The organism is Methylophaga sp., from assembly GCF_965655755.1.
In the GTDB taxonomy this organism is placed as follows: Bacteria; Pseudomonadota; Gammaproteobacteria; order Nitrosococcales; family Methylophagaceae; genus Methylophaga.
On record NZ_CBFHHW010000003.1, the window covers coordinates 75,341 to 115,965 of the forward strand.

Here is a 40,625-nt window from a genome sequence, read left to right on the forward strand (position 1 = left end):
TACCAAATCCGGGTCATCCTGCAGTTTCGTCTGCAAACCCTGCCAATCTCGTAATGTGCCATCCTGCCCTGTAATGAAGGCATGTGAGGTCATACCGAGAATACGCTCCTTCAGTTCTTTCTCGAAGCCATTCATCACCGATAAGACAGTGATCAACGCCGCAACACCAAGTGCCACGCCCAGCATGGAGGTCAGAGAAATAAAGGATATGAAGTGATTTCGGCGTTTAGCTCGGGTGTATCGTGTGCCGATATAAAGACTGAGCGGTCTGAACATAGTAGCGCCAATCAAAAAGAGTAAGAAAACTGACCCTGCGAGGCAGGGTCAGCAGTGGGTTTATTTACGACTTGGCGTAGACGGTTTCGGTTCCGTTTTCCGAGCCTACCAGCAATACATCGGCAGGACGCATTGCAAACAGACCATTTGTCACCACACCCACGATATCGTTCAATGTTTTTTCCATCTTGATGGGTTCCATGATGTCCATATTGTGAACATCCAGGATAACGTTGCCATTATCGGTAACCACGCCATCACGGTATACGGGTTGACCACCTAGCTTGACGATTTCACGAGCGACGTAACTGCGCGCCATCGGAATGACTTCAACAGGTAAGGGGAATTTACCCAGAATATCGACCTGTTTGGTTGAATCAACAATGCAAACAAATTGTTGACTGGCAGCAGCAATAATTTTCTCACGTGTTAATGCGCCGCCGCCACCTTTGACTAGCTCCAGAAATGGATTCGCTTCATCCGCACCATCCACATACACTTCAATCTCATTGCATTCGTTCAAATCAAATACTTGAATGCCCAGATCCTGCATTTTTTTAGTTGAAGCCTCTGAGCTCGATACAGCACCTTCAATTCGCCCTTTAATGGTTGCCAGGGCATCGATAAAGTGATTGACCGTTGAGCCGGTCCCAACTCCGACAATGCCGTCACCTTTGATGTACTCAAGCGCAGCCCATGCAGCTTGTTTTTTCATTTCATCAGCATTCATTTGCAGCTTCCTTTGTTCGCAATAGCGTAAAAAATAATCCTAGCAATTATAGAGATAAATGGCCGTCAATGGTAACGTAAGCGCTTTGATAAATATAACTAACTGATTTGGGCGGCAATGCTAACTGGATACGTAGAAAAAATTCTCAAGGCGCGAGTTTATGATGTAGCCAATGAAACGCCGTTGGACGTTATGCCTCGCCTGAGCAAACGGTTACACAACACTATTCTTATCAAGCGAGAAGATCTACAGCCGGTTTTTTCATTTAAATTACGCGGTGCCTATAATCGCATGAGTCAGCTCAGCGAGGCTGAACGTAAACGGGGTGTGGTCTGCGCATCGGCTGGTAATCATGCGCAAGGGGTGGCGCTATCCGCTCAAAAAATGGGTATCTCGGCGCTTATCGTAATGCCCAAGACAACGCCACCGATCAAGGTGGAAGCAGTCCGAGCTTACGGTGCTGAAATCAAGCTGCACGGTAATAGCTACGATGATGCTGGGGCCTATGCAAGTGAAATCGCTAACAAAGATGGCCGCACCTACATTCACCCCTACGATGACCCTGAGGTTATTGCCGGGCAGGGCACCATTGCGATGGAAATTATCCGTCAACATCCCGATACACTTCACGCGATTTTTGTTCCAGTCGGTGGTGGTGGGCTTATCGCGGGGGTAGCCGCTTATATCAAAGCCTTCTGGCCAGAAATTAAAATCATTGCTGTTGAACCCAGTGATGCGGCCAGCCTCAAAGCCGCCTTGGATGCGGATGAAAGGGTCAAACTGGATCAGGTTGGCTTGTTTGCTGACGGTACATCGGTCAGACAAGTGGGTGAAGAACCGTTCAGAATTTGTCGTGAAACAGTGGATGAAGTCATCACCGTTGACAGCGATGCCTTGTGTGCCGCGATCATGGATATTTTTGAAGATACTCGCTCCATTGCTGAACCATCCGGTGCGTTAGCCGTCGCAGGAGTGAAAAAGTATCTGGCTAATAACCCGATGCAGGATCAGCATATGGTTGTTATTGATAGTGGCGCCAACATCAATTTTGATCGGCTGCGCCATGTTGCTGAGCGCGCTGAAATTGGTGAGCGTCGCGAAATCTTGTTTGCCACCAAAATTGACGAAGAACCGGGAAGTTTCCAGAAGTTCTGTAAAACGCTGGGTGATCGGGGCATCACCGAGTTTAATTATCGTTATGCCGATGATCAGCAGGCTCAGGTATTTGTCGGCGTCAGAAGTAACGGTAAAGATGAAGAGTGCCAAGCACTGATTGATCTGCTCGATAAAGCCGGATATGACTGGGTAGATTTTACTGACAATGAAATGGCAAAACTGCATGTGCGTTACATGGTCGGTGGCCATGCACCGCAAGTCACTAATGAGCGGTTGATTCGTTTTGAATTTCCCGAGCGGCCTGGTGCATTGTTACGTTTTTTAACCCGCATCGGTAAGCGCTGGAATATCAGCTTATTCCATTACCGTAACCATGGCGCAGCTTACGGTCGTGTTTTGGTAGGCATACAAGTCGCCGAGGAATATCAACAGGACTTCCAGACATTCCTTGATACCTTGGGCTACACCTATTGGGAAGAAACCGATAATCCGGCCTACAATTTATTCCTGAAATAATCTCATTTCCCACAGCAGCCTGTTTAACAAGGGTGGTGTGGGCTGCTGATTCTCATTGTTTCTTTTCAATCGATGGCATCTGGCGTTGTGTTGTTCATTTTCATTCTGCAGGCGCCTTTGATGGCCTATCTGCTGAGAAAGGTAGGGCAGAACAGAGTTCACTGTGGATTGAGCTGAATCGTACCCCGAACCTGAACCGATACTTCATTGCTGCCACCTGACAACGCTGCCGGTGTCCCTTTACGCATTGAGTCAGAAGACATCATCGCTGAGCGCTCCATTACCGGCATGGGTGTGAAGTTATTGCCGTCGATAGAGAGTGAGACCAATTCATAATCACTTCGATTGAATTCGGTAGTAATCAACGTCGCTTTTTGTTTGAAATTAGCAATAGCTTGTTTGAGTAAGTCTTGTTTGACTGTTTCTGCTTTGGCAGCCGAGACCTGAAATTGCATAGTCTGAATATTGGCAAGCGAACTGATATCGGCAATGAATTTGCTCATTTGTTCAAAGTTACTGGTTTCAAGCGTCAACTGCTGTGTCACTTTCCAGGAGCTGATTTCGCCATCATCATAAAGAGGTCGTGTGTTGTAGCTGGAGGTTTCGGCTTTGATGTCTTTGAAGTTTTTAACCGCATCCAGAACTAAGGCTGTTTTTTTATTAACCAGATTCGTGAGTTTGGCTGGATCATGTCCGTCTTCAATGACCTGAAGGCGCGTAATCAATTCATCGTTGACCACATCAGCTGTGGCACTGGCATCAAGATTGATCATGCCATATTGCGAGGCATGGTCATCTGCATGAGAGCTTATGGTTACACATAGCAGGGCTAGAAATATCAGCGCGTTTTTCATTGGTCTTTCCTTGTCTAATGGCGGTTTTGCTTTTAAGACTATCTCAATTGAGGTAAGTTTTCATATATCATGCACACATCTGAATATCAGATAAAAAATATACGTATTTGACACCAAACAGTCATTTTTATCGCTGATATAAAACAAAATTTGTTTATTACGATTGAGGAATTTCATGAAAGCAGAACAAAAAATCCTGCCTGATTCAGCCAGTTTGATTACCGCCGCTGCCGAACATTTTGTTGTTACAGCGCGTGCTGCGATTGCTAAGAGAGGCGTTTTTTATGTGGCATTGGCTGGTGGTTCAACGCCTAAGGGGTTGTATCAGAAACTGACAACCTCTCCTTACCTTGAACAAATTGACTGGGCACGTGTTCACCTGTTTTTTGGTGATGAGCGCTGTGTACCTCCTACGCATGATGACAGTAACTTCAAAATGGCTCGTCAGGCGATGATCGATTTAGTACCGATACCGGCTGAAAATGTACATCGTATGCCAACCGAGAATAATGAACCTGCAGATGTTGCCTCACGTTATGCCGATACGATGAAGCAGGTTATGTCTGACGCACCGTTTGACTTGTTGTTATTGGGGTTGGGTCCGGATGGTCATATTGCCTCATTATTTCCTGAGACTCCGGCGCTCGATGTGACGGATACCCTCACTACTCATCTTTACGTAGAGAAATTCGATTCATGGCGTGTGACGATGACCTATCCAGTTATTAATGCGGCAAGACAGGTCATCGTGTTTATTTCAGGTGAGGCTAAAGCGGCTATCGTTGAGGATATCAGCACTGAAGCGGTTACCGGGTTGCCTGTTCAGCGGCTTGCGCCGGAAAACGATTATTACTGGTTCATGGATCAAGCTGCTGCAGGACAGTAATTATGCCAATTATGCTGGCGGTCGATATCGGTGGTACCAAAACACTGTTCCAATTGTTTAACGAGCAGGGTGATACGTTGTTGCAACTGCGATTGGACAGTCAGCGATTTGATAGTTTTGATGATTGCCTGAAACAGTTTTTGCACGAAACAGCGGCACATCATCACGCTATAAGCTCTGCCTGCATTGCAGTTGCAGGACCGGTCAATGGTGACACTGGCCGGGTGACGAAGTTGCCATGGCGTTTGGATGCTAGTGAACTGCAGGAAAAGTTTCAGATTGCTAACGTTCGTTTGTGTAATGACTTTGAAGCAGTGGGCTATGGTATCAGTTGTCTGTCAGATAACGATCTTATTACCCTTCAGACGGGTAACAACAGGGCGGATGCACCTCGTGCAGTAATAGGTTCAGGGACTGGCTTGGGGCAGGCAATATTGGTACCTATCGCTGATGAGTGGCGTGTTTTACCGACAGAAGGTGGTCATGTTGATTTTGCCCCACTGGATCGCAAGCAACAGCTATTGCTAGAACATATGAAACAACGACACCAACATGTTTCCTATGATCGCCTGGTTTGTGGTAGTGGTCTGGTCAATATCTACAACTTTCTACGTGACTATCAGCAATTACCAGAAAATGCAGATTTGCGTGTTGCGATGGTTCAGGGAGATGCCGCAGCCGCGATCAGTGAATATGCTGCTAGCCACCATGATCCACTGGCAAATAAGGCACTGGATATGTTTGTCCGTATCTATGGTGCACAAGCTGGCAATCTCGCACTTGCTTGCTTGCCATATGCTGGTATTTATCTGGCGGGTGGAATTGTAACTAAAAATCTTGCGAAGTTTGGTGATGGAAAATTTCTGAAAACGTTTAAAGATAAGGGGCGTATGCAGGATCTGATGGCCAATATCCCTGTATATATTATTCTGGATGAACAGGTGGGACTAAAAGGTGCTCGCTTATTGGCAACTAAAGCCATGTATAATTAAGCTATGACAGAAATTAATAACAATATCTCGGTTGATGTAGAAACGGCTTATTTGGATCAGGAGTCTGATCCCGAAAAAGCCCGTTATCTTTTTGCCTACACGATTACGATAAAAAATCAGAGTCAGGAATCGGCTCGCTTGCTATCACGCTACTGGAAAATCACAGGTGGTGATGGCCATGAGCAGGAAGTTGAGGGTGATGGTGTCGTTGGTCTGCACCCCTATCTTGCGCCTGAGCAGGAATTCACCTACACCAGTGCTGCCATGCTGGATACACCTGTTGGAATGATGCAGGGTCATTACATCATGGTGGGTGACAGTGGTAATAAGTTTGATGTAGCCATTCCAGCATTTACGCTGGCTGCGCCGAGAACCTTACACTGAACTAGCCTCAACGGTAAGTCACCACTGCAGAGGCAGGGAGCCGGTAGCATATGACGCAAACTCAGGAAAAATTGATCTGGCTGCTGGTCGTGCTGGGCAGCCTGATTTACTCATCGCTTGACCCGGTTGCTGATCGGCTTACCTGGTTCATGGAAACGGTGCCCGTGATGGTAGCCATTCCTCTTTTACTTTTTACCCATAAAAATTTTCCGCTTACGTTAGTCACCATAAGGATGATCGTTATTTTCGCGATTATTCTGATTGTAGGCGGACATTACACTTATGCGGAAAACCCATTGTTTAACTGGATTCAGGACAGCCTCGATCTGGCCCGTAATCATTATGATCGGATGGGGCATTTTGTACAGGGTATTGTTCCGGCCCTGATAGCACGCGAATTGTTGCTTCGCACCACGCTTTTACAGCGTGGTAAATGGCTGTTTTTTCTGGTCTGTTCAGTCAGTCTGGCAATCAGCGCCTGCTATGAATTCATTGAGTGGTGGGCTGCACTGATTAACGCCCAGGCTGCCGAAGCTTTTCTGGGCACGCAAGGTGATGACTGGGACAGTCAGTGGGATATGTTTCTGGCATTAATGGGCAGTATTGTCGCGCAACTGACTTTATCCACAACACAAGACAAACAAATGAGTGACTTACTCAGCTAAAGGCCGGCATTCGCCAATGGAGTCGGGCGCGCAGATTTGCCCATTGATCCATATCGCATGATCAAAACGCACACCCTCCAATTTGGCGTTAGCCAGATTGGCATTGCTCAAGTCAGCATAGGACAAATCTGCCTGGCTTAAATCAGCATTACTGAAATCGGTTTGTGTCAGATTGGCTCCTAGCAAAATAGCTTTTTGCAGATCGCTGTAACTCAAATTGGCAAAGCGTAAATCGGTATAGGCAATATCAGCTCCAGTGAGTGTGGCATTCATCAACTGGACCCCGGTCAGATCGCTGTTACGTAGTTGAGCGGAGGTCAGATCAACGCCATTGAGTTGGCTGTTTGGTTTAAGGCAATTGTTCCAATTCACTTCTGGTGCCGCTGGCGCTGCACAATTCGGTAAAGGCACAGGGATAGCAGTTGGGTAGAACACAGCCAGTAATGTCATACCCATCAATATAGAAAAGGTGAGCAACAATGGCCAGAACATGTGTTCATGCCGTTCACTGTATTTCTGCATCAGTGTTCTTCGTAGTTCGCGCCGCTCAAGTTCAATATCGGGTTCATCTTCACGACGTTCCCCTCGACGCTGTTTCGCTTCAGGTGGCGGTTTAGTTTGCTGCTGACGACGATCCAAGCCCGTGCGTTCATCCATATGACGCTTAGCCTTTTCCTCATCGGAGAGAAACGGATGCAGTTCAGTTTGCTCTTCTAAAGGTACCCAGTGTTGTTTATCCGCGGACACTTCATCCTGCATAGAGAGACGACCAACGATGAGATGATTCGTTATGACGGAACCATTAAAAGGGCCCGAAACGTCTCCATCCTCTCTGATATACCATTGTCCGTGTTTTGGTTTCATTCCCATTGCTCTGAGCCATCATCTCATTGCTATACTAGCACCATGTTGCGATTATTGGTGTCTCCATGCAGATAAATTCCTCACAGCAGAACTCTGCCGAGGTTGTCCGTGATGTGCCTGCGCGATTGCTCGCCAGTCTGGCAGAGGGTGAACGTGTACAGGCAACCGTAGTAGCCAGGCTCACTGCCAATGCTGTGAAACTGCAGGTGGCTGATACCACAATTCAGGTAACAACCCAGCAGCCCTTGGTTCCGGGGCAAAAGATAGAGTTGCAACGAAGCATTGAAGCTGGTCGAGCAGTTTTAAAAATTGTGCCGGCTGAAACGTTGACCAACCCATCGAGACCTGATGCAGCACAGGTGAGTTTGAAAGCGGGGCAGCAGGTGGCCATTGAAGTCATTAAACTGCTGGCACAGAATCGGTTATTGGTAACACCGAGTTTGCTGAATGCCAGCAATCCTGCCCGCAACATCAATGCTAATACTGCACAAGTGCTCTCACAGGCTTTACCAAGGCAGATTGAAGTGGATGTCAGTGCACTCAAACAAACTTTCAAAATCGGGGATAAACTGGCATTGGAAGTGTTGCAGACGCAGCCATTGGCAATAAAACTAAGCACGAACAGCCCCACCAGAGCAGAAACGATTCAAAACTATCAACGTATTTTACTGCCGCAGATTGAACGACAGGCTGGAACCTTACCCACATTGAATCAATCCGTGACTGATTTAACCCTACCGGCGCCGGTCAGGCAGGAAATTAACCGTTTATTCCAAGGGCTGACAGAAAAAAATGCATTACAACAACCGGAAGCACTGAAACAAACCATCAATAAAAGCGGTGTATTTCTGGAAAGTTTTCTCAAAACCAATCAAGGTGCAACACAATTCGGTCAGGATTTTAAAGCGAATCTACTGCAACTGGCTCAGGTGTTAAAACAGCAAGTCCAGCAACCTTTTCTTAATCGTGTGGTGGATAATCCCGGATTGATGAAACAACTACCGAATGAAGTGCAAACGGCGCTCCGACAGTTGGTTACGACACCACAGGACTTAAGGCCGCTTCCCGCTCAGGTGCCGCCCGCGCTTGCCAGCAAAGGGCAGACGCCTATGCAGTTATTGTTAGGTCTGTTATCCGGTTTGCGTGGCGCTGTCGTTAATGGTGAAAATCCCTTATTACCGTCTTCTTTGACATCAACGCATCAAGGCCAGAATCTGAGTGGTGTTCAGGCATTTATTAATGCCCGGGACAGTCAGGCAGCACAGGCACATAATGCCGTACGTTCGGTTGAGTGGCAGATGCTCCGTGATTTATTGCGAGAGGTCGAGTCAGCGAGTGCCCGTATTCAATTTAATCAGCTATCAATGGTCAGAGATGCTGATTTACCCAATAATGTGAATGTCTGGTTATTTGATCTTCCGGTTAAAGACAAACAGCAACTGGAAATGCTGCAACTCAGACTCGAACAACATTCGCCAGATTTAAGTCGCGGCGAAGATGCTATCTGGCAGGTACAGCTTAATCTTGAAACCCAGAATCTTGGGCCGATGCAGGCTCGTATCAGCTTGCATAAGCAGGACGTAAAAGTAGTCATTCTGGCAGAGCGTCAGGCGAGTGTGGATGTACTGAGCCAGCATATTGATGATCTTAATACGCGTCTACAGAAGCTCGATGTTTCTATCAGTCATCTGAGTTGTCGGCAGGCTGTTATCAAACCACTGACGGCAGACATTCAGCCAAGGCAGGGTGATCGGCTACTGGATATTTCAGTATGAATGAGAAAGACGATATTTTACGGGCTATTGCGTTGCAATATGATGGTGAAAATGCACCAACCGTGACCGCTTCCGGTGAGGGGGCTATCGCTGAAGAAATACTGCGAATCGCTCATGAGCACAATATCCCTCTCAAAGAGGATGCGCTACTGGCAGAATTATTAAGTGACCTTAACCTCGGTGAAGAAATACCTCCGATGCTTTATCGGGTTATCGCGGAGGTCATTGCTTATGCCTATCTGGTTTCAGGCAAAGTGCCTGTAAAGAAAGGAGAAAATCCTGAATAAGCCTACCTACGTGTCATGTCAATTTGAATTATACAGGGCGTGGCATAATTACAACAGTTTATAAATAGCATTATAAAAATGCTATTAAGTGTTGATTTTTATATATAAAACCGATAGTGTCAGTTCATGTTTAGTTGTTTACTAACGTGAGATAGCGAATCTTATTCAGATGAGTACTGAAATCAGGGATAGTTTGGCGTATTCAACCATGCCAAACCAAACAATCAGCGACCCGGCATCTGTCGAAGCAGTCACTGATCTCCTTGACGCTAAAATTATCATCGGCGGTACCGACCCTGCCGAAACAGCCTTCACCGAAACCCTGCTTGAGGTCAGTGGCTTCCGCCACATACAAACAGCGACAAGTCTTGAGGGGGTAATGCAACTGCTACGGCAGGGCATCGCCAATGACCTCTGTGATATCGATCTGCTGATTCTGGACAAAGAATTACCTGATTTGAATTTGCAAGACTTGCGCTTGATTATGGATCAATTTGATGAATGGCGCCTGATTCCTATCATATCATTGTGTCAGGAATCTCAGTGGGATCATGCGCAGGTATTGACCGACCTGGGTCATGGCGTCACTTCTATGTTGTATCATCCGTTGACGGCGGAGTCTTTACCTCCAGCGATTATGACCGCGCTGGCTGTCAAAAAAGAACGGGACACGACACATCGTCAGCAGTTGGATTTAGAAGATGAACTCGCTAACTTGAAAGTGATGGAAGCACGGTTACAATTTTCAGTTAGTCATGATGATTTAACTGGACTGGCTAACCGTCGCCGCCTGGAACAGGCTTTGGATTTGAGTCTGACACAAGTACGCAATTTCATGAGTACGAGTGCACTTTTTTATATTGATCTCGATAGCTTCAAAGTCCTGAATGATGCTGAAGGGCATGAAGCCGGTGATAAGCTATTAGTTCAGGTGGCCAACTCGCTCAGACGTTATTTTCGGGTAAACGATACGCTAGTCAGAATTGGCTCAGATGAGTTTGCCGTTCTAGTCGACAACACTGATAAGAAAACCGCAACAGAACAGGCTGAAGGCTTACGTAATTTGTTTGATGGTTATAGCTTTGAACATCATGGACACCACTACCATCTTTCTTCCAGTATCGGCATCAAAATTATTCAGAAGCAAGATGCTACTACGGTAGGTGATGTGCTTTCACATGCCAACCAAGCGTGTTATACCGCTAAAAAACGGGGTCGTAATCGTGTGCATATCTACAGCCCGGAAGACCGGGAAATGCATACACTCAGACACAGTGTTGAGTGGGCTCCGCGAATACGGGCTGCATTGAAAGAAGAACATTTCCTGTTAGAGTTTCAACCTATTTTTGCTCTAGATACTGAGAAAATAACGCATTATGAATGTCTGATTCGAATGCGGGGTGAGGGTGGAGTGCTTTATTACCCGAAAGAATTTATCCCGGTTGCTGAAGCCATGGGATTAATTCATCAGATCGATTTCTGGGTGGTGGGGAAAGCGTTTGATCTAATCTCCAGTATGCCGAAGAGTATTTCGTTTGCAATCAATCTCTCAGGTAATGTTTTCCTCGATGAGAACTTTTACCGTTTGGTGCAGGATAAATTAAAAGAAACACAGGTTGATCCAGAACGGATCGTGTTTGAAATTACAGAGACATCGGCCATTTCCAACTTTGAACAAACTAAACGCATGGTGACAAACCTTCGCTCTCTGGGCTGTCGCTTTGCCCTCGATGACTTCGGTGCAGGCTTTAATTCCTATAGTTATTTAAAGCATTTTCCCGTCGATATCTTAAAAATCGATGGCGGCTTCATTACGAATCTGGATAATGACCCGGTAGATCAATTGTTGGTTAAATCGATGATTGATATTGCCCATAGCCTTGGTAAAAAGACTGTCGCAGAGTTTGTAGAGCGTGAGAGCACATTGGCTTTATTGCGGGACTTCGGTGTCGACTTTGTACAAGGCTTTCTGGTTGGCAAACCGCAAAACCATATTCCGAATAGCGATTAGTGTATCTCCGCCTGATTGCCGGCAGGGCCATGAAGTCGGTTAATCAAATGAGCTTCTTCATCACTTAAATTACAATTATCAATCAGCTGTTCTATTCCTGCACCCTTACGAGCAAGGCGGATAGCATGATCATATCCGGGCTGGCTATTAGCTCTAAGATCAAGGGAATGCTGATGATCACGGATTTTATTCAGTGTCTGTTCAAATTTTAATATCCGGTCGTCTGTACCTGATGCGCCCTCGCACAAGGCTGCGAGTTGATTTTGCAGCATGCGGATACGCTCACTTTGCATCTGATAAAGCTTAAGTAAACGCATTGTGGCAAGACCAATGACCAAAAATACGGCACTCATTACAGTTATCACAACATAGATTGTCATGATTCAGCTCCTTACGCGTTTTGCGCAGTTAAACATACTCATCTATTTGTCCGCCTTTGCCCTCATCTTTGGGCTTTGGCTTGTCTTTTTTATCCTCATCACGCTTATTCTGATGAGGATTTTTATTTTCTCGCCACTTGTCCTCCGGTGAGGGAGACACCAGAGGACTCGGCGAACTTGGCTGAGTGGGTTTTATTTCATCAGCCATGGGGGAACCTAAAGCTCGGCAATATCCGAAATTTCCTCATTATTCAGCAATTTGTTTACATCAACCAGAATGAGCAAATATTTTTCTCTGTTACAGACACCCTGAATGAAGCGGGAACTTTCATCGCTTATGTTCGGTGCAATATCGATCTCCGACTGACGCAGGTATACAACTTCAGCGACGCTATCTACTAGCATACCAATCACATGGCCTGAAACTTCGACAATAATAATGCGGGAACTTTCATCTGCCTCATTGCTCATTAAACCAAAGCGCGCTCGCGTATCAATGACGGTAACGACGCTACCGCGCAGATTAATAATACCCAAGACATAGGAAGGCGCTCCAGGCACAGGTGCAATTTCACTCAAGCGTAAAACTTCCTGCACCTGCATCACATTGATGCCGTAAAATTCATCTTCGAGCTGAAAGGTTACCCACTGTAAAACCGGGTCTTCAGCTTTATTCTCATCTTGGCTCATGCCGTATTACCTTTTTCAGTACTGTCATTTTTCTGACATTGGGCTATACAAATTAATGCAGACTTCATGCCACTTATCTTTGCTCAAATACAGCTAAAAGGGCATATATATCAAGAATCTGATACTTCTCATCACCGACTTCACCTATCAGCCAGGGGTGTTCAGATAGGTCATCACGCCAGCTGATAGCCTGTGATGGGTAGCTGACGACGTGTTTAATATGCTGGCAGGCGATCCCATAGCGACGATCGTCAACCAATAAAATGTAATTCGCTTCAACAGGGGCCGTGCTATTTTCAGATTGAAGCAACGATCGGATATCAAGAATTTGACTTTGATGCTGCTTCTGTTGATAGAGTCCGAGTTGCCACGCAGTCTGGCTGCTAGTTGAATCCAATCCATGCTCGGGCCAGGGAATAATATTATTAAGCATCGACACGGGTAAGGCGAAAGGCATATCGTCGATTTCACATAAGAGAACGCGAAGACTCTCAGGACGTTGAATGGCTGCTGGTCGTTCATCAACAGTTCGTTTAATGGACTCAGCTTGTTCGCTGTCAGGCAGGTCTGCTACGGATGGACCGGCTGGTGGTTCAGCTATTCGAGCTGATTTTTTTTCCGGTTTAGCGGGGGCTGTCAGCATGTCATCAAAGTACGCTGACAAAGCCTGTGACTGTTCGTGGATCTGTTTTTTAGCCATGGGAAAGTTTAGCGTTCGGCTGAATTAAATCATTAAGCAAATTTTGGTATGCCAGACTACCGACAGATTCTTTATTCATCTCCGGCAAGGGCACGCCCATCTTGCTGGCATCTCGAAACAGAGGATCAATAGGTATGAACTGATCCCAGACTTGCTGTCCGTATTGTTGATGAAGCTGCTGCAGACAATCTGTGGCTGCTTTTGCGTGATTATCATGCATGGTTGGAATAATCAGAAAAGGCAATTCATTGCGCCGTGAATGGTTGATCATTGAAACGGTGTGCAGCATGTGTTCCAGACCTTTTAATGACAGAAATTCAGTCTGAACTGGAATAAGCAATTTATCGCAAGCCGCCAGAGCATTAATCATTAGTACGCCCAACATTGGCGGGCAATCAATAATCACATGTTGGAAACGGTCTTTAAAGAAACTCAGCGTTTTGCGAATAACCAGACCTTTGCCCTGTTGCGCACCTAACTGACGGTCTAATGTGGCCATTGCGGTTGAAGCGGGCAGCAGGAATAAATTGTCATGTTTTGTTTTTTTCAAACTCTGAAATATAGCCCCTTTGGGGGTGTTATCCAGCTTTTGGAATAGGGTATAAATACTGGTTTCAATCGAATCAGGATCATAACCAAGGTAAGTTGTCAGTGAACCATGCGGATCCAAATCAAGAATAAGGGTCGATTCACCCCGTTGTGCCAATATGCTGGCTAAAGAGATTACAGTGGTGGTTTTAGCGACACCACCTTTCTGATTGCATACAGCCCACACGGTCATGGTTGCACCTCAACATCGGCTGCTGGTACAGGTAAATCAATTGTCGTTTCTGAAGCTGACTCCGGGCTATCTGACGGAATGGGATTAATTATTGTCCCAGCATCTGTGTCAAAAACATCCAGATCACGTCGGCTCTTGTCACTGCCTAGCACCACCAGTACAACACGCCGATTTTTTTGGCGACCCTCTTCGGTTGCATTGTCAGCAATAGGCTTATATTCACCATAACCTATCGCAGACATACGATTGGGTCTGATACCAAAACGATCCAGCAAGTTAACGACACTGGCCGCTCGCGCAGCTGATAATTCCCAGTTAGATGGAAATCTTCGAGTATTGATTGGGTTGTTATCAGTAAAACCTTCAACCTGAATAGGGTTGGCTGAGGTTTGTAGAATATCGGCTATCTTACCTATGACGGGAACGGCAGCGCGTTCTAATCTGGCTTCACCACTTTGGAACAACACGCGTGATTTAATTTCCAGCTCCAGCCAGTCTTCGCCCTGTTTGATGATCACATCTTCTGATTCCATCATATCGGCTAATGTACTGCTGAGCTGCTGGACTAAATCATTGATGGTCCGGATATCATCTTCTGTCGCAGGCGGTGGACGATTGGGAACCTCGGGCAATTCAATTTTGTAATCACTCAGTTCAGTAATGCCTGGTTCCGCGCTGAGTTTGCCCTCTCCACGGCTGATTGTTCCTATTTGAATAGGGTTTTTACTTCGAGCGGGATCAGTGAAGACAGCCTCAAGTGTGTCGGATAAAACCCGGTACTTGCCTTCATTAACAGATGAAATCGAGTACATCACCACAAAAAAGGCAAACAATAAGGTAATGAAGTCAGCATATGAAACCAGCCAACGCTCATGATTTTCATGTTCTTCGTGCTTTTTACGGCGTGCCATAGCTCAATCAGCCCAGGTAAGCCTGAAGACGACTTTCAATATTGCGTGGGTTATCGCCATCGGCGACACCAATCAAGCCCTCGATCATCATCATTTGTATGCGACTGCGTTGCGCCACCACTGATTTAAGTTTGTTACCAATGGGAAGAAACAACAGGTTAGCCAATGCAACACCATAAATAGTAGCGACAAAGGCAACGGCGATACCTGAACCCAGAGAAGATGGATCAGCCAGATTCCCCATTACATGAATCAAGCCCATCACCGCACCAATAATACCGATCGTGGGTGAATAGCCTCCCATGGCTTCGAATACCTTGGCGGCCTGAATATCGTCAGTTTCCTGAATATCAAGATCGTTTTCCATGACCTCACGGATAAGTTCCGGTTCGGCACCATCAGCAATAAGCTGTAAACCCTTCTGGGTGAATAAATCAGTCTCATCCATTGCGACAGATTCCAGTCGAACCAGGCCTTCGCGTCGGGCAATCTGATTCCACTCCAGTATTTTTTCCAATACCAAGCTGGCGGATTGTGTCGGAGGGGTGAAAATCCATACCGACATCCGCATCGCACGGAGGAAAGTATTCATCGGTGTTTGCAACATGACCGCACCCAGAGTACCCCCCATTACAATGAGCATCGCGACAGAGTTAAGGATGGTATCAAGGTGACCACCCTCAAGTTGTTGGCCCAGAATAATGGCACCAAAACCAACAATCAGACCGATAATGCTCAGAATATCCATGCTTAATGCAATTCCCCGAGTTGTTGGCCAATATCGGTCAGGTTAAGAATTTTATCCGTCAATCCGGCTTTAGCGACTGCCATCGGCATACCGTAAATGGTACTACTTGCCTGATCTTGAGCCCATATCATACCACCCTTGTTTTTTATGGCCTGGCAACCATTACGACCATCACTTCCCATGCCTGTCAGAATGATCGCAAGGGTTTCATCGCCACATATAGCAGCGACTGAATTGAATGTCAGATCAACACAAGGTTTATACGTCTGCTCTGTGTCACCTGCTTCGATACTAAGATACAAACGCTTTGGTCGACCTTTGAGTAGCATTTGCTGTCCACCCGGTGCCAAATAGGCTGTGCCTTTTTGTAATGATTCACCGTTTAGAGCTTGCTTCACTTGGATCTGACACTGGCTATTAAGCCTTTCAGCAAACGACGGGGTAAAGCTGGCAGGCATGTGTTGCACGAGTAAAACGGGGAAAGGAATGGATGCTGGTAACATAGTGAGCACTTTTTGCAAGGCTACTGGGCCGCCGGTTGAAGTGCCTATGACGACCAATTGAGGCGTGGTGTTCGGCGCGTTACGTTTTTGTATTGCCGCCGGTTTGCTGACTTCTTGCTGCAATGGCTTCTGTAGGCTTGCATGATAGCCACTGGCTAATTGGTAAACACGTTGACAAAGCTTTTTTTGTGCTTCATTTCTATCGCTGGAAAGGTCCTCAAACCGTTTTGGTAGAAAATCTGTTGCGCCAGCTTCTAAGGCGTCCAGCGTAGTTTTTGCTCCTTCTGTGGTCCACGTTGAGAGCATTAAAACCGGCGTCTTACGAATCGATTTAATCTTACGTACTGCAGTAATGCCATCCATGACCGGCATTTCCAGATCCATGGTGACAACATCAGGTCTGTGACTCTGAATTTTTTGCAGGGCTTCCTCGCCATTCGTTGCAGTTGCGACGACCTCTAATCGCGGATCAGCTGCAAAAATCTCAGTCAGACGTTTTCGAAAGAAGCTTGAATCATCAACTATCAGGACTTTTACCGTCACGATTTATCCTAGTAGCCACGATTTGCATAAGCTTTCATCAACTCAGGAAAGTCCAGTATCAAAGCGATACGTCCATCACCAGTGATTGTAGCGCCAGCCAGGCCTTTCGTGCCATGCAGTAAGGCACCAAGCGGTTTGATCACAACTTCTTCCTGACCCAGAAGCTGATCCACAACAAAACCTACACGTTGTGTACCGACGTTAACCACAACAACATGTTCAATTTCGGGCTTTTCAGCTTCGTTGAAATTTTTAGATAGCCACTTGCGTAAATAAAATAAAGGTAGGGCTCTGTTGCGGACCATGATGGTTTGTTGCCCATCGACGACATTAGTTTTATGCAGATCCAGATGAAATATTTCATTCACACTGACCAGAGGAAATGCGAAGATTTGGTCACCAAGCATCACCATCAAGGTAGGCATGATAGCCAGTGTCAGTGGCACCTTAATTGACAGGGTTGTGCCGACCCCGAGTTCTGACGTGATATCAATGACGCCATTGAGTTTGGATATACTGGTCTTAACCACATCCATCCCTACGCCACGACCGGAGATATCTGAAATTTCCTGCTTCATTGAAAAGCCGGGTGCGAAGATCAACGCAAAACATTCAGATTCAGTTAGTCTTGCCGCACCATCCTCATCCATCATGCCTTTTTCGACGGCTTTACGTCTCAGCACTTCAGGATTCATTCCAGCACCATCATCGGTGATCGTCAGGAGAATATGGTCTCCCTCCTGTGCGGCACCGAGAATAATATGACCTTGTCGAGGCTTACCGGCTGCCTCACGCACATCAGGCATCTCAACCCCGTGATCGACAGCATTTCTTACCAGATGCACCAACGGATCGGCCAGCGCCTCAACTAGATTTTTATCCAGATCGGTTTCTTCACCACGTAGCTCAAGGTTAATGTCTTTTTTAAGATTCCGAGCCAGATCACGAACAACGCGGGGAAATCGGCCAAAGACCTTTTTGATGGGTTGCATGCGGGTTTTCATCACCGCACTTTGTAAATCTCCCGTTACCACAGTCAGATTATTGACTGCTTTAGCCATTTCCTCATCTTCGAATGCCGTCTCTAAGGTACTGATTCGATTTCTGACTAACACCAGCTCGCCGACCATATTCATGATTTCATCGAGCCGACTGGTATCAACCCGAACGCTGGTTTCGGCAGCCTGTTTAGCTGGTGGTGCTTTGGGAGCAGCAGCTTCTGTTTTTGTTATAGCCGGTTCATCAGGTTTAGATTCGGGAGCAGGTTTTTGTTTTGGCTCATCGGCTTGTTTAGTAACAGTTTCAGAAGCCGGTTTTGTCTCAACAGGAGGAGAGGATGCTTTCTTACCCTTACCCTGCAATTCATCCAGCAAAGCCTCAAATTCTTCTTCTGTAATATCGTCACTATCAGCAGTTGATGCGCTAGCTTGTTGCGGCGGTGTTTTGTTCTCAGCCGCAGCCGCTGGTCCGCTAGGCGCGGAATTACCATGTAATTGATCCAACAACGCTTCAAACTCATCATCAGTGATTTCATCTCCATCGCCTGCGGGCGTTTCAGGTTCAGCTGATGCAACTGGTTCTGGTTCGGGCGGTGTGTAAACCACTGTACTCGTATCAAGATAAGTGGCTAATTGACTTAAAATGGCGGGATCAGCCGCAGTGGGGTATTCGCCTGATTTGAGTTCTGAAAACATGCTGTTAAGGCTATCAAGAACCTTTAAAAAGGTATCCATCATGTCTGCGTCAACGACTCTTTCACCCTGTCTGAGCAAGTTGAAAACGTCTTCGCCCTTGTGACACAAGGCCACCATAGCATCCAGACTCAAAAAGCCGGCGCCACCTTTTATGGTATGAAATCCCCGAAAGATGGAGTTTAGAAGATCAGCATCTTGTGGCTGATTTTCCAACTCGACCAACTGCTCGTTGAGACCTTCTAAAATCTCTTCCGCTTCGACCAGAAAGTCCTGCAGGATTTCGTCATCTGTATCCAGCGTCATGCATTATATCCTCAGAATCCGAGGCTAGATAACAAGTCATCCACATCATCCTGGTTATTCACCACGTTTGGATTGTCCTGTGCGTTTATCTGTGGGCCTTCGGCTTTAATAGGGTCAATTTTTTCTTGTTTTGCTTCCGGTTTCTGGTGTTTCCCAGCCACTTTGACCAGTTGTACCAGATTACTTTCCACTTCTTCTACCAAGTCGATAACCTGACGGATTACTTGTCCGGTTATGTCCTGGAATCCCTGAGCCAGCGTCATTTCCGACAGATTCATATACACTTGATCTGCATGTTGCTTGACGGTAGGAAGATAAGCTTCGATTTCTTTAACCAGAATCCGGAACTCATCAGCCGACATTTCTTTGTTACGGAAACGTTGCCAACTCTCATCTATCTTTTCGGCAGTTTCCCGGAGTTCTTGAGCTAAAGGTAAGGTATTATCGATATAACCCAGTGTTTTATGTGCAGCGTCTTCTGTTGTGGTGATGACATAGTTAAGACGGTCACGCGTGTTTGGCATATCGTTTTGCGCCATATCGACCAGCCGTGAATCGATATTGAAATTATTCAGTGCTTCATGCAGTTCACGGGTAAGCTTGCCAACTTCCTGAAATAATTCGTTTTCGTGTGATTGGGTAAGAGCGGTAAGTTGCTGGGTAGCTGCCTGGTCATCATTGGTTTCCAATGCGGTGACAAGTGCACGGGCAGCTTCAAGCTGTAACTCTTTGTTGTCCGAAGCCATAATGATGTCCCTTAAGCGTTGAGTCGTTCAAAAATCTTTTCGATTTTTTCCTTGAGTGTAGCAGCTGTGAATGGCTTAACAATGTAACCGTTCACTCCCGCTTGGGCAGCTTCGATAATTTGTTCACGTTTGGTTTCAGCGGTCACCATCAATACCGGTAAGGATGCCAAGTTTTCGTCAGCACGCACGGCTTTCAGCAAATCAATCCCTTGCATACCAGGCATGTTCCAGTCGGTTATCAGAAAGTCGATGCCACCAGCTTCTAATATAGGAAGGGCTGTAACGCCATCATCAGCTTCTTGCGTATTATTGAAGCCAAGGTCGCGCAACAGATTTTTTATTATCCGTCGCATTGTGGAAAAGTCATCCACAATCAGGATCTTCATGTTTTTATCCAAGTCTTACCTCCAGTATTCACATAACCCAATCACGAAGTTTGGATCGAAGCCGGATCACAGTCTGACTGTGAATCTGACTTACTCTCGACTCACTGACACCGAGAACTTCTCCAATCTCTTTCAAATTCAGCTCATCATTATAATACAGACTCATCAACAGACGTTCACGATCAGGCAGCGTATCTATCGCTTGTGCCATGGCCAGTTCGAAGTCATCTTGTTCTACTTCTTCATCGGGCGCGGGTGGACCGGATGAAAGAGGGTGTGACAGGGTTTCATCATTGTCACTAAATTCATCCAGACTGAACAACTGATGGCCTGTTGAATCCTGCAGTTGTTGATGATATTGGCTGATATCCAATCCCATTGCTGCAGCGATTTCGCTGTCACTGGCATTACGCCCTTTTTGCTGCTCAATCTCCTGCATTTTTGCGGAGATTTCTCTGGCTTTCCTATGTACAGAGCGCGGTGCCCAGTCATTCCGCCGGATTTCATCGAGCATTGCGCCGCGAATACGGATACCGGCATAGGTTTCAAAGCTGGCACCCTGTGTTGAGTCGAATTGATGAGAAGCGTCAAGCAATCCAATCATCCCCGCCTGTATTAAATCCTCCACATCCACAGAGTGAGGTAGACGGGCGATCAGATGGTAGGCAATACGTTTTACCAGGGAGGCGTGATCTTCGACCAACTCTGATTTTGATTGCCCTGATGATGTGTACATAGCAGTTCTGCTACTCATGCCATTTCCATACTCGCTTGTATCAGTCTTTCTACAAAAAACTCCATATGGCCACGAGGTTGTTTCTGTACCGGCCAGTACTCTACTTTTTTAGCTAAATGAGCGAAGGCTGTGGCCGACTTACTCCGGGGAAAGGCCTCCACAACACTGCGTTGTTTTTTTACGGCACGACGTAAGTCTTCATCAAACGGCACTATTCCCATAAAGTCGAGTGTGACATCCAGAAAACGATCACATACTAACGATATCTTATCGAACAATTCACGACCTTCCTGCACGCTACGACCCATATTAGCGATGATATGAAAGCGTTCAACACCATGTTCACGACTGAGAAGCTTAATCAATGCATAGGCATCTGTGATAGAAGCAGGCTCATCACACACGACGATGACGACTTCCTGAGCTGCGCGACTGAAACTCACTACACTGTCCGCAATGCCCGCCGCGCTATCAATTAACAATACATCGATATGTTGATCCATCTCACTGAAAGCCTGGATCATGCCGGCATGTTCAGCACTGGTCAGTTCCGCCATTTTCTGGACACCGGATGCCGCTGGAATGATCTTGAGTCCGGAAGGCCCCTCGACAATGATTTCTCTTAAAGACTTGCTGCCATCAAGCACATGTAACAGATTAAATTGTGGATGGAGTCCCAACATGACATCGATATTAGCTAAGCCTAAATCAGCATCCAGCAAGACAACTTCTTTACCTTGGGCAGCGAGTGCTACGCCAAGATTAACCGTCACATTGGTTTTGCCGACACCACCTTTACCACTGGCTACAGCAATTACTTTAACCGGGCGGGGCGGGTTAGCTTGTCGTCGCAGGCCGGCAGCCTGATCGTGGGAATTCTCAGCCATAGGCGGCAAAACCTCCATAACCGGATAAGGTTTGCGGATCCAGTTGTTGTTCGTCGTTCATCAAATCACTGGCTTGATTAACCAGCGTGTTTGGCCGCGCCTGACTTAAATCTTCAGGTACTTGCTGACCATTAGCTATGTAAGTTAATGGCAGGCGATGGCGAATTAATGCAGAAATTGCGCCTCCCAAACTACTTGTCTCATCTGTTTTCGTCACTATACAGCCACTCAAGTCTAAATGAGAGAATGCCTTGATAATATCATCGATACCGCTTGCCTGAGTATTCGCTGATAATGTCAGGTATGTTTTTACACGTGGTGATTGTTGCTTAAGCAAGGCAAACTTCTCGGTTAGCTTCATGTCTCGCTGGTTCATTCCAGCAGTATCGATCAGGATAAAGCGGCGATCAAGCAGCTCATTCAGAGTATCTGCCAATTCAGCATGGGTTCTTGCAACCCTTACAGGCACACCAAGAATGCGGGCATAGCTGCGTAACTGTTCCTGTCCACCAATACGATAGCAATCCGTTGTGATCAATGCGACATCGCGAGCACCGTATTTTAATGCACAGCGAGCTGCCATCTTGGCAATAGTCGTTGTTTTACCTACACCAGTTGGACCGACTAGAGCAAAAATGCCGCCCTCGGTGAGCATATCTTTTTCAGGCAGATCAATTTGTGCAGCGAGACGACCAAGAGATTGACGCCAGGCTGTTTCCAGATCATCTACGCCCCGCATTTGTGCGGTGATTTGTTTAGCAATTTCAACGTCAACGCCCATATGTAGAAAACGTTTCAATAACTGCATCTGTGTTGGACTTTGACGCTCCATATCTTTCCAAGTCAGATCGGATAATTGATTTTGTAACATATCGCGAAGGCTGGCGATCTCCTTGCGCATCTGAACCAATGTGGGTTCCTGTGACCAGATGTTTTCTTTAGAGGCAGGGCGCGGCGCCTGTTCCAGCGGTTCTATAGAAGGATTGATTTCAACCCGTGTTTTTTCAGGTTTTGCCGCTGCTGCTGGTTCAGCCTGACGACGAAACTGCGTTTCGTCATAGTCGGTCGCTGCGACAATTTCGATTCCCCCATCTACGCGGGTGTTGGACAGAATGACTGCATCCGGACCCAGTACTTCCCGGACCTCACGGATTGCCTGACGAACATCTGCTGCCTGGAAACGTTTGATTTTCATAAATCACAACCTCAATCTGCCTATTATCGACCAATATTGGCCACTATTCTAATTTGTTTGTCGTCCGGTATTTCGTTATAGGACAACACATTCAGTCCCGGAATAGAGTGGCGGATAAAGCGAGATATCCAACTACGTAAACCTGCCTGGACAACTAGAATGGCGGCTTCGCCCGTCATTTCCTGTCTTTGCGTTACATCCTGCAGGTTCTTGTGCATGTTCTCTGCCAGTCCGGGTTCCAGACTGGCTCCACCTTCACCAGAAGCCTGTAGAGTCTTGAGCAAAATCTGTTCCAGTTCTGGATCAAGTGTAATGATTGGCAGGTCAGATCGTGTTCCATTCAGGTGCTGAACAATGGAATGGCTCAGCGCCATGCGTGTGGCTGCAGTAATCGCTTCCGGATCCGGGTTACGTGCGGCCTGTTCAGAAATTGACTCGACGATCGTACGGATATCGCGAATTGAAACGCTTTCTTCCAGCAGGTTCTGCAGCACCTTCTGCACAGTCCCAAGTGGTACCGTGTCGGGTACCAGGCCCTCCACCAGCTTAGGTGCTATCTTGGCAAGATTATCCAGCAAGTGCTGTACTTCTTCACGGCCCAGCAGGTCATGTGCATGGTTATTCAGAATTTTACTTAAGTGCGTGGCGATGACTGTATCCACATCAACTACGGTATACCCTTGTGCCTGAGCATGTTCGCGTTGACTGGTCTCAATCCATATGGCATCCAGACCAAAGGCGGGATCCTGTGTTTGTATACCATCCAGGTCGCCAAAAACTTGACCCGGATTAATGGCCATCATTTTGTCCGGGAAGACTTCTGCTTCACCAAACGTCACTCCAAACAAGGTGATTTGATAAGCCGTAGGAGCTAAATCGAGATTGTCACGAATATGCACGGGTGGAATTAAAAAGCCCATTTCCTGGGAGATTTTCTTTCTTATGCCTTTGATCCTATTCATTAATTGTCCGCCCTGATTTGCGTCAACCAATGGGATTAATCGGTAGCCGACTTCCAGACCAATCGGATCAACGGGGCTAAGGTCATCCCAACTGAGCTCTTTCTGTTCACGTGGCGTTTCAGCTTGAGGTGCTTGTGCAACTACTTCTGCTTCGGTGGCGGCTTTTTGACGTTGATGAATAAAGTAAGCACTGGCACCACCGACTGCAGCAAGTATCAGGAACGGGATATTGGGCATGCCAGGAATGAGTCCCATACCACCAAGAATGCCTGAGGTAATCGCTAATGTTTTAGGGTTACTCAGCAACTGTCCTATAATTTGTTCGCCCATATCCTGTTCTTTGGTCGAACGGGTAACAAGCAAACCGGCTGCGGAGGCGAGTAACAGTGAAGGTATTTGTGCAACCAGACCATCACCAATGGTCAATAAGGTGTAATACTGAGCAGCCTGAGCAAAACTCAAGTCATGTTGTACCACACCGATGATAAAACCACCGATGATGTTGATAAATAGAATTAAAATGCCGGCTATCGCATCACCGCGGACAAATTTACTGGCACCGTCCATCGAACCGTAAAAGTCCGATTCCTGCATTATCTCTTCACGGCGACGGCGCGCTTCATCCTGATCGATAAGTCCTGCGTTAAGATCGGCGTCAATAGCCATCTGTTTACCCGGCATGGAGTCAAGTGTAAAACGGGCGCTAACTTCGGCGATACGGGTTGCACCTTTGGTGACCACAACAAAGTTGATGATGACCAAGATCGAGAAGACGACAAAACCAACGGCATAGTTACCACCGATAACAAACTCACCAAAAGCCTCAATAACATTACCGGCCGCTGCGGAGCCCGTATGCCCCTCTAACAGGATAATACGAGTGGAGGCGACGTTTAATGCCAGACGAAGTAGCGTTGCTATCAGCAAGATACTGGGGAAAGCAGCAAAATGAAGCGGTTTTCGCATATAAATGCTGGCTAATACGATTACTAATGATAGGGCGATGTTAAAGGTGAATAACATGTCCAGCATGAATGCCGGTAAAGGCAAAATCACCATTGCTAGCAAGGCTACCAGCAACATCGGTGTTGCGAGGTGGCCGTTTACCACTGATTTGAAGCGCGCGGCCATGACATTATTTTCCATTTACTCTCAGTCTCGTTTCAATTCATCCGGTATTGGCAAGTCGTCGGGATTCAGATGCGGCTTGTTACCCCCTGTTTTCTGATAACGCCGTAACTGGAACACAAATGCCAGTACCTGAGCTACTGCAATATATAGACCAGATGGAATTTCATCGCCGATTTCAGTTGAGTAATAAATAGCACGTGTTAGTGGAGGGGCAGCCATAATAGGCACTTCATTATGATCCGCCACCATGCGAATTTGTTGTGATATTAAATCGGCGCCTTTGGCCACTACTACAGGGGCACCGGATTTAGTTTGATCATATCGAAGCGCCACAGCATAGTGCGTCGGGTTCGTGATAACCACATCAGCAGAGGGAATGTCCTGCATCATCCGTTGTTGAGATAATTCTACCTGCATTTTTCTGATACGACCTTTGACTTCAGGGTTACCATCTGTCTCTTTCATCTCATCTTTGACTTCCTGCTTGGTCATACGCAGTTGGCGGTTGTGGTTCCATATCTGAAAAGGTACATCAATAAGTGCAATTAGAATCAGGCTGGCACAAATAGCCAGAAATACCCACATGGTCAGAGACCCGAGATCGGCCATCGCCACATTCACTTCCTGACGTCCAAGCGTCAATAATTGGTCGCGGATACTCCATAAAATGGCTGTAGAAATCGCACCAACCAGAATGAATTTTCCCAGGGCTTTTGCCAGTTCGATTAACCCCTGAGGTCCGAAGATACGTTTTAATCCCTTAAGCGGATCCATCCGTTCACCTTTCGGAGCCATTGCTTGGGCAGAAAAATTCCAGCCACCAATAAGTGCTGGCGCAGCCAATGCTGCAACGACTGTGACAGCAAGAAACATCGCCAGATCAAAAGCCACAGTCTCGATGGTAAAGATAAAGTGATGAATCATTGCCATTGGATCGAACAATTCTTTACGGGTAAAACTGAACGACTTGTTCATCACGGCAGCGACACTAGAAATGATGCCTTGTCCCATAAAGAATAAGGCAACCGCACTGGCGATTAATACCAATACGGTAGTGAGTTCACGTGATCGAGGAACCTGGCCTTTTTCTCGCGCCTCATCAAGGCGCTTGGCCGTGGGCTCTTCAGTTTTCTCTTGTGCGCTTTGTTCAGCCATCTTTTTGAACCAGCAAACGAGCCATTTGCAGCATGTAATCGCTCATATCAACTAAGTGACCTGCTACATTGGGTAATGTAATTAACATCACAACAAACCCTATAATGATAGTCATCGGGAAGCCGATACTAAATGGACTTATCTGTGGTGCAGCACGAGATAAAATACCGAACGCCAGATTGACCATCATCAGGGAACCTATCGCAGGTAAAGCAATAATGACGCCAGCGGCATACATCCAACTTGCCTGAGAAACGACATCTCTAAAATCAAAGGGTGTCAAACCGCTGGCTGCAACTGGCATCATGGTAAAACTTTCACTCATCACCTGAATAAGAATCAAATGACCGTCGATACTGACAAAAATCAGTGTGACAAAGACGAGATAAAATTGACTAATGACGGGGACCATGGTGCCGTTTTGCGGATCGATCATAGAGGCAAAGCCCAGACCCATTTGCATTGCAATGATCTGACCGGCCACGATAAAGGCGTTAAACAACAGCTGCAACATAAATCCCATACACGCACCAATCAGAATTTGGTGGGCTATGATAAGTAAGCCCTCCGAGCTGAGGGCTTCAACTTGTGGTGCCGCCACAGGAATATTAGGGACGATAACGCTGCTTATTGCCACAGTTAATAGAATACGGAAACGTTGGCTGATGAAGTTACTGCTGAAAATCGGGGCCACCATGACCATCGCAGCAATACGAAAAAAGGGCCAGAGATACATGCCCAGAATGCCGGTGATTTCGGCGCTGCTGACTTCCACAGGGTCAGCCTATTAAGAACGGAATATCTTCATATAGACGGTTGGTAAAGCTTAGCAACATGCTTAGCATCCAAGGTCCAGCAAAGATCAACACGAATATAGTAACGAACAGTTTCGGAATAAAAGTAAGTGTTTGTTCATTGATGGATGTTGCCGCCTGAAACATACTCACAATCAAGCCAACACCTAATGCAGGCAATAAAATTAATGCGATCAAGACGCTGATGACCTGTAAGGTCTGTTGCATTACGGTAAGAACGGTTTCAGGAGTCATAGCTATATATAAAAACTGGAGGCTAAAGTGCCCATCAACAAGGCCCATCCGTCAATTAAGACAAACAGCATAAGCTTAAAGGGCAGGGAAATTAACATCGGTGACAACATCATCATACCCATTGCCATCAACACACTGGCAACTACCAGATCGATTATGAGAAATGGAATGAAGATTAAAAAACCAATCTGAAATGCCGTTTTTAATTCGCTGGTTACAAAGGAAGGCAATAGCAGAGAGAATGGAATATCTTCAGCCGATTGCAGTTCCTGATAGCCACCAATAGAGGCGAAAAGTTCGATATCGGTTTCCCGTGTCTGAGCAATCATAAACTCTTTAAAAGGCTGACCAGCCTGTTCAAAGGCGGTGGAAAATTCAATTTCCCCATCCATATAAGGCACAACGCCGTTTTCATAAGACTGATTGAATACCGGGTGCATGATAAAGATAGTGAGAAATAAAGCGAGACCAATCAAGATCTGATTAGAAGGCGTCGACTGCACGCCCATTGCCTGACGTAAAATAGCGAGAACAATAATGATCCGGGTGAAAGAGGTCATCATCATTAACCCTGCGGGTAATAGGGTCAGGACTGTCATCAAAGCCAGTATTTGCAGGGTGACAGTATAACTCTGGCCACCATCTTCGTTACCGGTCACCGTCACAGCCGGAATGCCCGGTTCAGCGAGCGCCAATAAGGGTGTGCACAAGAGTAATAATGACAATAACAGACGCATTATTGAGCACCTCGCTGTTGCATGATTTTACGTAGCTTGCCAGCAAAATCTGACGAAATACCGGCATTATTATCAACGGTGAGAGGTTTTTCGAGCTTGTGCAGTGTATTAATTTGTTGAGGTGTCACACCTAATAAAATTTGTTCCTCACCAATTTGTACCAGAACGGCTTTTTCCCGGGTACCAAGTGGAATCCCTGCAATCACTCTAAGTTTTCCATTGGCAGCAGTATGAAAGCTGTTAGTTCGTTTCAATAGCCATGCCACCAATACGATACAGCCCAGAACTACTAAGAGGCCCATCAGTGTTTGCAACAGGTTAACGGCAGAAAGTGGAGATTCAGTCAGCGTATGTGCTTTTTCGCTCTGCCCAGCCGCTAGCAATGGCAGACTCATCAGCAGCAGGCTCAAGCTGGTGATTAACTGTTTCATTAGCGCAATTTCTTGATGCGTTCTGATGCACTGATCACATCGGTTAAGCGGATACCGAACTTGTCGTTCACAACCACCACCTCACCGTGAGCAATCAAGGTGTCATTTACTAAAACATCCATCGGCTCACCGGCCAGTCGATCCAGTTCAACTACGGAACCCTGACTTAACTGCAACAGGTTACGAATGCTGATGCGGGTGCGGCCAATCTCCATTGATATGGTGACGGGGATATCCATGACCATGTCGAGGTCCACATCTCTTCGCGGTTTACCATCGTCATCAAGTTGGGCTACTGGAGCGGGATTGGCTTGTGGTTGAGCCGCTTCAGCCTTGGCTTGTTCTTCCATAGCTTCTGCCCAAGGATCTTCTTGTGCTTCATCACCGGATTCGCCGCTTTGCTCTTCTAGTGCAGCAGCCCATTCATCAGCCATTTCCTGATTTTTTTCTTGGGTGTCTTCACTCATTTTTTCTTACCTTTCTTAAGGTGGTAGGTCGGGTTGGGATCTTTTGGATGTTCAATCGTTTCCGTAATTTTTAATGATGCTTTTTCGTTATGCTCACCATAGGTAGCACGAAACATGGCTACATCTTCAACCATTGCGACAACACTCTTGGGCATTTCTATGGGAATGATATCGCCTGTTTTGAGTTTGTGAATCTGATCCAAACTGAGTGTTGCTTCAGTCAAATTGGCCCACATTTCGACATCAGCGATCATGATTTCCTCGCGCATGGATTTTGACCAGCGGCCATCGTCGGCAGAACGATCACTTTGTAGGCCGGTGTCGAGCAATTCACGGATTGGTTCCAGCATGGAGTAGGGGAAGGTGAGGTGAACGTCGCCACCACCGCCATCCAGCTCAACATGAAAAGTGGAGATAACGACAACTTCGCTTGGACTGACGATATTGGCGAACTGTGGATTCACCTCGTGACTGATAAACTCAAAGTCAACTTCCATTACTGGTGACCATGCTTCTGTCAGATCGGTAAAGCATAGGTTCAACACCATGCGGATGACGCGCAGTTCTGTTGCGGTAAATTCCCGACCTTCTATTCGCGCCTGAAAGCGGCCTTCACCACCGAAATAATTATCAAGAATGGTGAAAACCAGCTTAGGTTCCAGCACGATAAGGCCGGTACCGCGTAAGGGGTGTAGATGAATAAGGTTCAGGCTGGTAGGCACAAACAGAGTGTGTACGTACTCTGAAAATTTCATTACCTGTATGCCGCCTACAGAAATTTCTGCCGAGCGTCGTAACATGTTAAAGAGACTTATACGCAGGTATCGACCAAAACGTTCGTTGATCATCTCCAGCGTCGGCATGCGACCGCGAATGATGCGTTCTTCATTGCCAAAATCATATTGGCGAAATGCACCAGTCTCCTGATCTTCTGATGACGAAGCTTCTACTTCGCCATCCCCCATACCATTCAGGAGTGCGTCCACCTCATCTTGTGAGAGTATGTCATGTACAGCCATGGTTATTGCATGATGAAGCTAGTGAAATACACCGCTTCTAGCTCATTCTCCAAACTGGTTTCGGACTTAAGCACCCGATTAATCGTTTCCAGGCTTTGCTGTTGCAACGCCTTGGTACCCTCGCTGGTCTGTAGTTCGTCATAATTTTGACTGTAGAACAACATCAGCAATTCATGCTGTATCGCTGGCAAATGAATAGTGAATGCGTCTATCACAGCCTGTTCACGTGCCATCACTTTCATTTTGACCTGCATATAACGTACCGCTTCGTCGCTTTGCTCAGAGAAGTTGACGATAAACGGATCATCGACACTGTAATAAATCGCCGCTTTTTTCACGTTTTCAACATTTTCTATGTTTTCATCCTGCTCAGCGTCATCACCGCCCCCAACCAGCATAATGCCGATTATTGCAATAACGGCCAGCATCAATGAACTGATCACAATGATCAAAAGTTTTGTTTTATTGCCGTCTTTTTCTTCAACGACTTCAATATCGTCTCGTTCTTCTGCCATTAATCTATTCCATTTAAATGTCGTTATTATTTAGCAAAGAGTGTGCCGTTATTGCAGGATGAAGCTGGTGAAATAGATCTGTTCCAGTCCATCATTGCCCGTTTCTTGTTTGAGTATGGCACGCACACGGCTCAGGGCTTCTTGCTGAAGCTTTTCGCGTCCCTCAACATTACTGACACTCTCGTAGCTTTGGTTTGTGAATAGTGTTCGCAAGGCATCCTGAATCATGGGTAAATTATGCTGGGCGCTGTTCAATACCACAGAATCATCTGACTTTAATGCCACTTTTATTTGTAAATAACGAACCTTTTGCTCACTCTGACTGAGAAAGTTGATGGTGAAGGGTTCTTGAATGCGGTAATAGAGGTTTTGGGAATCAGAACTTTCCTCAGCAGCCGTTGAAGGTGATGAAATGAATACACCCAGAGCCAGAAAGATTGAGATGAGCCGCTTGTTCATTACTTGTATACTCCGTGTTTTATCACAGCAAAGGTATAAACAAGGATTATGACAAGCTTGGGCAGCAGGTTAAAGAGGGAGGATGTGTGAAGATGGGACAAGACGGCAAAAAACAAGCAACACCATGCAGTCTGACCGACCGCTTATTGACAGTGCCACAGTACATGATACCCCAGCACACCTTGTCAGTATTGATGCACAAACTGACACAATCTCAGGTCAGTTGGTTTAAAAATCTGTTTATTCGTTTTATCAGCTGGAAATTCAAGGTGGATATTTCTGAGGCTGCTTCTCCGAATTTAGCGGATTATCCAAGCTTTAATGCTTTTTTTACCCGTAAGCTTAAAGACGGTATTCGGCCTGTTGCAAACGGTGATGATGTGGTTGTGTCGCCTGTCGATGGTGCTATCAGTCAACTGGGTAAGGTCCATCAGGGACGTATCATTCAGGCAAAAGGGCGTGATTATTCTGTGATGGAGTTGCTGGGAGGCAATCAAGAACAGGCCGCCCTGTATGAATCAGGCCAGTTTGCGACTATTTATTTGTCACCCAAAGATTATCACCGCATCCATATGCCCGTCACGGGAACGTTATCTGAAATGCGCTATGTACCGGGCAAGTTATTTTCTGTTAACCCTCGTACTGCACGAGCCGTTCCTGAACTGTTTGCGCGCAATGAACGTGTTGTCTGCCAGTTCGATACCGCGTTTGGTCCGCTAATAATGGTACTTGTGGGAGCCATTTTTGTTGGGAGTATGGAAACAGTCTGGTCGGGACAGATAACACCACCTTATGGAAAAAAAATTCAGGATTGGAAATATAGCGGAGAGCAGGCAATTCAAATTAAAAAAGGCGATGAAATGGGCCGCTTTAATATGGGGTCAACCGTTGTGATGTTATTGCCGCCTGCATTACGCGAATTTGATAACCATTGGCATGCTCAGGATGAAATCAAGCTGGGGCAGGCGATGAATTGAGTCTGAGCGTGATTTCAGTGATACAAAAAAGCCGGCGTTACGCCGGCTTTTTTCAACTTCAAATTACGATTTAGACGTTATTACGCCAAGCATGACATGAGTTTTCATGAATACGTGTTACTTCTTCAGGCCCCCATGTGCCTGCTGGATAAGTGTGCACACGTGTTTTATCTTTTGCCCATTTGTTGATGATGGGATCAACCGCTTTCCAGGCCAAACTGACTTCATCTGAACGGAGGAACAGTGAACGGTCACCTTGAATAGCGTCAAGGATCAATGCCTCATAGGCATCGAGACGATGTTTAGTGTCTTCTGTTTCAACCGTTTCCAGAGCTACCGTATGATTGGTTAGCTCCAGGCCCGGTTGTTTTGCCTGCAATTCAATACGCAAGGTGTTATCGGGCTGAAGTCCCATCACAATCCAGTTAGCATGGCTATCACCAATATCCGTATCTTTAAATAGCTCTTGAGGTGGTTTTTTGAAACGTATCGCGATCATGGCTTTCGATTCAGGCATACATTTACCTGTGCGCAGGTAAAATGGCACATCACGCCAGCGCCAGTTATCGATAAAGATTTTCATCGCCGCATAGGTTTCGGTCACACTATCGTCAGGTACTTCCTCGTCTTCCAGATACCCCGGTATATATTCGCCGTTGACTTCACCTGCTGAGTACTGACCACGGAATGCATGGTCTTCAACCATTTCTTCCGTAATCGGACGAATTGATTTGAGGACTTTTACTTTTTCATCACGTAGTGATTCATCGTCCAGATCGGCCGGCGGCTCCATCGCTACCAGAGCCATCACCTGCATAAGGTGACTTTGAATCATATCGCGCAAAGCACCTGAATCGTTATAGTAACCGGCACGACCACCAACGCCTTGCTCTTCAGCATGGGTAATCTGAACGTGGTCGATGAAGTTGCGATTCCATAGTGGTTCCAGCAACAAATTAGCAAAACGGAAAACGAATATGTTTTGAACTGTACCTTTACCTAAATAGTGGTCGATACGATAGGTTTGTTTTTCAGTAAAGTTTTTACTGAGAATCTGTTCCAGATCTTCAGCGCTTTTCTGATCGAAGCCAAACGGTTTTTCAACCACCAGGTGACGAAAACCATCGTCTTCTTTATTCATGCCAACAGCAGCGAGTTGATCGCCTACAACGCCAAATAAAGCAGGGCTGATGGAAAGATAGAACACTATATTTTGAGAGAAACCGTGGTCTGATTTTGAGACCAGCTCTTTCAGCTCGTGGTAGCTGAATGCATCATTAATGTCGCACTTGAAATAATGAATGCGGTCTAAAAATGAACTAAGCAGGTTACTATCAACACCACCGCGGGCTTTTGGTGCGACAAATTCAGTAACTTGTTGTTTCCACTCGTCCTGTTCACAGTCGCGACGGCCCATGCAAATAATGCGTGTATCGTCAGTTAACCTTTTTTCTGCATCCAGATGATACAGAGCAGGTAACAATTTTTTCTTAGATAGGTCGCCAGTGGCGCCAAAAATAACAATTGTACAAGGTTGCATGTTTTCTCCCGTTGCAGACTTCAACTCAGGCCTTGACCGTATATAATTGCAGAATTGTACAATTTTTAGGAGATTTGCGTGCGAAAAATTCTCTTTGCCAGTAGCGAAGTGCACCCTTTAATGAAGACAGGCGGTCTCGCTGATGTGTCTGCCAGCCTGCCTATAGCTCTGCACGAGCACGGTCAGGATGTGCGCATTATCATGCCTGCCTACCGTAAATGTCTGCAGCAACTCGAAAAGTTGGAAACAGTTGTCAGCATTAAGTTGGATGGATATCACTTGCCTGTTGATATCTTAGAGGCAACACTGCCGGGCACGGATGTGAAGCTCTGGTTACTGCACTCCCCACATCATTATGACCGTGATGGCGGACCCTACAGTCATCCGGAAGGGCATGACTGGGAAGACAATGCGGCACGGTTTGCATTATTTTCCCGTCTCATTGCAAAAATCGCTGTCAATCAAGCAGGTCTTGACTGGCAACCGGATGTGCTTCATTGCAACGACTGGCAGACAGGTCTGGCACCCGCCTTACTGTCTACGCATAAAAATCGTCCTGATATTGTTTTCACGATTCATAACCTTGCCTACCAAGGCCTATTTTCATTTGATGTTTTTCAGGCGCTGGATCTTCCCGATACCCTGTGGAATATCAATGGGCTTGAGTTCTACGGCATGATGTCTTTTATGAAAGCCGGGCTTGTCTACGCGGATCATATCACTACGGTTAGCCCCACTTATGCGAAAGAAATTTGCAGCTATGAGCTTGGTTATGGTCTGGAAGGTTTATTGGCATTGCGTGCCGAACAGGACCGTCTCAGCGGCATCCTGAACGGAATTGATACCGATGCATGGGATCCTTCACGAGATGCTTTGATCAGCAAAAACTACAGTTTTAAACTGATACGCAATAAAATGCTGAACAAAACAGCATTGCAACAGCAATTCTTTCTAAATGAGAATAAAGACAGCCTGCTGGTGGGCATCATTAGTCGTTTGGTGTCGCAAAAAGGTATCGATTTAGCGATTAAAACGATGACAAACCTGTTGGAAGCCGGTCATGATGTGCAACTGATTTGTCTGGGCAGTGGAGAACACGTCTATGAGCAGGATCTGCGTATCTTGAGAGCGCGTTTCCCCGACAAGGTAGCCATCACTATTGGTTATGATGAAATCCTGTCGCATCAGATTGAGGCTGGTGCGGATGTCTTCCTGATGCCGTCGCGATTTGAGCCTTGTGGTCTAAATCAGATGTATAGTTTGCGCTACGGGACCTTACCTGTAGTGCGCAATACCGGTGGTCTGGCTGATACTGTTGTTGACGCCAGTGATGAAAACCGCAAAGCTGGTGTCGCAAATGGTTTTTGTTTCAACGATGCGACAGTCGAGTCTTTGCAAACCACCTTGTTGAGGGTTGTCGCATTATTCCAACGGCCAAGGATATGGCGCAGCATGATAAACGTCGCAATGCAGCACGATTTCAGCTGGGAAAACAGTGCCAATACCTATATCGAACTCTACCACCACATAAAAAATAGCTAATCTATGACAGACTATCAGCCTGTATTAAGTACAGTTGAAAATTTATCGCTACTCAGTGACAAAGAACTTCGCCAGCATGTACGCTTTTTAGGCTACATTCTCGGTGAAGTCATTGATGAACGTGCCGGACGCCAGGTCTTTGAGACAGTTGAGCGCTTACGTCAGGGATTTATCAAGCTACGTAAGGACAACAATGCTGCCTTGCGAACTGAGTTACTGAGTTTTTTGAACACGCTGGATGAGAACACGCTAAAAGAAGTGATCCGCGCATTCAGTCTCTATTTCAGTCTGCTTAATACGGCAGAAGAAGCCTTCAATTATCACAATCGCATGATTCAATTGCGTAATGGCGGAGAGCTTTGGAAAGGTTCTTACCTTGATACCCTGTCGCAACTTAAACAGGAGGGTGTCACGCTTGATCAGCTCCAACTCTTGCTTGATGAACTGGTTTATATGCCAGTCTTTACAGCACATCCTACCGAGTCTAAGCGTCGGACCCTGATGGAAATTCTGCGACGGATTTTCCTGCTTGATGAACAGTTGACCAATGATCCTTTGACGCCTTTTGATGAGGAGCGCACCCGCAAAGAAATCAAAAAGCAGGTGCAATTGCTCTGGTATACCGATGAAGTTCGCGCCATCAAACCCACAGTACGTGATGAAATCAAGAATGGATTGTATTATTTCAATGTCAGCTTATTTGATGCTGTGCCGCGGACCTACCGTAATCTGGAGAACGCCATTCGCCGCGTCTACAGTGATGAGATTGAGGCAGGCACAGAGTTTAAAGTCCCGGGGCTGGTGAAGTTTGGTTCCTGGATTGGTGGTGATCGCGACGGCAACCCATTCGTCACAGCTGACACCACTGAAATGGCGATACAGTTGCAAAAGCGAACCGTGATTCGCCGTTATCTGGACGACGTTACCAAACTTAGCTATGTGCTGACACAATCACAATCACTCAGCAGCATCAGTGATGCTTTAGCCGATGATCTTGAACAATCAGAACAGCAATATGCGGGCGCTTTCAGATCCAAACCGGATCGTTTTCTTAACGAACCCTATCGTCGCAAACTTTATATGATGCGCCACCGCCTGGAAGATAATTTAAGGCTTATTCAGCAGTATTTTCGTCCGGATTTATTGCCGACAGCATTAGGCGTAGCCTATGCAAACGAAGATGAACTCTTACAGGATCTGCACCTTATCTACGATTCCCTCGTCACTAATGGTGATGGTGAACTGGCTGGTGGTGAACTTAATGACCTGATTCGACTGGTTGAGACCTTTGGATTTTATCTGTATCACCTTGATTTACGTCAGGAGTCGACGCGTCACAGTGAGGCACTGGCTGACGTGCTTAAAGTGACGGGCTTATGTGAGGATTATCACCAGCTTGATGAAGCCGCGAGGCAAGCGTTGTTGTCGGAACTACTGTCACGTAAACAATTACCTGAGATGCCGGATATTGATGGTCAGAATCAGGAGGTTTTGTCGGTATTTAAACTGATGACCCGCTTGCATCGGGATGTCAGTGCCAAGGCCTTTGGCAGTTATGTTATTTCAATGACACACGAGGCCAGCCACATTCTGGAAGTAATGACGCTGGGACGTTTAGCCGGTTTATGTGGCTATGACGAACAAGGCGAAACCTTCTGCCATATTCAAGTCTCGCCGTTATTTGAGACGATTGAAGATCTGGGACATATTGAACCGGTGATGTCAGCGTTGCTTGAAAATCAGGCATATCGGCGCATGCTGGATGCCTCAGGAAACTTGCAGGAAGTCATGCTGGGTTATTCTGATTCCTGTAAAGATGGTGGCATCCTGGCCTCTGGCTGGAATTTATTTCAGGCGCAGCAAACAGTTTCAAAACTGACCAAACAGCATGGCGTCATGTGTCGAATGTTCCACGGTCGTGGCGGCACCATTGGCCGAGGGGGTGGCCCAACCCATGATGCCATTCTTTCCCAGCCTGCAGGTACGGTTCAGGGGCAGATCAAATTCACCGAGCAGGGCGAAGTATTGTCCTTCAAATACGGGAATATTGAGACAGCAGCTTATGAAATGGGTATGGGCATTGCAGGTCTGATGAAAGCATCACGCAGCGTGATTAGTGAGACGGGATCGGTTGAGCCGGACTTTCTTACGGTGATGCAGCAACTGACTGAGACCGGGGAAGCGAGCTATCGTAAGTTAACAGAGAATACCCCCGGATTTCTGGACTACTTTTACGAGGTCTGTCCGGTGACTGAAATCGGTATGATGAATATCGGTTCGCGTCCGTCACATCGCAAAGCCGGAGACCGTTCGAAATCGTCTGTCAGAGCGATTGGCTGGGTTTTCTCATGGGCGCAGTCCAGACATACCTTGCCTGCCTGGTACGGTATTGGCACGGCGTTAGAAAACTGGCATCAGAATGATCCGGAGAAAGTCGCAACATTAAGACGCATGGTCAAACAATGGCCCTTTTTCCGTGCGTTGCTGAGTAATACCCAGATGTCATTGTCCAAGGCTGATATGAGCATCGCTACCCGTTATGCTGCCTTGTGTCAGGACGCGTTTCAAGGGCAGCAGGTGTTTGAATTAATTGCGGCTGAATATTACACAACTCTGGAACAGGTATTAAATGTGGTTGAAGCTGACACCTTAATGGCTGAAACGCCGGAGTTAAGGATGTCTCTGCGCCGTCGTGAACCGTATCTGGATCCAATCAATTATATTCAGATTATGCTTTTGCAACGCTATCGCGATACAGCAATCGATGAAGAGGAACGCGAGCGCTGGTTGGATCCGTTACTGCGTACAATCAGTGCCATTTCCGCGGGGATGCGAAATACGGGGTGAATCACCTTGTCGAGCTGTAAGTATTGTCGATTATGGTGTTCGATGGCCCTCTATCTGGGGAGCACTGTTTGGTGATAGAACTAGCTAATAGGCTTCCACGTAGCACCAACCATCGGCATATGATGATATGAGGCTTCAATGGCTCAGGCATCAGCGTCGAGCCATTTGTAGACCTGACTTCTCAAGCCCGCGGATGTTCAACATAATGAAAGAAGACCTAGCGGATATGAGAAAATAATACTTTTCTGACCTCGGGATTTTTCAGTTTCCATATAGCGCCATCAACAAAGTAATGATGAATGCTAATGATCGCAGCAATCAGTATTGCGAGCGAATATGGCTGTGATTGGTCTGCTGTAATCATCTCTCCAGGTAAGTAAAAGAAAACAATACCGGCGATAAATAGCATAATGTAGTACCGGCCTGCCCAGATAATTTGTTTGCCAACGTTTCGGTTAAACTGATAAAAGCCATTTCGGTTCAGTTCGACACGTAAAGGGAAAATCAGATACTGCAAAGCGTGCGACAGTTGAACAAAGATATATGCACCCGGCTCGAAATATAACACCAGATACCATAAATAAATGGCTAACCAGGGAGCGATGATTTGAGGTGTGATCGTTTTCCCGGTTCTTTTCTTCACTGACCAAAATGTATGAATAGCTGCAAAAAAAGCAATAACGGCTGTGATATTGAGGACTTGCAGCAAGTCCGGCAAGTAACTATGCAATCCTCCCAACCATGATGCCGGTAAATCTTGCGCCCCCCATACGACATGCCAGATCAATAAAACCCTTAAACCGGTTCGGATTATCAAGCGTTCGCGATATTCCATTTGAATACCGGCAAGATGACTGAATGTTGCGATCATACCCCAAGCCTGACCAGTGTAATGCCAAGCGAGGTAAAATGCGGCTCCCAGCCAGATAATATAAGCCATATCCTGATTGACTGGTAACAAGTGATTGCTCGTTTCATCACCAGATAAAATGGCTACAGTGACGAGGGTAATTAGTGCGGCAGGTACATAAATCGCAGAAAAAGGGTGTTTTTTGATATTTTCTCTGGGTAAATAAAGTAAGCGATAAGAGGCCATAAAATGCGGCCAGTTAATTAAAGCCTGTAAAAGTAATACATTACCGAAATTCACGCTTTCAGGAGTCTTGCCGGGTTCGGAATTCAAAAAGATATAAATCAGCAGTCCTAGCATCAGTAATATAGATATACCGCCGACACAAAGGAAATCCACAAACGGTGAAATAATTGCGGTATCTGTGGCTTTAGTTTTTTGTCGGAGAGAAGCTTTCCGTTTATGCTTTTTTCTACTACGTGCCACAACTGCTCCCTGATGAATATTTAGTTTGTATGGATTATGTGTTCAGGATATTTGCTGCAGCCCGGAGTGCCAGCGCTTGAATGGTCAGGCCAGGTGATTCTCCACCACCGGAGCTGGGGAAAACACTGCTGTCGACGATATACAGATTCTTCCAGCGATGACTACGACACCAAGGATCGACGACGGAGGTATCTGGATTGAAGCCCATTCGACAGGTGCCAAATACATGGGTGGAACTGAAAATATCGTATGAACTGAACTCTTCAAAAATATTAGAGACACCGGCGGCATCCATAATATTACGACAAGTATTGGCCATGAACTCAATACGTTTGATCGCCATATCATCAATATAACTATTGATCTGAGCAACGGGCATACCGGATGCGTCTTTTTGTTCGGAATCAAGCGTTACAAAAGTCTGAGGATTAGGCAGACTTTCGCATATACCAGTGATGGAAAGCGCATGGCCGAACTGTTTTCTCATTTGCTGTTTATGAGATTTTCCCCAACCACCTACTATCCGGTTAGCATAATTAATCGGACCGACAAGTTCCGATTCAGCTTGTGACGGTCCGAACCGACAACCACCTATAACACCGGGAATAGAGTCAGGGGAATTATAATCCCAGCAGATACTGTCAACGGGTAAACCTCGATGACTCCCAAGGAGATCTGGGTGCAACCCATTGCTCGACCACAGCAAAGTTTCCATAAAGTTTTTCCCCACCTCTCCGGATTCATTGGCGAGTCCATCTGGTGAATGTTGACTTGATGAAGCCAGTAATAATCTTGGGCTTTCAATAGCGCCACATGAAACGATTAATAAAGGCGTTTCTATGAAATGTGAGCCTGAATTATCCTCATAATGCACACCTTTGAGCCGATCTCCTTCGCCAGACTCGATATATTTGACCCGACATCCCGGTTTGATATCACAATTACCTGTCGCTTCGGCATAACGCAGATAGGTTACATCAACGCTGCCTTTATCCGTACGGGGACAGCCTTTTAAGCAGCCACCGCAATAATTACAATTCAGTCGTCCGTTTTCTGGAGTCGATAATACTGCGAGACTGTTGGGTACCAAAGTAAGTCCTAACTTGTTGAAACCATCTTTCAGGTGTTGACTCGCATAGCTTAGGGGGTGGCCTGTTTGGGGGTAGGGAGTGGAACGTGGACGATATTGATCAGGTTCAGGTCCCGCAACACCAACTACTTTTTCAGCCTGGGCGTAGTAAGGTTCCAAATCCTCATAACTCATGGGCCAGTCGGCCGCAACGCCGAAACGGGACTGCATATTCATTGCTTCAGGGTTCAGACGATGAGCCTCTCCGGTGAAATGCAAGGAGCTGCCACCAATTCCCTGTACATGATGATAACCATATGAAACTCGAGTCTCTGAGTCAGTTAACAGTCCTGAGAGGTGGTTCCATGAACGGAGGTGTTTATGTTTATCCGCCAGTTTCTGCATGGGTCCATAGGTATAACGGTTTGGCTTTTGTTTAATGGGGAAAGGTGATTCCCAATTTGCTTGGTCCAACTTATAGTCTGTATGAGGGTCGTAGCGCGGACCAGCCTCAAGTATCAATACTTTCAGGCCGGCCCGACTTAACGCCCATGCCGTCGCTCCACCACCAGCTCCCGAGCCAATAATGACCACATCATAGTGCTTATTCGGACTCAATGGTTTGGCACCGGGGGCTGATCGTGATTAGGGTAGCCCACTGGTTGTGGCGGCGAACTCAATCCCAGCCCATACCAACTGGCTGGATTTGCATAATAGAATATGAAAGCGTCAGATTTAATACGTTCAAAAAATAACTGTGGATTGGAGCCTTTTGCCGTTTTTTCAAGATTGATTACAGTTTGGGTCGTTTGTGCTTCATCAAGTAAAGT

At 46.3% G+C, this 40,625-nt stretch carries 43 protein-coding genes; 11 read left to right on the top strand and 32 right to left on the bottom strand.

Annotated features, from left to right (window positions below; genetic code table 11):
* A partial coding sequence (locus tag ACTF5U_RS02040; RefSeq protein WP_438969968.1) for an ABC transporter permease occupies positions 1-276 on the bottom strand: 276 nt, incomplete at its 3' end.
* A 64-nt stretch (positions 277-340) separates the two neighbouring features.
* A complete protein-coding gene (rpiA, locus tag ACTF5U_RS02045) occupies positions 341-1,006 on the bottom strand; it encodes a ribose-5-phosphate isomerase RpiA (RefSeq protein ID WP_438969969.1) in 666 nt (221 codons plus the stop codon).
* A 117-nt stretch (positions 1,007-1,123) separates the two neighbouring features.
* Here rpiA and ilvA point away from each other — a divergent pair, with 117 nt between their 5' ends.
* Positions 1,124-2,638, top strand: coding sequence for a threonine ammonia-lyase, biosynthetic (gene ilvA / locus ACTF5U_RS02050; protein ID WP_438969970.1), 1,515 nt, complete (start codon positions 1,124-1,126; stop codon positions 2,636-2,638).
* Between the two features lie 158 nt (positions 2,639-2,796).
* On the opposite strand, the gene ACTF5U_RS02055 is transcribed toward ilvA, so the two are convergent.
* A complete protein-coding gene (locus ACTF5U_RS02055; protein WP_438969971.1) occupies positions 2,797-3,492 on the bottom strand; it encodes an SIMPL domain-containing protein in 696 nt (231 codons plus the stop codon).
* A gap of 175 nt (positions 3,493-3,667) precedes the next feature.
* Between ACTF5U_RS02055 and pgl the strand changes: the two genes are divergently transcribed.
* From pgl to ACTF5U_RS02075, 4 genes are read left to right on the top strand one after another with little or no spacing between them, the layout of a single operon-like run.
* Positions 3,668-4,378, top strand: a complete 711-nt coding sequence (pgl, locus tag ACTF5U_RS02060) for a 6-phosphogluconolactonase (protein WP_438969972.1) — start codon at positions 3,668-3,670, stop codon at positions 4,376-4,378.
* Between the two features lie 2 nt (positions 4,379-4,380).
* Positions 4,381-5,370, top strand: a complete 990-nt coding sequence (locus tag ACTF5U_RS02065) for a glucokinase (protein WP_438969973.1) — start codon at positions 4,381-4,383, stop codon at positions 5,368-5,370.
* 3 nt (positions 5,371-5,373) lie between these two features.
* Positions 5,374-5,754, top strand: coding sequence for a Co2+/Mg2+ efflux protein ApaG (apaG, locus tag ACTF5U_RS02070; protein ID WP_438969974.1), 381 nt, complete (start codon positions 5,374-5,376; stop codon positions 5,752-5,754).
* 50 nt (positions 5,755-5,804) lie between these two features.
* Entirely contained in the window at positions 5,805-6,419 is a 615-nt protein-coding gene (locus tag ACTF5U_RS02075) for a DUF2238 domain-containing protein (RefSeq protein ID WP_438969975.1), read from the top strand.
* On the opposite strand, the gene ACTF5U_RS02080 is transcribed toward ACTF5U_RS02075, so the two are convergent.
* Positions 6,408-7,283: a pentapeptide repeat-containing protein gene (locus ACTF5U_RS02080; RefSeq protein ID WP_438969976.1), complete on the bottom strand. Its 876-nt coding sequence runs from the start codon at positions 7,281-7,283 to the stop codon at positions 6,408-6,410. The genes ACTF5U_RS02075 and ACTF5U_RS02080 overlap by 12 nt on opposite strands.
* Positions 7,284-7,348: 65 nt before the next feature.
* Here ACTF5U_RS02080 and fliK point away from each other — a divergent pair, with 65 nt between their 5' ends.
* From fliK to ACTF5U_RS02095, 3 genes are all read left to right on the top strand, one after another.
* On the top strand, positions 7,349-9,058 hold the full coding sequence (fliK, locus tag ACTF5U_RS02085) for a flagellar hook-length control protein FliK (protein WP_438969977.1): 1,710 nt from the start codon (positions 7,349-7,351) through the stop codon (positions 9,056-9,058).
* Complete coding sequence (locus tag ACTF5U_RS02090; RefSeq protein WP_438969978.1) at positions 9,055-9,345, top strand: EscU/YscU/HrcU family type III secretion system export apparatus switch protein; 291 nt, start codon at positions 9,055-9,057, stop codon at positions 9,343-9,345. Before fliK ends, ACTF5U_RS02090 begins: the two co-directional genes overlap by 4 nt.
* A gap of 169 nt (positions 9,346-9,514) precedes the next feature.
* On the top strand, positions 9,515-11,356 hold the full coding sequence (locus tag ACTF5U_RS02095; RefSeq protein WP_438969979.1) for a putative bifunctional diguanylate cyclase/phosphodiesterase: 1,842 nt from the start codon (positions 9,515-9,517) through the stop codon (positions 11,354-11,356).
* Here ACTF5U_RS02095 and ACTF5U_RS02100 read toward each other — a convergent pair.
* From ACTF5U_RS02100 to ACTF5U_RS02215, 24 genes are all read right to left on the bottom strand, one after another.
* Entirely contained in the window at positions 11,353-11,736 is a 384-nt protein-coding gene (locus ACTF5U_RS02100; RefSeq protein ID WP_438969980.1) for a DUF2802 domain-containing protein, read from the bottom strand. The two genes, ACTF5U_RS02095 and ACTF5U_RS02100, sit on opposite strands and share 4 nt — an antisense overlap.
* A gap of 28 nt (positions 11,737-11,764) precedes the next feature.
* A complete protein-coding gene (locus ACTF5U_RS02105; RefSeq protein ID WP_438969981.1) occupies positions 11,765-11,944 on the bottom strand; it encodes a hypothetical protein in 180 nt (59 codons plus the stop codon).
* Positions 11,945-11,952: 8 nt separating this feature from the next.
* Positions 11,953-12,426, bottom strand: a complete 474-nt coding sequence (locus ACTF5U_RS02110) for a chemotaxis protein CheW (protein ID WP_438969982.1) — start codon at positions 12,424-12,426, stop codon at positions 11,953-11,955.
* A 73-nt stretch (positions 12,427-12,499) separates the two neighbouring features.
* A complete protein-coding gene (locus tag ACTF5U_RS02115; protein WP_438969983.1) occupies positions 12,500-13,126 on the bottom strand; it encodes a chemotaxis protein CheW in 627 nt (208 codons plus the stop codon).
* Positions 13,119-13,907, bottom strand: a complete 789-nt coding sequence (locus ACTF5U_RS02120) for a ParA family protein (protein ID WP_438969984.1) — start codon at positions 13,905-13,907, stop codon at positions 13,119-13,121. The genes ACTF5U_RS02115 and ACTF5U_RS02120 overlap by 8 nt, the downstream gene beginning before the upstream one ends.
* Positions 13,904-14,818 carry a flagellar motor protein MotD gene (gene motD, locus ACTF5U_RS02125; RefSeq protein ID WP_438969985.1) on the bottom strand — a complete coding sequence of 305 codons (915 nt, stop codon included), beginning with the start codon at positions 14,816-14,818 and terminating at the stop codon, positions 13,904-13,906. Before motD ends, ACTF5U_RS02120 begins: the two co-directional genes overlap by 4 nt.
* A gap of 7 nt (positions 14,819-14,825) precedes the next feature.
* The gene (locus ACTF5U_RS02130) at positions 14,826-15,566 is read right to left on the bottom strand and encodes a flagellar motor protein (RefSeq protein WP_438969986.1); all 741 of its coding nucleotides are present in this window, start codon (positions 15,564-15,566) and stop codon (positions 14,826-14,828) included.
* Between the two features lie 2 nt (positions 15,567-15,568).
* Positions 15,569-16,612 (bottom strand): protein-glutamate methylesterase/protein-glutamine glutaminase, encoded by a 1,044-nt coding sequence (locus ACTF5U_RS02135; protein ID WP_438969987.1) that lies wholly within the window; start codon positions 16,610-16,612, stop codon positions 15,569-15,571.
* An 8-nt stretch (positions 16,613-16,620) separates the two neighbouring features.
* A complete protein-coding gene (locus ACTF5U_RS02140) occupies positions 16,621-18,609 on the bottom strand; it encodes a chemotaxis protein CheA (protein ID WP_438969988.1) in 1,989 nt (662 codons plus the stop codon).
* Between the two features lie 11 nt (positions 18,610-18,620).
* The gene (locus ACTF5U_RS02145; protein WP_438969989.1) at positions 18,621-19,355 is read right to left on the bottom strand and encodes a protein phosphatase CheZ; all 735 of its coding nucleotides are present in this window, start codon (positions 19,353-19,355) and stop codon (positions 18,621-18,623) included.
* Between the two features lie 11 nt (positions 19,356-19,366).
* The gene (cheY, locus tag ACTF5U_RS02150) at positions 19,367-19,741 is read right to left on the bottom strand and encodes a chemotaxis response regulator CheY (protein WP_438969990.1); all 375 of its coding nucleotides are present in this window, start codon (positions 19,739-19,741) and stop codon (positions 19,367-19,369) included.
* Positions 19,742-19,769: 28 nt separating this feature from the next.
* Complete coding sequence (locus ACTF5U_RS02155; protein ID WP_438969991.1) at positions 19,770-20,495, bottom strand: RNA polymerase sigma factor FliA; 726 nt, start codon at positions 20,493-20,495, stop codon at positions 19,770-19,772.
* Entirely contained in the window at positions 20,492-21,364 is an 873-nt protein-coding gene (locus ACTF5U_RS02160; RefSeq protein ID WP_438969992.1) for a MinD/ParA family protein, read from the bottom strand. Before ACTF5U_RS02160 ends, ACTF5U_RS02155 begins: the two co-directional genes overlap by 4 nt.
* Positions 21,357-22,559, bottom strand: coding sequence for a flagellar biosynthesis protein FlhF (flhF, locus tag ACTF5U_RS02165; protein ID WP_438969993.1), 1,203 nt, complete (start codon positions 22,557-22,559; stop codon positions 21,357-21,359). The genes ACTF5U_RS02160 and flhF overlap by 8 nt, the downstream gene beginning before the upstream one ends.
* A gap of 23 nt (positions 22,560-22,582) precedes the next feature.
* On the bottom strand, positions 22,583-24,667 hold the full coding sequence (gene flhA / locus ACTF5U_RS02170; RefSeq protein ID WP_438969994.1) for a flagellar biosynthesis protein FlhA: 2,085 nt from the start codon (positions 24,665-24,667) through the stop codon (positions 22,583-22,585).
* Positions 24,668-24,673: 6 nt separating this feature from the next.
* Positions 24,674-25,807: a flagellar biosynthesis protein FlhB gene (gene flhB / locus ACTF5U_RS02175; protein ID WP_438969995.1), complete on the bottom strand. Its 1,134-nt coding sequence runs from the start codon at positions 25,805-25,807 to the stop codon at positions 24,674-24,676.
* Positions 25,800-26,582, bottom strand: a complete 783-nt coding sequence (gene fliR / locus ACTF5U_RS02180) for a flagellar biosynthetic protein FliR (protein WP_438969996.1) — start codon at positions 26,580-26,582, stop codon at positions 25,800-25,802. The genes flhB and fliR overlap by 8 nt, the downstream gene beginning before the upstream one ends.
* Positions 26,583-26,586: 4 nt before the next feature.
* Positions 26,587-26,856: a flagellar biosynthesis protein FliQ gene (fliQ, locus tag ACTF5U_RS02185; RefSeq protein ID WP_438969997.1), complete on the bottom strand. Its 270-nt coding sequence runs from the start codon at positions 26,854-26,856 to the stop codon at positions 26,587-26,589.
* Positions 26,857-26,858: 2 nt separating this feature from the next.
* Entirely contained in the window at positions 26,859-27,593 is a 735-nt protein-coding gene (gene fliP / locus ACTF5U_RS02190; protein WP_438969998.1) for a flagellar type III secretion system pore protein FliP, read from the bottom strand.
* On the bottom strand, positions 27,593-28,024 hold the full coding sequence (fliO, locus tag ACTF5U_RS02195; RefSeq protein ID WP_438969999.1) for a flagellar biosynthetic protein FliO: 432 nt from the start codon (positions 28,022-28,024) through the stop codon (positions 27,593-27,595). The genes fliP and fliO overlap by 1 nt, the downstream gene beginning before the upstream one ends.
* Entirely contained in the window at positions 28,024-28,491 is a 468-nt protein-coding gene (fliN, locus tag ACTF5U_RS02200) for a flagellar motor switch protein FliN (protein WP_438970000.1), read from the bottom strand. The genes fliO and fliN overlap by 1 nt, the downstream gene beginning before the upstream one ends.
* Positions 28,488-29,510, bottom strand: a complete 1,023-nt coding sequence (gene fliM / locus ACTF5U_RS02205) for a flagellar motor switch protein FliM (protein WP_438970001.1) — start codon at positions 29,508-29,510, stop codon at positions 28,488-28,490. Before fliM ends, fliN begins: the two co-directional genes overlap by 4 nt.
* A gap of 2 nt (positions 29,511-29,512) precedes the next feature.
* Entirely contained in the window at positions 29,513-30,025 is a 513-nt protein-coding gene (locus tag ACTF5U_RS02210; RefSeq protein WP_438970002.1) for a flagellar basal body-associated FliL family protein, read from the bottom strand.
* Between the two features lie 48 nt (positions 30,026-30,073).
* Positions 30,074-30,484, bottom strand: coding sequence for a flagellar basal body-associated FliL family protein (locus ACTF5U_RS02215; RefSeq protein WP_438970003.1), 411 nt, complete (start codon positions 30,482-30,484; stop codon positions 30,074-30,076).
* 92 nt (positions 30,485-30,576) lie between these two features.
* Between ACTF5U_RS02215 and asd the strand changes: the two genes are divergently transcribed.
* Positions 30,577-31,461 (top strand): archaetidylserine decarboxylase, encoded by an 885-nt coding sequence (gene asd / locus ACTF5U_RS02220; RefSeq protein WP_438970012.1) that lies wholly within the window; start codon positions 30,577-30,579, stop codon positions 31,459-31,461.
* Positions 31,462-31,531: 70 nt separating this feature from the next.
* Here asd and zwf read toward each other — a convergent pair whose 3' ends face one another.
* On the bottom strand, positions 31,532-33,001 hold the full coding sequence (gene zwf / locus ACTF5U_RS02225; protein ID WP_438970004.1) for a glucose-6-phosphate dehydrogenase: 1,470 nt from the start codon (positions 32,999-33,001) through the stop codon (positions 31,532-31,534).
* Positions 33,002-33,079: 78 nt separating this feature from the next.
* Here zwf and glgA point away from each other — a divergent pair, with 78 nt between their 5' ends.
* A complete protein-coding gene (gene glgA, locus ACTF5U_RS02230; RefSeq protein WP_438970005.1) occupies positions 33,080-34,543 on the top strand; it encodes a glycogen synthase GlgA in 1,464 nt (487 codons plus the stop codon).
* Positions 34,544-34,546: 3 nt separating this feature from the next.
* A complete protein-coding gene (ppc, locus tag ACTF5U_RS02235; RefSeq protein ID WP_438970006.1) occupies positions 34,547-37,390 on the top strand; it encodes a phosphoenolpyruvate carboxylase in 2,844 nt (947 codons plus the stop codon).
* A 217-nt stretch (positions 37,391-37,607) separates the two neighbouring features.
* Here the strand turns inward: ppc and ACTF5U_RS02240 are convergent, their stop codons facing one another.
* From ACTF5U_RS02240 to ACTF5U_RS02250, 3 genes are all read right to left on the bottom strand, one after another.
* Positions 37,608-38,726, bottom strand: a complete 1,119-nt coding sequence (locus tag ACTF5U_RS02240) for a hypothetical protein (RefSeq protein WP_438970007.1) — start codon at positions 38,724-38,726, stop codon at positions 37,608-37,610.
* Between the two features lie 34 nt (positions 38,727-38,760).
* On the bottom strand, positions 38,761-40,413 hold the full coding sequence (locus ACTF5U_RS02245; protein WP_438970008.1) for a GMC family oxidoreductase: 1,653 nt from the start codon (positions 40,411-40,413) through the stop codon (positions 38,761-38,763).
* Positions 40,410-40,625, bottom strand: a 216-nt coding sequence (locus ACTF5U_RS02250) for a hypothetical protein (RefSeq protein WP_438970009.1), incomplete at its 5' end; no start/stop codon positions are given. The genes ACTF5U_RS02250 and ACTF5U_RS02245, both read right to left, overlap by 4 nt.

Excerpts from the sequence above, each read along its gene's own strand:
- fliK (WP_438969977.1), top strand. The coding sequence starts at position 7,349 with ATGCAGATAAATTCCTCACAGCAGAACTCTGCCGAGGTTGTCCGTGAT.
- ACTF5U_RS02160 (WP_438969992.1), bottom strand. The coding sequence starts at position 21,364 with ATGGCTGAGAATTCCCACGATCAGGCTGCCGGCCTGCGACGACAAGCT.
- ACTF5U_RS02075 (WP_438969975.1), top strand. The coding sequence starts at position 5,805 with ATGACGCAAACTCAGGAAAAATTGATCTGGCTGCTGGTCGTGCTGGGC.
- ACTF5U_RS02110 (WP_438969982.1), bottom strand. The coding sequence starts at position 12,426 with ATGAGCCAAGATGAGAATAAAGCTGAAGACCCGGTTTTACAGTGGGTA.
- apaG (WP_438969974.1), top strand. The coding sequence starts at position 5,374 with ATGACAGAAATTAATAACAATATCTCGGTTGATGTAGAAACGGCTTAT.
- ACTF5U_RS02210 (WP_438970002.1), bottom strand. The coding sequence starts at position 30,025 with ATGGCAGAAGAACGAGACGATATTGAAGTCGTTGAAGAAAAAGACGGC.
- ACTF5U_RS02155 (WP_438969991.1), bottom strand. The coding sequence starts at position 20,495 with ATGAGTAGCAGAACTGCTATGTACACATCATCAGGGCAATCAAAATCA.
- fliP (WP_438969998.1), bottom strand. The coding sequence starts at position 27,593 with ATGCGTCTGTTATTGTCATTATTACTCTTGTGCACACCCTTATTGGCG.
- fliN (WP_438970000.1), bottom strand. The coding sequence starts at position 28,491 with ATGAGTGAAGACACCCAAGAAAAAAATCAGGAAATGGCTGATGAATGG.
- rpiA (WP_438969969.1), bottom strand. The coding sequence starts at position 1,006 with ATGAATGCTGATGAAATGAAAAAACAAGCTGCATGGGCTGCGCTTGAG.
- ACTF5U_RS02065 (WP_438969973.1), top strand. The coding sequence starts at position 4,381 with ATGCCAATTATGCTGGCGGTCGATATCGGTGGTACCAAAACACTGTTC.
- flhF (WP_438969993.1), bottom strand. The coding sequence starts at position 22,559 with ATGAAAATCAAACGTTTCCAGGCAGCAGATGTTCGTCAGGCAATCCGT.
- ACTF5U_RS02130 (WP_438969986.1), bottom strand. The coding sequence starts at position 15,566 with ATGGATATTCTGAGCATTATCGGTCTGATTGTTGGTTTTGGTGCCATT.
- ACTF5U_RS02100 (WP_438969980.1), bottom strand. The coding sequence starts at position 11,736 with ATGACAATCTATGTTGTGATAACTGTAATGAGTGCCGTATTTTTGGTC.
- zwf (WP_438970004.1), bottom strand. The coding sequence starts at position 33,001 with ATGCAACCTTGTACAATTGTTATTTTTGGCGCCACTGGCGACCTATCT.
- flhB (WP_438969995.1), bottom strand. The coding sequence starts at position 25,807 with ATGGCTGAACAAAGCGCACAAGAGAAAACTGAAGAGCCCACGGCCAAG.
- ACTF5U_RS02120 (WP_438969984.1), bottom strand. The coding sequence starts at position 13,907 with ATGACCGTGTGGGCTGTATGCAATCAGAAAGGTGGTGTCGCTAAAACC.
- cheY (WP_438969990.1), bottom strand. The coding sequence starts at position 19,741 with ATGAAGATCCTGATTGTGGATGACTTTTCCACAATGCGACGGATAATA.
- ACTF5U_RS02095 (WP_438969979.1), top strand. The coding sequence starts at position 9,515 with ATGAGTACTGAAATCAGGGATAGTTTGGCGTATTCAACCATGCCAAAC.
- pgl (WP_438969972.1), top strand. The coding sequence starts at position 3,668 with ATGAAAGCAGAACAAAAAATCCTGCCTGATTCAGCCAGTTTGATTACC.
- ACTF5U_RS02055 (WP_438969971.1), bottom strand. The coding sequence starts at position 3,492 with ATGAAAAACGCGCTGATATTTCTAGCCCTGCTATGTGTAACCATAAGC.
- ACTF5U_RS02115 (WP_438969983.1), bottom strand. The coding sequence starts at position 13,126 with ATGGCTAAAAAACAGATCCACGAACAGTCACAGGCTTTGTCAGCGTAC.
- fliO (WP_438969999.1), bottom strand. The coding sequence starts at position 28,024 with ATGAAACAGTTAATCACCAGCTTGAGCCTGCTGCTGATGAGTCTGCCA.
- ACTF5U_RS02215 (WP_438970003.1), bottom strand. The coding sequence starts at position 30,484 with ATGAACAAGCGGCTCATCTCAATCTTTCTGGCTCTGGGTGTATTCATT.
- ilvA (WP_438969970.1), top strand. The coding sequence starts at position 1,124 with ATGCTAACTGGATACGTAGAAAAAATTCTCAAGGCGCGAGTTTATGAT.
- motD (WP_438969985.1), bottom strand. The coding sequence starts at position 14,818 with ATGGCACGCCGTAAAAAGCACGAAGAACATGAAAATCATGAGCGTTGG.
- fliM (WP_438970001.1), bottom strand. The coding sequence starts at position 29,510 with ATGGCTGTACATGACATACTCTCACAAGATGAGGTGGACGCACTCCTG.
- ACTF5U_RS02080 (WP_438969976.1), bottom strand. The coding sequence starts at position 7,283 with ATGAAACCAAAACACGGACAATGGTATATCAGAGAGGATGGAGACGTT.
- ACTF5U_RS02140 (WP_438969988.1), bottom strand. The coding sequence starts at position 18,609 with ATGACGCTGGATACAGATGACGAAATCCTGCAGGACTTTCTGGTCGAA.
- fliQ (WP_438969997.1), bottom strand. The coding sequence starts at position 26,856 with ATGACTCCTGAAACCGTTCTTACCGTAATGCAACAGACCTTACAGGTC.
- ACTF5U_RS02105 (WP_438969981.1), bottom strand. The coding sequence starts at position 11,944 with ATGGCTGATGAAATAAAACCCACTCAGCCAAGTTCGCCGAGTCCTCTG.
- ACTF5U_RS02145 (WP_438969989.1), bottom strand. The coding sequence starts at position 19,355 with ATGGCTTCGGACAACAAAGAGTTACAGCTTGAAGCTGCCCGTGCACTT.
- ppc (WP_438970006.1), top strand. The coding sequence starts at position 34,547 with ATGACAGACTATCAGCCTGTATTAAGTACAGTTGAAAATTTATCGCTA.
- ACTF5U_RS02090 (WP_438969978.1), top strand. The coding sequence starts at position 9,055 with ATGAATGAGAAAGACGATATTTTACGGGCTATTGCGTTGCAATATGAT.
- flhA (WP_438969994.1), bottom strand. The coding sequence starts at position 24,667 with ATGGAAAATAATGTCATGGCCGCGCGCTTCAAATCAGTGGTAAACGGC.
- asd (WP_438970012.1), top strand. The coding sequence starts at position 30,577 with ATGGGACAAGACGGCAAAAAACAAGCAACACCATGCAGTCTGACCGAC.